Source organism: Pseudomonas sp. PDM32 (assembly GCF_019219225.1).
In the GTDB taxonomy this organism is placed as follows: Bacteria; Pseudomonadota; Gammaproteobacteria; order Pseudomonadales; family Pseudomonadaceae; genus Aquipseudomonas; species Aquipseudomonas laurylsulfatiphila.
In genome coordinates this window covers 1-57,671 of sequence record NZ_JAHUWE010000003.1, presented here as the reverse complement: position 1 = coordinate 57,671, position 57,671 = coordinate 1, and the positions used below count along the sequence as shown (strand labels likewise).

General features: G+C 61.9%; 46 protein-coding genes, 1 tRNA gene and 1 pseudogene (1 of these 48 running past the window's edge). 25 read left to right on the top strand and 23 right to left on the bottom strand.

Translation table 11 applies throughout. The features are described from left to right. From KW846_RS06700 to KW846_RS06660, 9 genes are all read right to left on the bottom strand, one after another. Nucleotides 1–1,592 carry the 5' portion of an aconitase X gene (locus KW846_RS06700; RefSeq protein ID WP_218481713.1) on the bottom strand. The gene continues 187 nt to the left of window position 1, outside the view, so the window shows 1,592 of its 1,779 coding nt (coding positions 1–1,592); the start codon lies at nucleotides 1,590–1,592; its stop codon lies beyond the left edge, outside the window. Between the two features lie 10 nt (nucleotides 1,593–1,602). Continuing rightward, entirely contained in the window at nucleotides 1,603–2,421 is an 819-nt protein-coding gene (locus KW846_RS06695) for a transporter substrate-binding domain-containing protein (protein ID WP_116583191.1), read from the bottom strand. 291 nt (nucleotides 2,422–2,712) lie between these two features. Beyond that, nucleotides 2,713–3,462, bottom strand: coding sequence for an AraC family transcriptional regulator (locus KW846_RS06690; protein ID WP_033052353.1), 750 nt, complete (start codon nucleotides 3,460–3,462; stop codon nucleotides 2,713–2,715). 74 nt (nucleotides 3,463–3,536) lie between these two features. Continuing rightward, nucleotides 3,537–4,793 carry an FAD/NAD(P)-binding oxidoreductase gene (locus KW846_RS06685; RefSeq protein WP_218481712.1) on the bottom strand — a complete coding sequence of 419 codons (1,257 nt, stop codon included), beginning with the start codon at nucleotides 4,791–4,793 and terminating at the stop codon, nucleotides 3,537–3,539. Beyond that, nucleotides 4,790–5,026 carry a 2Fe-2S iron-sulfur cluster-binding protein gene (locus tag KW846_RS06680; RefSeq protein ID WP_007994312.1) on the bottom strand — a complete coding sequence of 79 codons (237 nt, stop codon included), beginning with the start codon at nucleotides 5,024–5,026 and terminating at the stop codon, nucleotides 4,790–4,792. Before KW846_RS06680 ends, KW846_RS06685 begins: the two co-directional genes overlap by 4 nt. Further along, on the bottom strand, nucleotides 5,019–6,134 hold the full coding sequence (locus KW846_RS06675) for an FAD-binding oxidoreductase (RefSeq protein WP_218481711.1): 1,116 nt from the start codon (nucleotides 6,132–6,134) through the stop codon (nucleotides 5,019–5,021). Before KW846_RS06675 ends, KW846_RS06680 begins: the two co-directional genes overlap by 8 nt. Beyond that, complete coding sequence (locus KW846_RS06670; protein WP_218481710.1) at nucleotides 6,131–7,063, bottom strand: 4-hydroxyproline epimerase; 933 nt, start codon at nucleotides 7,061–7,063, stop codon at nucleotides 6,131–6,133. Before KW846_RS06670 ends, KW846_RS06675 begins: the two co-directional genes overlap by 4 nt. Nucleotides 7,064–7,177: 114 nt before the next feature. Then, nucleotides 7,178–7,861: a GntR family transcriptional regulator gene (locus KW846_RS06665; protein ID WP_116583187.1), complete on the bottom strand. Its 684-nt coding sequence runs from the start codon at nucleotides 7,859–7,861 to the stop codon at nucleotides 7,178–7,180. A 169-nt stretch (nucleotides 7,862–8,030) separates the two neighbouring features. Further along, nucleotides 8,031–8,945, bottom strand: a complete 915-nt coding sequence (locus KW846_RS06660) for a LysR family transcriptional regulator (protein WP_053160139.1) — start codon at nucleotides 8,943–8,945, stop codon at nucleotides 8,031–8,033. A 269-nt stretch (nucleotides 8,946–9,214) separates the two neighbouring features. Here KW846_RS06660 and KW846_RS06655 point away from each other — a divergent pair, with 269 nt between their 5' ends. From KW846_RS06655 to pgm, 4 genes are all read left to right on the top strand, one after another. Next, nucleotides 9,215–10,237, top strand: a complete 1,023-nt coding sequence (locus tag KW846_RS06655; protein ID WP_007970597.1) for a zinc-dependent alcohol dehydrogenase family protein — start codon at nucleotides 9,215–9,217, stop codon at nucleotides 10,235–10,237. Nucleotides 10,238–10,804: 567 nt separating this feature from the next. Then, on the top strand, nucleotides 10,805–12,295 hold the full coding sequence (locus KW846_RS06650; protein WP_218481709.1) for a hypothetical protein: 1,491 nt from the start codon (nucleotides 10,805–10,807) through the stop codon (nucleotides 12,293–12,295). Between the two features lie 40 nt (nucleotides 12,296–12,335). Next, the gene (locus KW846_RS06645; protein ID WP_218481708.1) at nucleotides 12,336–13,736 is read left to right on the top strand and encodes a PLP-dependent aminotransferase family protein; all 1,401 of its coding nucleotides are present in this window, start codon (nucleotides 12,336–12,338) and stop codon (nucleotides 13,734–13,736) included. A 113-nt stretch (nucleotides 13,737–13,849) separates the two neighbouring features. Continuing rightward, entirely contained in the window at nucleotides 13,850–15,496 is a 1,647-nt protein-coding gene (gene pgm, locus KW846_RS06640) for a phosphoglucomutase (alpha-D-glucose-1,6-bisphosphate-dependent) (RefSeq protein WP_218481707.1), read from the top strand. A 175-nt stretch (nucleotides 15,497–15,671) separates the two neighbouring features. Here pgm and KW846_RS06635 read toward each other — a convergent pair whose 3' ends face one another. Beyond that, on the bottom strand, nucleotides 15,672–16,367 hold the full coding sequence (locus KW846_RS06635; protein ID WP_218481706.1) for a pirin family protein: 696 nt from the start codon (nucleotides 16,365–16,367) through the stop codon (nucleotides 15,672–15,674). 279 nt (nucleotides 16,368–16,646) lie between these two features. On the opposite strand from KW846_RS06635, the gene KW846_RS06630 reads away from it, so the two are divergent. Beyond that, on the top strand, nucleotides 16,647–19,121 hold the full coding sequence (locus tag KW846_RS06630; RefSeq protein ID WP_218481705.1) for a UvrD-helicase domain-containing protein: 2,475 nt from the start codon (nucleotides 16,647–16,649) through the stop codon (nucleotides 19,119–19,121). 189 nt (nucleotides 19,122–19,310) lie between these two features. Here KW846_RS06630 and KW846_RS06625 read toward each other — a convergent pair whose 3' ends face one another. Beyond that, a complete protein-coding gene (locus tag KW846_RS06625; RefSeq protein ID WP_218481967.1) occupies nucleotides 19,311–19,583 on the bottom strand; it encodes a DUF1652 domain-containing protein in 273 nt (90 codons plus the stop codon). 264 nt (nucleotides 19,584–19,847) lie between these two features. Between KW846_RS06625 and KW846_RS06620 the strand changes: the two are divergent. From KW846_RS06620 to KW846_RS06605, 4 genes and pseudogenes are all read left to right on the top strand, one after another. Next, nucleotides 19,848–20,674: pseudogene (locus tag KW846_RS06620) on the top strand (helix-turn-helix domain-containing protein). A 51-nt stretch (nucleotides 20,675–20,725) separates the two neighbouring features. Continuing rightward, on the top strand, nucleotides 20,726–22,132 hold the full coding sequence (locus tag KW846_RS06615; protein WP_218481704.1) for an FAD-binding oxidoreductase: 1,407 nt from the start codon (nucleotides 20,726–20,728) through the stop codon (nucleotides 22,130–22,132). A gap of 43 nt (nucleotides 22,133–22,175) precedes the next feature. Beyond that, nucleotides 22,176–22,517: a cupin domain-containing protein gene (locus tag KW846_RS06610; protein ID WP_218481703.1), complete on the top strand. Its 342-nt coding sequence runs from the start codon at nucleotides 22,176–22,178 to the stop codon at nucleotides 22,515–22,517. 44 nt (nucleotides 22,518–22,561) lie between these two features. Further along, nucleotides 22,562–23,647, top strand: a complete 1,086-nt coding sequence (locus KW846_RS06605) for a polyamine ABC transporter substrate-binding protein (protein WP_218481702.1) — start codon at nucleotides 22,562–22,564, stop codon at nucleotides 23,645–23,647. A 46-nt stretch (nucleotides 23,648–23,693) separates the two neighbouring features. On the opposite strand, the gene KW846_RS06600 is transcribed toward KW846_RS06605, so the two are convergent. Beyond that, nucleotides 23,694–24,371 carry an MliC family protein gene (locus KW846_RS06600; RefSeq protein WP_218481966.1) on the bottom strand — a complete coding sequence of 226 codons (678 nt, stop codon included), beginning with the start codon at nucleotides 24,369–24,371 and terminating at the stop codon, nucleotides 23,694–23,696. A gap of 137 nt (nucleotides 24,372–24,508) precedes the next feature. Next, nucleotides 24,509–24,733 (bottom strand): YgdI/YgdR family lipoprotein, encoded by a 225-nt coding sequence (locus tag KW846_RS06595; RefSeq protein WP_218481965.1) that lies wholly within the window; start codon nucleotides 24,731–24,733, stop codon nucleotides 24,509–24,511. A 259-nt stretch (nucleotides 24,734–24,992) separates the two neighbouring features. On the opposite strand from KW846_RS06595, the gene KW846_RS06590 reads away from it, so the two are divergent. From KW846_RS06590 to KW846_RS06580, 3 genes are read left to right on the top strand one after another with little or no spacing between them, the layout of a single operon-like run. Next, nucleotides 24,993–26,597, top strand: coding sequence for a VRR-NUC domain-containing protein (locus KW846_RS06590; RefSeq protein WP_256356644.1), 1,605 nt, complete (start codon nucleotides 24,993–24,995; stop codon nucleotides 26,595–26,597). Next, a complete protein-coding gene (locus KW846_RS06585) occupies nucleotides 26,594–28,882 on the top strand; it encodes an ATP-dependent DNA helicase (RefSeq protein WP_218481700.1) in 2,289 nt (762 codons plus the stop codon). Before KW846_RS06590 ends, KW846_RS06585 begins: the two co-directional genes overlap by 4 nt. A gap of 13 nt (nucleotides 28,883–28,895) precedes the next feature. Next, the gene (locus tag KW846_RS06580; protein WP_218481699.1) at nucleotides 28,896–30,815 is read left to right on the top strand and encodes a PAS domain-containing sensor histidine kinase; all 1,920 of its coding nucleotides are present in this window, start codon (nucleotides 28,896–28,898) and stop codon (nucleotides 30,813–30,815) included. Here the strand turns inward: KW846_RS06580 and KW846_RS06575 are convergent. Both KW846_RS06575 and KW846_RS06570 read right to left on the bottom strand, forming a co-directional pair. Next, complete coding sequence (locus tag KW846_RS06575) at nucleotides 30,793–32,154, bottom strand: sodium:proton antiporter (protein ID WP_218481698.1); 1,362 nt, start codon at nucleotides 32,152–32,154, stop codon at nucleotides 30,793–30,795. The genes KW846_RS06580 and KW846_RS06575 overlap by 23 nt on opposite strands. Nucleotides 32,155–32,379: 225 nt before the next feature. Continuing rightward, nucleotides 32,380–33,534, bottom strand: coding sequence for a MalY/PatB family protein (locus tag KW846_RS06570; protein ID WP_218481697.1), 1,155 nt, complete (start codon nucleotides 33,532–33,534; stop codon nucleotides 32,380–32,382). A gap of 356 nt (nucleotides 33,535–33,890) precedes the next feature. Here KW846_RS06570 and fdnG point away from each other — a divergent pair, with 356 nt between their 5' ends. The 7 genes from fdnG (at nucleotide 33,891) to KW846_RS06535 (ending at nucleotide 42,985) form a co-directional block, all read left to right on the top strand. After that, entirely contained in the window at nucleotides 33,891–36,956 is a 3,066-nt protein-coding gene (gene fdnG / locus KW846_RS06565; protein ID WP_218481696.1) for a formate dehydrogenase-N subunit alpha, read from the top strand. Further along, entirely contained in the window at nucleotides 36,957–37,892 is a 936-nt protein-coding gene (gene fdxH, locus KW846_RS06560; protein WP_218481695.1) for a formate dehydrogenase subunit beta, read from the top strand. Continuing rightward, nucleotides 37,889–38,554: a formate dehydrogenase subunit gamma gene (locus KW846_RS06555; protein ID WP_218481694.1), complete on the top strand. Its 666-nt coding sequence runs from the start codon at nucleotides 37,889–37,891 to the stop codon at nucleotides 38,552–38,554. Before fdxH ends, KW846_RS06555 begins: the two co-directional genes overlap by 4 nt. 3 nt (nucleotides 38,555–38,557) lie before the next feature. Continuing rightward, the gene (gene fdhE / locus KW846_RS06550) at nucleotides 38,558–39,484 is read left to right on the top strand and encodes a formate dehydrogenase accessory protein FdhE (RefSeq protein WP_218481693.1); all 927 of its coding nucleotides are present in this window, start codon (nucleotides 38,558–38,560) and stop codon (nucleotides 39,482–39,484) included. A gap of 51 nt (nucleotides 39,485–39,535) precedes the next feature. Then, a complete protein-coding gene (gene selA / locus KW846_RS06545; RefSeq protein ID WP_218481692.1) occupies nucleotides 39,536–40,966 on the top strand; it encodes an L-seryl-tRNA(Sec) selenium transferase in 1,431 nt (476 codons plus the stop codon). Next, on the top strand, nucleotides 40,963–42,870 hold the full coding sequence (gene selB, locus KW846_RS06540; protein WP_218481691.1) for a selenocysteine-specific translation elongation factor: 1,908 nt from the start codon (nucleotides 40,963–40,965) through the stop codon (nucleotides 42,868–42,870). Before selA ends, selB begins: the two co-directional genes overlap by 4 nt. A 19-nt stretch (nucleotides 42,871–42,889) precedes the next feature. Continuing rightward, nucleotides 42,890–42,985: transfer RNA gene (locus tag KW846_RS06535), tRNA-Sec, on the top strand. Between the two features lie 105 nt (nucleotides 42,986–43,090). Here KW846_RS06535 and KW846_RS06530 read toward each other — a convergent pair. From KW846_RS06530 to KW846_RS06500, 7 genes are all read right to left on the bottom strand, one after another. Then, nucleotides 43,091–43,381 carry a type II toxin-antitoxin system RelE/ParE family toxin gene (locus KW846_RS06530; RefSeq protein ID WP_007980938.1) on the bottom strand — a complete coding sequence of 97 codons (291 nt, stop codon included), beginning with the start codon at nucleotides 43,379–43,381 and terminating at the stop codon, nucleotides 43,091–43,093. After that, entirely contained in the window at nucleotides 43,374–43,619 is a 246-nt protein-coding gene (locus KW846_RS06525) for a type II toxin-antitoxin system ParD family antitoxin (RefSeq protein ID WP_218481690.1), read from the bottom strand. Before KW846_RS06525 ends, KW846_RS06530 begins: the two co-directional genes overlap by 8 nt. Before the next feature lie 202 nt (nucleotides 43,620–43,821). Next, nucleotides 43,822–44,889: an alpha/beta fold hydrolase gene (locus tag KW846_RS06520; RefSeq protein ID WP_218481689.1), complete on the bottom strand. Its 1,068-nt coding sequence runs from the start codon at nucleotides 44,887–44,889 to the stop codon at nucleotides 43,822–43,824. A gap of 232 nt (nucleotides 44,890–45,121) precedes the next feature. After that, the gene (locus KW846_RS06515) at nucleotides 45,122–46,294 is read right to left on the bottom strand and encodes a helix-turn-helix transcriptional regulator (protein ID WP_218481688.1); all 1,173 of its coding nucleotides are present in this window, start codon (nucleotides 46,292–46,294) and stop codon (nucleotides 45,122–45,124) included. 152 nt (nucleotides 46,295–46,446) lie between these two features. Beyond that, on the bottom strand, nucleotides 46,447–48,339 hold the full coding sequence (gene cysN / locus KW846_RS06510; RefSeq protein ID WP_218481687.1) for a sulfate adenylyltransferase subunit CysN: 1,893 nt from the start codon (nucleotides 48,337–48,339) through the stop codon (nucleotides 46,447–46,449). Further along, nucleotides 48,339–49,283, bottom strand: coding sequence for a sulfate adenylyltransferase subunit CysD (gene cysD / locus KW846_RS06505; RefSeq protein WP_256356636.1), 945 nt, complete (start codon nucleotides 49,281–49,283; stop codon nucleotides 48,339–48,341). The genes cysN and cysD overlap by 1 nt, the downstream gene beginning before the upstream one ends. Before the next feature lie 65 nt (nucleotides 49,284–49,348). Next, on the bottom strand, nucleotides 49,349–49,819 hold the full coding sequence (locus KW846_RS06500; RefSeq protein WP_116583346.1) for an SRPBCC domain-containing protein: 471 nt from the start codon (nucleotides 49,817–49,819) through the stop codon (nucleotides 49,349–49,351). 208 nt (nucleotides 49,820–50,027) lie between these two features. Between KW846_RS06500 and KW846_RS06495 the strand changes: the two genes are divergently transcribed. From KW846_RS06495 to KW846_RS06470, 6 genes are all read left to right on the top strand, one after another. Then, nucleotides 50,028–51,155 (top strand): DUF1214 domain-containing protein, encoded by a 1,128-nt coding sequence (locus KW846_RS06495; protein WP_218481686.1) that lies wholly within the window; start codon nucleotides 50,028–50,030, stop codon nucleotides 51,153–51,155. After that, nucleotides 51,152–52,321, top strand: a complete 1,170-nt coding sequence (locus KW846_RS06490; RefSeq protein WP_218481685.1) for a sulfotransferase — start codon at nucleotides 51,152–51,154, stop codon at nucleotides 52,319–52,321. Before KW846_RS06495 ends, KW846_RS06490 begins: the two co-directional genes overlap by 4 nt. A gap of 37 nt (nucleotides 52,322–52,358) precedes the next feature. After that, complete coding sequence (locus KW846_RS06485) at nucleotides 52,359–53,147, top strand: SDR family oxidoreductase (protein WP_218481684.1); 789 nt, start codon at nucleotides 52,359–52,361, stop codon at nucleotides 53,145–53,147. Between the two features lie 12 nt (nucleotides 53,148–53,159). Continuing rightward, nucleotides 53,160–54,134 (top strand): acetyltransferase, encoded by a 975-nt coding sequence (locus KW846_RS06480; protein ID WP_218481683.1) that lies wholly within the window; start codon nucleotides 53,160–53,162, stop codon nucleotides 54,132–54,134. A gap of 191 nt (nucleotides 54,135–54,325) precedes the next feature. Further along, nucleotides 54,326–55,144 (top strand): DUF2092 domain-containing protein, encoded by an 819-nt coding sequence (locus KW846_RS06475; RefSeq protein WP_218481682.1) that lies wholly within the window; start codon nucleotides 54,326–54,328, stop codon nucleotides 55,142–55,144. A 16-nt stretch (nucleotides 55,145–55,160) separates the two neighbouring features. Next, a complete protein-coding gene (locus tag KW846_RS06470; protein WP_218481681.1) occupies nucleotides 55,161–55,934 on the top strand; it encodes a hypothetical protein in 774 nt (257 codons plus the stop codon). A 61-nt stretch (nucleotides 55,935–55,995) separates the two neighbouring features. Here the strand turns inward: KW846_RS06470 and acs are convergent. Then, a partial coding sequence (gene acs / locus KW846_RS06465; RefSeq protein WP_218481680.1) for an acetate--CoA ligase occupies nucleotides 55,996–57,671 on the bottom strand: 1,676 nt, incomplete at its 5' end.

Sequence of the window (57,671 nt, the reverse complement as noted above, 5' to 3'; positions counted from 1 at the left end):
AGGGGGATTACGGGTTCGCCGAGCATGCACCAGCAGGTGTCGGTGACCAGGGTCGCGCCAAACGCTTGGATCACGGCAATGTGCCCGGCCTCGCGGGCTTGCTCCAACACGACACGGCCGCAGGTGATGGCAAGCACCACATCCGGGTGTCTTTGTCGTCCCCGGCACAGTCGCGCCAGGTGAGCGAACTCGCTGAGGGAAAAGTGCGGGTTACCCAGCGACACCACATCCACCCGGTTGTCGCGAGCACTGTTGAGTTCGCGCCAACTGCGCAGCAGGTCCTTCAGGCGGATTTTTTCCACGGCAATGGAAATGTCCGCATCCAGCACCTGCGCCGGGTCAATGGCCTCCGGGGTGACCCCGGCGATGTGGAACAGTGGCGCCGCAGAGGTGGTGGCGAAGGCCGCGCCAAAGGCTTTGAGGTCGTCCAGGCTCGGCTTGCGTTTTTCCAGCCCCAGCACCAGCGGCACGCGACTGCCGGCCAGGGCACCGATGTAGTAACCCAGCAGCGGGTAGAAGGCATCGTCCAGTTCACCGAGGGCAGGCAACTCGATCTGCAACCGGGCCTTGCGTGGCGCGTCCAGGTGGCAGCCGATCAGCGGGGCACGACCGGTGAGGGCGATGCAGATGTCCAGGTAATCCGGGTATTTCAGGGTGCGTGCACCGAGTACGCTGTTGGCGTAGACCACTGCGTTGGATTCCGCCCAGACGATTTGCTCGCCAGCCTTCGGTGCAGTGTCGAGCAGGTACGGCGCGCAGGTGAAACTGAGCTGTGCGCCCATCGCCATATAGGCATCGCCCAAGGCACTGGCCGGTTCACCCAGTGCCGGGTCGATACCCAGTTCGCGCCAACGGCGCTGGTCGACGGAAATTGAATTGAGGGTGGTGGGCACTCTCACTTTTGCTCCCCATTGCACCAGTTGCCGGGCAAAGCGCAGGCTCGCAGGTCCCGTGTAAATGCAGCCGTCGATGTGTGCTTGAGTGACATCCACCAAGTGCTCGGCACCCTGCAATTCGGCCATACGCAGGACGATCTGCATGGCCATTTGCGCGGCCTTGCCATACCGGCCATCGAGCAGCGCCCGATCGTGCTCGGTGAGCCTGATCGAGGCGGTGTTGTCAGCGTCTGGTAATGGGCTGTCGAGCGCCTGCCAGGCGTCGCCCGGCAGGTGATCGAACAGGCTCAGCGTTGCATTTTCGACCCGGGCGAAGGCCTGGCCGCGCAAGGCGGCGAAAGCCTCCTGACCGATGCACAGCACCGGCAGGGAACGGGCGAAAATGGTCCGCGCCACCAGCACGCCCAAGGTCAGGATCTCGTCGGCTTCGGCCAGCACCAATGCCGCCGGTGCATGGCCGTTGCTGATCAGCTCCATCAACACACTGCTGCCGGTGCACGAGCCACGGCCACTGGGAATCGCCAGCACGCGGCCGGCCAGGTGTTGGCCGCTGAGCGGGTGATGGCGGTCGATGACTTCACCCGTACAGGGATCGACTCCGCCCCAGAAGCTCAAGCCGACATCGGCGAACAGCAGGGCGCCTTGCGCGGCACCCGCCACCAGGCTGCGCCCGGTCAGAGATATTGGCCTAGGCATGCCGGACATCTCAGTAGTAGACCTGAGGCACGGTCAGGTTGGTCGGCGAGATCTCGGTGCCGACCCATTTAACGAACAGCTCCTTGTAGCGACCGGTGCGTACCTGTTGATTGACGAACAGGTTGAGGTAGTTGAGCAGGCCGTACTCGCTGCGCTTGGCGCCGAGGGACACGTAGTCGATGACGTAAGGGGCGTTACCGGCGACTTTCAGGTTTTTGTATTTGCCTGACTTGAGGGTGGCGGCGGCCACGGTGTTGGTGACGACGGTGGCATCGATGTGGCCTTGGGCGACAGCCAGCAGGGTATCGCTTTGCGACTGGTAGGCTCGGAAGCTGCCCGAGCCCCAGTTCTTCACGTCTTTCTCCAGGGCGATGGCCTCATAGGTGCCGCTGGTGTTGCCCACCGCTTTGCCCTTGAGGTCGTCGAAGCCATTAATGCCGGTGTCGTCGCGGGTCAGCACCACCATCTGGAAGGCAAAGTAGGGCACGGTGAGGCCGACGGTCTTGGCGCGTTCGAGGGTGTCGGAGGTGGACGCGACGATCACGTCAGCCCGGCCGGAGACCAGTGCCGGAATACGATCCGGGAACGGCGTTTCCACCACCTCGGCCTCGACCCCGAGGATCTTCGCCAGGTCGCGGCAATAGTCCACATCGAAGCCGGCCGGCGAGTTGCTGGCATCGCGAAAGCCCATGGGCGGGAAGTCCAGGGTCACGGCGCAGCGCAGCTTGCCCGAACCTATGATGTCGTCGAGCTTGTCGGCCTGGGCAGTGGCGATAAAGGAGGTACTGAGAACAGCGCTGAGGGCTACGGCAAATGCGGGGTTTTTCATAGAGGCCTCGTTGATGTGGAGTGCTGTTGGATATCGTATTGGGGATTTCGTATACGATATTAACTATAGCAATCAACGTGCCTATTTCCAGTCCGAGGGGTGAATTAGTTGTCAGGCCTTGGCGTAGAGGTTTTGTAGCAGTGCAACCCGAGGCACGGTGACGCCAAGGTATCGGGGGCAGGTGTTACATATGGGAGCAGCGGTAGCGCGTGCGCCCCTTTAAGGAACACTGGCAGGCACGGGTGTACGCGGCCGGCGTAGGAGCTGGCGCAGCCTGCGATCTTTTGATCTTCAGCGCTGGTTATCGCGATACTGACTCGGCGACAAACTGGTCAGCGCCCGAAACTGCCGGCTGAAGGCACTGTGGTCGGTGTAACCACAGCGCAAGGCAATCTCGGTAATCGGCAATTCGGTGTGCAGTAACAACCGCGAACCTTCTTCCAGGCGCGCCTTATGAATCATTTGCCGTGGAGTGAGCTGGAACACCCGTTTGCAGTGCCGCTCCAATTGCGCCACGGAATAGCCAGCGATCGCAGTCAGTTCGGCGAGGCTGATGGAGCGGGCGAAGTGGCGGCGGATATGGGCATCCACGGCGGCGAGTTTCTGGAACGCCGGATGGTTCGACTGCGGCGATTGCAGGTCGCGGGAGATACCGGCCAGGCCCACGATCCGACCCTGTTCATCCTTCAACGCGAGTTTGTGGGTCAGGCACCAGATCGGCTGATTGCCATAATACAAATGCAACTCCAGCTGATCGGCCAGTTCGCGACCACTGGACAGCACGCGCCGATCCTGCTCGGTGTACAGCGGACCGAAGCGTTCCGGGAAGACCATTTCGGCGGTGCGCCCCAGCAGCTCGTCCCTGTGTTTGAAACCACAACGCCGGGCCAGGGTCTGGTTGACGAAGGCGTAACGGGCCTCGCAGTCCTTGATGAAAAACACCACGTCCGACAAGGTATCGAGCAACGGCGCGATGGGCTGAAGGCTGTTCAGCAGCGTCGGCAGGTCGCAAGGTTTGAAGGTGGTGAGCGATGGATACATGGCGCCGGGAGTCTGAGGGTGACCCCCGGGATCATAGAGACTCGGCAGCGTGGCCGAAACCCCAGGCGTGGTCATCACGCCGGCGGGGTATCGTCCAGGGACATCAAAGTTTCAATCCGCGCCGGGCTGAAGGGTGGGCGCGGTGCCGAGGGCTGCCAACCAAACAAATGCTGCACTGCGCCGCCACACACCCGGCCCTGGCAGGCGCCCATGCCACAGCGACTGGCGAGTTTGGCTTCGCGCCAGTCAGAGTGACCGGTCAATGCCGCGTACGGCACGTCTTCGCAGCGGCAAACCAGGGTGTCGGGTTGGGCCAGGGACTTGAGTCGCGGGTCGAGGGCGAACGCGCTGTTCAGCGCCTTGGCGAAACCCTGCCAGCGCGCCCGGCGCGGCCACAATTGCCTGGCGGCTTGCAGATTGCCGACCGCAGCGTGGCCGGCAATCGCACCTTCCACCAAGGCCAGCTCACTGCCGCCGAACCCTGTGCATTCGCCCGCCGCATAATGATCGGCACGGTTACTGGCCTGCCAGGTATCCACCGCGATGGCTTGATCTTCGATGGCGCAACCCAGTGCCTGACCCAACTGGATGTTCGGAATCAACCCGAAGCCACAGGCCAGCCGATCACATTCCAGTTCGACGATGTTGCCTTGTTGTTGCAGGCGCACGCCTTCCACTCGGTCGGTGCCAAGCGCCGCCAATACGTGGGTGGCGGTGCGGTAGCGGTGGTCAAACAGGCTGAACGATTGCAGCCATTTACCGGGCCAGCGCGGCAGTTGCGCGGCGAAACCGGCGAGGGCGCTGCGGCTGGCTTGTTCGGCGATGCGTTGCACTTGCGCGCCATGCTGTTTGGCGGTGGCGGCACTGGCCAGTAACAGCGGGCCGCTGCCGGCAATCACCACGCGCTCGTTCTGCACCGGCAAACCCGCCTTGATCAGCGCCTGCAAACCACCCGCACCGGTGACACCCGGCAGGGTCCAGCCGGGGAAGGGCAGCAGTAATTCACGGGCGCCGGTGCACAGAATCAGTTTGTCGTAGCTGATCAACCAGCCATGGTCGTCATCTTCCACCAGCAGTTGTTTCGCGCCGGGGGCGGCGATCACCCGAGTACCGGCGTGATGGCGGATGTTGTTGCACGACGCCAGACGCTCGCGCAGGCGCCGGGCCTGACCGGGTACATTGGCTTGAGGTCCGTCGCGCCAGATTTGCCCGCCCGGCAGCGGGTTGTCGTCGAGCATGACAATGCGCGCGCCGCTGGGGGCGGCGGCAAGGGCGGCGCTCATCCCGGCAGGGCCCGCGCCAATGATCAACAGATCAGCGTATTCATTCATGGGCGAGTCTCCACCTGCATGCCGTCACGGCACAGGGTCTGGCAAGCCAGGCGACGCCGGCCATCGATGGTCACCCGGCATTCCTGGCAAATGCCCATGCCGCACAGCGGCGCACGGCGCTGACCGCTGACCGAGGTGCGCGTGCAGCCGTCACTGGCCAACGCCAGGGCCGCGGCGACGCTGGTGCCTTCGGCGACTTTCAGGGCGTGGCCGTCCAGCAACAATTCAGGCATGGACCTGTTCTCCGAGAAAACGCTGGGGCAGATAAGGTTGTGCGGCCAGTGGCGGGGTTTCGTTGAACAGTTGGGCCACCAGTAAATCGGCGGTGCCGGGGGCGGTGGTTACGCCCAGTCCTTCGTGACCGACTGCCAGCCACAAGCCTTGATGTTGTGGATGTTGACCCACCAGCGGCAAGCCGTCGGGGCTGGCGGCGCGGAAACCGGTCCAGGCACGGATGCCATTGAGCCGGGCCAGCCCCGGCATGTACTCGGCGGCACGCTTGAGCATCTTCGCGAGCATCCAGCTTTCGACCTGCGGGTCGGTGGTGCCGAATTGCCGCGAGGCGCCGATGAACAGTTGCCCGGTGGGGCGCGGCTGGATATTGCAGGCGGTCGACGGCCCCGTGGCATTGTGGGCACTGGTGACGTAACCCAGTTCCACCAGGGTATGGGTGATGCTGCCGGGGTAGCGGTCAGTGATCAGCAAGTGGCCTTTTTTCGGCTCGATGGGCAATTCCGGGCACAGCTCGTTGGCTTGAATACCGTTGGCCAGCACCACGGCATCGGCACTCAACCAGTGACCATCATCGAGGCAGACGCGGTGGCCGTCGACCGCACTGACCCGTGCCCGGCGCTGGCGGATGTTCGGTGTTTCGAGCATCCATCCGGCCGTCGCCGGGGCGTATAGAATGCCGTCGCCATTGATCAGCAAGCCGCCTTCCAGTCCTTCGCGCAGTTCCGGTTCGCGCTGGCGCAGGGCATTGGCGCCGATCAATTCGCAAGCCACGCCCTGGGCTTGCAGGTTCAAGAATTTGCTGTAGGCCACCGCCATTTCTTCGGCATTGGCCGCCAGCCACAGCGTGCCGTTGCAGCGGTAGGCACAGCTGTCGGGCAGGTCCGCGCCCAGTTCGCGCCAGCGCTGCAACGAATATTGACTCAGGGCCAGTTCGGCGGGGTTGTCGTCGAGTACCAGCAAGTGGCCCATGCCGGCGGCCGTGGCCCCGTGCAGTCCGGCGTCCAACACCAGCACCTGCAAGCCGCGACGGGCCAGCGCCTGGGCACAGGCGGCGCCGATAATGCCGGCGCCGATCACGATCACATCGGCCACCTGGCCCTCGTTCATGGACGAATGCCCCAGGCGAACGGGTCGTCCTGTTCGATGATCAGGCTTGCCTCGGCACTGATGAACGCGCGCCCACGAATGGTCGGCACGATGCGCTCACCCTGCAGTTCGTAGGAACCCTCGAACTCGCTGCCGATGACGCTGGCCTGGCGCCAGATCTGCCCCGGTTGCAACTTGTCGTCGGCCGCCAGGCACGCCAGTTTGGCACTGGTGCCGGTGCCGCAGGGCGAACGGTCGTAGGCTTTGCCGGGGCAGAGCACGAAGTTGCGGCTGTCAGCGTGATCGTCGTCGGCGAACAACTCGACGTGATCGATCAAGCCGCCGTCTTCACCGCGAATGCCTTGGGCTTCCAGTGCCTGCTGCACGGCGAAGGTGTAAGCGGTCAGCGCTTCGAGGTTGTCGCCGGCCACCCGCAGGCCGTGCTCGGCGACCAGGAAAAACCAGTTGCCGCCCCAAGCGATATCACCGACCACTTGGCCGATGCCCGGCACCTGCACCGCCAGCGCCTTGCGATAACGGTAGGCTGGCACGTTGCGCACACTCACCGAATGGTCTTCGTGCAGGGTTGCCTGCACCGTGCCCACCGGCGTTTCGATGCTGTGCACGCCGGGGCCGATCTTGCCCAGGTGCGCCAACGACGCCACCAGGCCGATGGTGCCGTGGCCGCACATGCCCAGATAACCGGTGTTATTGAAGAAAATCACCCCGGCACAGGCACCAGGGTCCACCGGCGCGCAGAGCAGGGCGCCCACCAGTACGTCACTGCCCCGTGGTTCCAGCATACAGGCGGCGCGCCATTGATCATGCTGTTCGGCTAATGCCTTGCGCCGTTCGGCCATGCTGCCGGTGCCCAGGTCAGGAAAGCCGGCGGTCACCAGGCGGGTTGGTTCGCCGCCGGTGTGGGAGTCGATCACAGAGATGCGTTTCATGGGAGGGCCACGTCCATTCGGTTGAGTGAACGCAAGAGTGGCCCGTACGGCGAGGTGCCGGCTTGATGGATTTAGTCTGTGTCGATGACGAAATCGGCACAGCATCCGCAGCTGTCAGTGGCTGTGGGGCAGGTGCTCGAACAGGGTCGTGCAGACGCCGGCAATGTGCTCGTCCAGAAGTTTCACCGCCAGGTCCACATCCCCGGCGCGGCAGGCCGCCAGGATCTCGCGATGTTCGTGATCGGCCCGTTCCTTACCGGCCGACAAGCTCATCTGCATGCGTAGATAACGCTCCAGCTTGTCGTTGACCGAACGGATCAGACTCACCAGAAACGGTCGCTGCGCAGGCTCGTACAGGCAGGAGTGCAGCTCCCAGTTGAGCTCGGCCCAGCGCCCCACGTCGTCCTCGCCGATAAACTCCTGACAGATGCGCTCGGCACGGGCGAAGGTCTCTTCGGTCATGTTCGGAATGGCCAGGCGCAGAATCTTGTCCTCCAGCAACATCCGCACTTCGAACATCTGCGCCAGCTCCGCATCGGAAACCCGCGTGACCATCGCCCCGCGATTGCGCTGGAACATCACCAACCCTTCGGCCTCCAGCCGCTTGAGGGCTTCGCGCACCGGGATCTTGCTGACATTGAACTGGCGGGCGATGTCGTCCTGGCGGATCGGCTCATCCTCGGCAAAATGCCCGGCGACAATCGCATCCCGCAGATGCCGGGTGATGATTTCCGAAGTCGAAGGCGTGTTACCAAGGTCGGGTGCGTTGAGTTTGGTCAGGTTCACGGCGGCGGTCATTTGGAGTGAGATAGCGCTAGGGTATACGAAATTCTTTTGCTGATCTTCCCCGGTTCGACGTCGGTGCGCCCGTTTTCATTCAGGCTTGCGCCTCGTCCATTTCACCGTTTGCCATGGTTTACGCTGGAAGGATTGCCCGCTGCATAGCCGATCAGGCAGCCAATCCTTCTCAGAGACTATCCGGATCCCCGAAGAACATCTGAATCCGCGACCGCAACCAACGCTCCCCCGGATCATTATCCTGCGACCCGCGCCACGCCATGTGCAATTCAAAGCTGCGCACCGGCAACGGCGGGTCTTCCGCGCGCACACCGCCAGCGGCCGTTAGCGCATCGGCCGTGTAGTCCGGCACGGTTGCGACGATGTCCGTACCGGCCAGCAAGGTACTCAAGCCATTGAACTGCGGCACTGCGAGCACCACATGACGTTTGCGCCCGAGCTTTTCCAGTTCTTCATCTATGAAGCCGCTGAGGTCGCCGGCGAACGACACCAGTGCATGGGGGCGCGCGCAGTAATCATCCAGGCTCAATGGCCCCGGCACGGTGTCGGCGCGCAACAGCTTGGGCTGGCTGCGGCGCAGTACCTTGCGCTTGGCGTTGGCCGGCAGGTCGGTGGTGTAGCTGACGCCGATGGAGATCTCGCCGGAGGCCAGCAGCCCCGGCATCAGGATGTAGTTGACCCGACGCACCACCAGCACGATCCCTGGTGATTCGGCGCGCAGGCGCTTGAGCAGCATGGGCAGCAAGGCGAATTCGACGTCGTCCGAAAGGCCGATGCGGAACACGGCGGTACTTGTGGCAGGATCGAACTCGGCCGCACGGCTGACCGCGGTGGAAATCGAATCCAGTGCCGGCGAGAGCAGGGCGAAGATCTCGATCGCCCGGGCGGACGGTTCCATGCTGCGGCCGGTACGCACAAACAGAGGGTCATCGAACAGCCCGCGCAGGCGTGAGAGCGCCGCACTGATGGCCGGCTGGCCGAGGAAGAGTTTTTCCGCAGCACGGGTCACGCTGCGTTCGTGCATCAATGTTTCAAAAACGATCAACAGGTTCAGGTCGACACGACGCAGGTCATTACGATTCATCTGGAGTCCTGGCAGAGTCAGCAAACTTGACGTGGGCGGCCATATGAGAACAATGGCCAGCAGGAATATTACGGGGAAAGGCTGGTACTCTGCACCGGGTAATTCAGATTTCCTGAAAAGGTGGCTTCGGTTTCTTGCGGCATTTCACAATGTCGCCGCCCCTGCGGAATCAATGACAGGCATGTCGACTATTAATACCCACTGATAGTGTTGGGTTGAAAGCCCAGCTAGAGTTCAAGGCATTAGAGGTTCATTTGGCGAGGTTTGCGATGTCCCGCACGATCCGTTTTCACAAGTTTGGTCCAGCCGAGGTGCTCAAATGCGAAGAGCATGCGGCGGCTCTGCCTGCACCGGGCGAAGTGCAGGTGCGCGTCGAGGCCATTGGCATCAGCTGGTACGACACTCTCTGGCGCCAGAACCTGGCGTCGTCCCGCGCCCATCTGCCTTCCGGCCTCGGCCAGGAAATGGCCGGTATCGTCACGGCTGTGGGTGAGGGGGTGGATGACCTCGCGATCGGTGACAAGGTCGCCAGTTTCCCGGCCCAAAGCCCGAACGACTATCCGGTCTACGGAGAACTGATTGTCCTGCCGCGCTCGTCGCTGACCCGTTACCCGGACGTGCTGAGCCCGATCGAGGCCAGCGTGCATTACACGCCGCTGTTGGTCGCCTATTTTGCTTATGCCGACCTGGCACGGGTCAAACCCGGGCAATTTGCCCTGGTGACCGACGCCAGCCATTGCGCCGGACCTTCGTTCGTGCAACTGGGCAAGGCCTTGGGTGTTCGAGTGATTGCCGCAACCAAGTCTGCAGAAGAGCGTGAGTATCTGTTGTCGTTGGGCGCCGAAAAAGTCATCGTTACCGAGGAAGAAGATCTGCTGATACGGATCAACAAGATCACCGACAACCGCGGTGTGGACGTGGTCTTCGATGGTTTGGGCGGTCCTCAGATGTCGTTGCTGGGCGATGTGCTGGCGCCTCGCGGCAGCCTGGTGCTGTACGGCCTGCAAGGTGGCAACCAGACGCCATTCCCGGCCTGCGCGGCGTTCCAGAAGAACATTCAGTTCTTCGTGCACTGCATCGGCAACTTCACCGGCAAGCCGGAACTGGGCATCATCCAGGACCAGGTCGCACTGCAACGTGCCTTGCGCGACATCAACCAGTTGACCGCTGACCGCGTGCTGCTGCCGCTCAAGACTCGGGTCTTCCCGTTTGCCGAGGTGGTCGAGGCACACCGCTACATGGACGAATGCCCTTGCCGCGAGCGGGTCGCCCTGCAGGTCGAACCGGCGTAGCACTTGCCCCAAGAGCCGACGCAAAAGCCCCCCAAGAGTCCGTGCCCACACGGACTCTTTCGTTTGTGCCCCCTAAAAAAACCGTCGATCCGCAGACCGGTCCAGCAACTGAACTGGTTTTTGCCCGTAATCTGTAGCTTCTAATCAGCCACTAAGCCCTGATAATTGAATGATTACTTTCATCTCAAGGAATGAGTCATGGCTGGGTGTCAGGCTAAAACTTTTCAATGTGCGCTCTCGGTGCATGCCTTCGATTTAGTTAGTTGTTGTGTAGTTGCCCAAAAGACAGCAACAACTTCTTTCCTTATTTCTTGTGTTAAGTGTCTGTGGGACTGTGTCGGACGTTTCCTAGGACTTCGTCTCCAGTCGAGAAAACCCTTGCCAGCTGGGCGCTACAGCCTTGTCTTCGGCGTGCCTCAGAAGGGTTGTTACGATCGTTTCAAATGATTTCCAGAAAATTAAATTGCTAGCATTTGGCAATAAAGTCGATGACTCCATTCGTGCAGACAGTCCAGCGGAATGTGCTGTTTGCGCGAAATTGAACTTACGAGTACCAGGTAAATAAAGATGACCAGCATCCATGACCAAGCGATGAACTATGTCTATCAACAAGTGCTGCAGCGATTGCTGGGTTTCTTCTCCCGTGCCGAGCGCACTGCATTGCAGTTGTTGATTCAGCGTCTGGCCGTGGCGGCAGGGGGCATGGAGCGTATGGGTGATTACAAGGTGTTGGCAGTCCAGTCAGGGGCTCGCGACAACTGCTACAGCCTGGCGCTGTTGCGTGCGGCGCAATTGACCATCGCCACGCGGGCGCCGGCGACATTCCAGTTGCGCATCGCCTCGTTGCGGTTGAACGGGACCAGCCGGGCGGCCGTGGGAAACATGCACCGGACCAACAGCGCACTGTTTGTCTATGACGATCCGCGGGTCGAAGTGCTGATGGTCGATGATCGGGAAGTCCTGCCGTTCGATCACCTGAGGCCGATCTCCGACGCCGGCCGTGAGTCCAGCCGCGTGAACCTGCTGCTGATCGGCCATCGCCGGGAATGGCACGGCGGGTTCGACCTGTGGGATGACGGATACCTGGCCACGGGAGAGTTCTACGGGCAAATCGCCCGCTGGGACGGTGGCGTCGACGCCTTGCTCGTCAGTGACACGCCGCGTCAGCAAAAACAGTTCATCGACGGCCTGAAGCGTGCCGCCACCAAGGCAGGGCTCAAGCCCTCGTCCGTGGGCGAGGCCGGCCATGCGGGGTTGTTTGCATTGCTCGATGAGCTGGGCAGCGACTGTTATCAGGCGTTTTATGCCGATGACAGCCAGGCGCGATGGCGTCCTGAAGAGCGTTTTGAGACCTGCCGTCGTACCACCTGCATCGAGATTCACGACCTGCTGGTCAGCAACCTGGAAGAGCGCTGGTCATTGCTGACTGAATTTCTCGGCTTCCAGCCTGACGAACTGTCCGCGCAGATCAGCGACAACGAATTCGTCAGCGCGTCGATTTCGGCGCACGTGCGTGGGTTGCAAGCGAGCTTCGTGCAGGGCCGCGATTACCAGTCAGGCGTTGAGCAGTACCTGCAACGCGCCCTGGTGATGATGCGTCGCAAGCGCTTGCCCGAGCGTTTGTGCGAGCAGGCCATCGCGGTGTTCGGTAACCCGGCGACACTGGGCGATCAGCGTGCCCGCGCGGCGGCCGAGGCGCAAAAGAACCTGGGCCTGAGCGAAGCACAATTGGTGTGTCTGCTCTTTGCGCCTTTTATCGAAGAAGGTGCGGGGCTTGAGCGATTTTTGCGTCAGTGCCATCCGGGCATGCTGGTGGCCATGCCCGAGTTGCATCGGGCCATGCAGGGGCATCCGGTCGCCGAGCAGATCATGCAATGGATGATTGATGTCAGCGGATTGCCCGTTAGCCTGATTGGCCGGCTTTATCGCATGGAGCGGGCGCCAGGCAGCGGTGACGGGGCGCCCGAAGCACAGATCCAGGACGCCGCGTTGCAAGAGGCAGCGGGCGATCCTGGCACCGGCAACACCTTGGTGGATGAATGGTCAGCGGGTCACTGAGGGTGAGCGGACTATCAGCCCGTGCGGTCGGCCTTCAGCCATGAAAGGTCCACGAGAAACGGATTTCGCCTATCAGGCCGTTTATCGCTATCTGGGCAGTCTGATCAATGAGTCCGAAGGAGATTCACGCATCCGCCTGCCGTCGCTGCGGCAGCTGGCAGAGCGCCTCAATGTGTCGATTTCGACCATTCAGTACGCCTATTCGCTGCTGGAGAAGGAAGGGCGTGTGTTTTCGGTGGCCAAGTCGGGTTATTACGCGTTGCCAGTGTCCTCTTACAACCCGCAGGACAGCGGCAGCGATCTGCTCGAAGCTGTCTATGTCAATGCCAGGCGTCCGGGGATGCTGGTCCTGAGCGCCGATGAACCGGCGTCGCTGCAACCGCTCGACAGCCCGTTGTTGCTGCTGGAGCGGGAGTTGCTGCGCCAGTATCCCCGGCAGCCGCAGTCGCCCTCGCAACCCTGCGGCGAGCTCGAGCTGCGCACTGCCCTGGCCGCACGCTACACCACGTCTCCCATGCGTTACTGGCACGCCGATGATGTCTACATCGGCGCCGACCTGCGTGGCGTCCTGGAAATCCTCATCGCCGTGCTGGGTTTGAAAGATGCCACGGTAGTGGTTGAATCGCCGTGCGACTGGACGATCCTGCGGTTGTTTCAAGCCGCCAGCGTGCGGGTGATCGAGTGGCCTGTGCAAGCCGATGGTTGCCTCGATCCGCAACGCCTGAAAACGTTGCTGGCGACTGAGCCGGTACGGCTGGTGATGCTGTCATCGGCCCTGAACATGCCCCGTGGCAGCCTGGCGCCTGAGGAAAACAGGCAGGCCATTGCCCGGCTGTTGGCCGCGCATGACAGTTGGGTACTGGAAAATGACTGTTATGGCGAGCTCGGATTCGACCCGGGCGGCCTGCGCTTTCGCGACTTGCTCGACCCTGAACGGCTGATGGTGTTTTCCGCGTTCGAGAAAATCATTGGTCCGGAAGCGCCCTACGGCTACCTGCTTTCAAGGCACTTGAGCACCGAGTTGCAACGGCACTTCCTGTTGCGTTCGTTTCGACTGTCGCCGATTCGCCAGAAAGCCATCGCCCGTTTGTACAGCAGCGGCCGCATCGATCAACACCTGCTTGTGCTGCGCCGGCTACTCAAGGAGCGCAAGAGCCAAATGACCCAGTTGTTGCAGGAGCGACTGGGTGATGCCTTGCATTTCGTCGAGCCGCAAGGCGGTGCAACGATCTGGGTGCGTTCGTTGCGCCGGGTCAATGTCCGTCGTGTGTTCCAGCGCCTGCTGGCACAGCAGGTGGTCATCGCGCCGGGCGAACTGTTCAGCCTCCACGGTCTGCACGGGCAGTATTTACGCCTGAGTCATACCTTCGGTGGCGATCACAACCTGGCGGTCGCGCTGGGACTGCTGGGGGATGCGCTGCGCCTGGAATCGATCGAGTGAGGGAGACAAAAAATAACAACCACCACTGTGTGGGATCGATCCCATCGCGTTGCGGTCAAACTGCCAGTAAACTGCTGCTCACTTCCTGAACCACTCTATTCCAGAGGTTTTGCATGACACTCAGTCCTTTTGCGGGTAAACCGGCACCGGCAGAATTGTTGGTCGACATCCCGCGACTGGTAACGGCCTATTACACCGGCCAGCCTGATGCCGCCATTTCGACCCAGCGCGTTGCCTTCGGCACGTCGGGGCACCGCGGCAGCTCGTTCGACCTGAGTTTCAACGAATGGCACGTGCTGGCGATCAGCCAGGCCATTTGCCTGTATCGCGAAGCTCAGGGCATCGATGGCCCGCTGTTTGTCGGTATTGACACCCACGCGCTGTCCACGCCGGCCGGTGCCAGCGCCCTTGAAGTGCTGGCGGCCAACGGCGTGACCGTGATGATCGCCGCGGGCGACGAGTACACCCCGACGCCGGCCATTTCCCATGCGATTCTCTGCTACAACCGTGGCCGCACCAGTGGCCTGGCGGACGGCATCGTCATCACGCCGTCGCACAACCCGCCACAAAGCGGTGGCTACAAGTACAACCCCACCAACGGTGGTCCGGCCGATACCCACATCACCAAGTGGATCGAAGCCAAGGCCAACGAATTGCTGGCCAACAAGCTCGCCGGGGTCAAGCGCATCAGCTACGAGCAGGCCCTGAAGGCCGGCACCACCCATCGTCACGATTACCTCAACACCTATGTCGCCGACCTGATCAACGTGATCGACTTCGACGCCATCCGCGATGCCAAGCTGCGCCTGGGCGTCGATCCGCTGGGTGGAGCAGGGGTGCGCTACTGGTCGGCGATTGCCGAGCATTACCGTCTGGACCTGGATGTGGTGAACAAGCAGGTCGACCCGACCTTCCGCTTCATGACCGTCGATTGGGACGGCCAGATCCGCATGGACCCATCGTCCAGCCATGCCATGCAAGGCCTGATCGGCCTGAAAGAGCGCTTCGACGTGGCGTTTGCCTGCGACCCTGACCATGACCGCCATGGCATCGTCACGCCGTCCGGTGGTTTGCTGGCACCGAACAACTACCTCGCCGTTGCCATCGACTACCTGTTCCAGAATCGTCCGCAATGGCGCGCCGATGCTGCTGTGGGCAAAACCGTGGTCAGCAGCGGCTTGATCGATCGCGTGGCCAAACGCCTGGGCCGTCGCCTGTACGAAGTGCCGGTCGGCTTCAAGTGGTTTGCCGATGGGCTGTTCGACGGATCCCTGGGTTTCGGCGGTGAAGAAAGCGCCGGTGCCTCGTTCTTGCGCAAGGACGGCGGCGTCTGGAGCACCGACAAGGACGGTTTGATTCCGGCCCTGCTGGCTGCCGAGATGACGGCCCGGACCGGTCGCGATCCGAGCCAGGCGTACCGTGCCTTGACCGATGAACTGGGTGAGCCGTTCTCGGTACGGGTCGACGCCAAGGCCAACCCGGAGCAGAAAGCCCTGTTGAGCAAGCTGTCGCCGCAACAGGTCACTTCGACCCAACTGGCCGGCGAGCCGATCCAGAGCATCCTCAGCCACGCACCGGGCAACGACCAGGCCATTGGCGGTCTCAAGGTCATGACCGAAAACGGCTGGTTCGCGGCGCGTCCGTCGGGCACGGAAGACATCTACAAGATCTACGCCGAAAGCTTTGTCAGCGACGACCACCTCAAGCAACTGGTGGCCGAGGCGCAAACGCTGGTGGATGGTGCCATTTCCGCGAAATAAACACACAACCCTGTGGGAGCGGGCTTGCTCGCGAAGGCGGTGTTTCAGTCAACATTGAAGTTGAAGCTGATACCGCTTTCGCGAGCAAGCCCGCTCCCACAAAGGGTTCGATGCAGCAACTAAAAAGGGGCGACCAACACGGTCGCCCCTTTTTTTTGCAATTGCGCTCAGTGAATCAAGCCAGATCCACCAACACGATCTCACTGTCCTCGATGGCCGTCACACGCAGCACCTGCTCATCGGCCACCGCGACACCGTCTCGAGCTTGTGCGCGCAAACCATTGACTTCAATGACCCCGGTGGCCGGAACCAGGTAGGCACGACGACCGCTGTCCAAAAGGTACTCGGCCGTTTCACCGGCCTTCAGATTGGCGGCCACCAGCCGGGCATCGGCGCGGATGCGCAGGCTCTGCTCGTCGCCTTCCTTGCCGCTGGCCAGGGTGACAAAACCTTCGCGGTCGCCTTTCGGGAACGGTTTGGCGCCCCAGGACGGTGCCAGGCCTGTCTCGTTCGGGATGATCCAGATCTGGAAAATCCGGGTCGGCGTCGCTTCCAGGTTGTACTCGCTGTGGGCGATCCCGGTACCGGCGCTCATGACCTGGACGTCACCCGCTTCGGTCCGGCCCTTGTTGCCCAGGTTGTCCTGGTGGCTAATGGCGCCTTCACGGACATAGGTGATGATTTCCATGTCCCGGTGCGGGTGTTGCGGGAAACCGGTGCCGGGAGCGATCACGTCGTCATTCCAGACCCGCAGGTTGCCCCAGTTCATGCGCTGTGGATCGTAGTATTCGGCGAACGAAAAATGGTGATGCGCATCCAACCAGCCGTGGTGAGCACCGCCAAGGGTTTTGAAAGGTCTGAGTTCAAGCATGATCGTCTCCAGAAAAGGTTCGTCATGGGGCGAAGCGCCTGAGCCACGAAGCGAGACCGGTGGTTGATGACGGCCATCATCCATCAGGCAACAATCGATAAAAAGCGTAAAAAATGCGCCATTCCCATCGAATCAATTGATATGAAATAGGCTCGAAACGCTCTCATCCAACCTTCACTTCATCGCATAAGCCAATGAGTCATAAGCAATTCACTAGAACTCAATGGCAAATGCAGACACCATAGCGCTCAACAGCCTCACACCCTGGAGTCAGTCCGCGTGCCGCAACACACCCCCGATCTTCCGCCTGAACTTCGCCCCCTGGCCGAGATGCCGCTGATCAAGCGCCTGCTCGCCCGGTTCTTCGGTTACAGCCTGACCCGCCTGCACGCACAGCATCGTGCATCGTGGTTGCATGGCCAGGCCGACGGTTTTCGCAGCGGTCACAGCGCCGGGGTCGATTACGGCTACAGGGAAGGCAAGCTCGAGGGGTTGGAGGAGGGACGGCAGGTCCTGCTGATCCGCGACACGCGCGCCACTGAACACCGGCCACCGAATGTCGATGACCTGCTGTTCGACGATTGGCGCCTGCCGCTGAGCGCCGAGTTGAAGAAGCGCATGAAAGCTGATGTCGCCCGGTTGCTGCCAGCCCATGCCCAGCCCAGCGCCGCACAGTGGAAAATGATCTTCAGCGACACGCCGTCCACCTCGGTGATCGCCGGTGCCGGCGCAGGCAAGTCGACCACGCTGGTGTTGCGCATCTTGCTGTTGAGCCATTACCTGGGTTTCGAGTTGAGTTCGATGACGGTGGTGACCTTCACCCGCGAGTCGCGCAAGGACTTCATCAACAAGCTGATCGAACTGTTTGCGCTCTGGGGCCGCGCGATCAGTTTCAAGGAGGCACGGGACCTGGTGCGCACCTTTCACTCGCGGATCCTGCCGATGGTGCGCAGTCTTCCGGGTTTCGAGCGCTTGCAGGCCTTTGAGAATCTCAGCCTGCGGGCTGCACAGGGTGATGAGGAGGTCGACAGCAATCCGTTCGACCTGCGTATCAACGACGCTCAGCGCCAACAGCTAAACGCCTGCTATCACCGTCTGCACAGTAACGACGAGCGCTTTCGTGAGCTGATCAAGCCATTGTCCCGGCATGCCTTGCAACTCAAGGAGCTGGAGCGGGATCACCCCGATGTGCAGAAACGCATGGGCGTCACCGAACTGGCGGCCAAGCGTGATGAAGAGTTGTGCGACGCCATTGAAGACCTGTGGTTTCGCGCCGGTGCCTGGCCCATCAAGGGTATCGAACCGAACCGCCAGTCATTCGATATCAACGGCTCGACATTCCACTGTCACGGCTACATCCCGACGCTGGACGCCTGGGTGGTGCTGGGGTTCGATCCTCGGGAGAACCCGCAGGTCACGCGGCCCAATGCCAAGCTGACGGTGCGCGCAGAATGGGCAGTAAAACGCACCTTGTTTCAAGCTTTCTGTCGTAAGCCATTGATTTGGATGGATAGTTACGAGTCATCAAAGCGTGTTCTGGCCTCTCTGGCGGGCGATGCCAGCGCCGGGCCGGGCTTCGATTACAAGGTCAAGGGCGAACTCGCTTCCGCGCCGTTGCTCGATTGCTTTGTCGCCGCCGCCGGGTTCATCGAAAACCTCGGGCTGGATGTGCCGAGTGCCGTGGGACAGATGAGTTTCGCCAAGGACGATCCCGACCGGTACTTCTTCGAGGCCCTGAGCCTTTACTGGCGGGCGCTGGAAGATCATTTGCTCGAGCAGAAACCACCGATCATGACCTACAACCGGATGTTCGCCCTGTTCAGCGAGCATTCGCCGGAGAACCTCAAACTGTTGAGTGATGAGCTGCTGCGGCCGTTGTCACACCTGATGATCGACGAATTCCAGGACGTTTCGCCGCAAATCGTCTCCTGGATCAGGGCCAGCCTGGCGGAGATCCGCAGTCGCGGCCCGGCCATGCACGTCGGACGGGGTGCCCAGCGTTCCTCGCTGCTCTGTGTGGGCGATGACTGGCAATCCATCTATGGCTGGCGCGGCAGTTCGCCGAGCTACTTCATGGAGTTCAACAAGGAGTTCCCGTCGCCGAGCACCACCAAGGTCATGCTCAGCGACAACTACCGCAGCCACCAGCACATCATCGATGCCGCCGAGCACATCGTGCGCGCAGCACCGGCGATTGCCGGGAAGAAAGCCAAGGCCAGCGGTGAACCCAGGGCATTGCTGCCGGTGAACGTCCTCGATCGTGATGACCAGGGCATGGCGCAGCGCCTGATGGAGCATTATCGAAAGGGTGATTCAATCTTGATGCTTTATCGAAAAAGTAGCGATAAGTCATTGATAGAAGAGCATATTCAGTCAGTACTTAATGTTGATTCGAGCTTGCCCCATGCCGCTCGCAGGCTCAAGCAACTGACGTATCACAGCGCCAAGGGCCTCCAGGCCGATGCGGTGTTTTTGCTGGGTGACTGCCAACACCTGACCAGTTCGCCCTACAAGAATCAGGTTTACCGGATGGCGGGCCTGGGCAAGGCCGGTGACAGCGAGCCCTACGACAATGCCCAGAAGGACGAGATCCTGCGCCTGGCCTACGTGGGTATTACCCGCGCCGTCAGCCATTGCTACTGGTACGTCGACGCACAAGACACTCAGGCCGCGAACATGCCCAAGGCGTCCGACCGGATCGGCAAGGGCAAGGCGTTCTTTGCCGACCATCGTAAAAGCCAAACCACTGCCTGACTTCTGAATCGACACTTTGTGGGAGCGAGCTTGCTCCGGGCGGCGTTCCGACGATGGACTCAAGAGCGCCGCGTTCAGCCAGTAAATACGCGTTATCGTTAACGACCATCGCGAGCAGGCTCGCTCCTACAGGGGAACTGCGTTCAACAAAAAGCCCACTTCAAGTGGGCTTTTTTTGGGGGGTAGGCTTCAGGCATAACTCCTGATGGCCTGCGGTGGAACGAAAGCTTCAAGTTCATCCTCCACCGCTTCGATTATTCGTTCTACATCCGCGGCATTCATGACGGTGGCGCAAGGAATACCGGCAATGGCGATCATGGTCTCGCCAGTGGCACGATCGAAAAGACGGGCAATCATGCTGCCCGGCGCGTCCATGCTCGCCTCGAAACCCATGGGATGAAAATGCCAGCGCATCAGCTGGCAGGCGTTTGGAAACGTGACCTTACTGAACCCTCTATTCATGTGTTGCCCGCCTTCAGTATCGAGCGCTTCCTTTAGCTCATGGTAGGAGGGAAGAACCTTCAATGGCTCAACCAGTGACAGTCTTTAAAAGTAGCATCCGAATGTGAAAAGAATGTGGTTTTTTCAGCTCGTTTGGCGATTGCCACCCTTTTTTTGATTCAGGTCACGCTTGCTTGATATTGGCGGCCCGAAACCCGCATCCGTTTAGTCGTTGAAGACAAAGCGGAAGTTGGGCAAGCTCGGTTTTTTCCGTCGAGACTTTCAATGCACGCCGAGGATGATGGTCCGCTGCAAACCCAGGCCACGGGCGAGACGGTCATGCGCTATCACTTGCGCTGGAAGCACCGGGATCTGGACGGGGTCATGGCGCTCTATCACCCTGAAGTCCAGTACAACGACTTTTTCCAGAATCGGGTCATGGGCCTGGCCGAATTGCGCGACTACGTGCGCAGCAGCATGCCCCGGGATCCGGATGAGGCGCTGGAGCACTCCGACCGCATTCGACTGGACGGCAACACCGCCTTCATTCAGTACCGCATCACCCTGCGCGGTGGTGAGGGGCTGGTGTCGTTCCGCGCCAGCGAGGCGATCACCGTCAAGGACGGGCTGATCTGGCGGGTCAATGAATACGCTTCGCTGGTGCATGAGCAACCCGTCAGCAAAACCACCCCCGGCCAGCGCCCGGCCAGCGCCCGGCGGTCAGCCGGCTGGGCCTGTCGCCTCGCCAGTTGAGCTTCATGGCCGATGACCTGCAGCAGTATTTCCAGCGCCAGCAGCCGTATCTTGACCCGGAGCTCGACCTGCAACGGGTGGCGAACGAGTGCGGGTACAGCCGTAACCAGATTTCCTATCTGTTGAACCAGGTGTTGGGCCAGAGCTTCTATCGCTACGTCAACCAGGCGCGCCTGCAACACTTGCTCGCGGCGCTGGATGACGCCACGCCACCGCTGCGTATCGATGAACTGGCGTTCGCCGCCGGATTCAATTCGCTGTCGGCGTTCTACAGCTGTTTCCGCCAGCACACCGGCCAGTCACCCAAGGCCTACGTCAAACAAATTTCTTTGCGTGCACGCGCGCAAGACAGCGCCTGAGCCCACGCACTAGGATCGACGCCATCGAAGTTTTCAGTGGCGGAGTCTTGCATGCCGGCGTGGCGCACTATCAGTTTGTGGATGGACCAGCTCGACGAGCCGTTGTTGGCGCGTCCGGCGCTGGAGCGGGACCTGGATGTGGACGTGGCGATCATCGGCGCCGGCTACACCGGTCTCTGGACCGCGTACTACCTCAAGCAGCAGAAACCGGAGCTGAACATCGCCATTGTCGAAGCGCAGACCGCCGGTTTCGGTGCGTCGGGGCGCAATGGCGGCTGGTTGATGGGCAACTTGCTGGGTGAAGATCGCCTGCTGGCCGGTTTGCCGGTCGAAGAGCGCCGCGCTTCCTACGATTTGTTGCATGGCATTCCGGATGAAGTGGAGATTGTCCTCGAACGTGAGGGCATCGACTGCGATTTCCGTAAAGGCGGGGTGCTGTATTGCGCTGCGCGTTATCCGGAGCAGGCGACCAGCCTGCGTCACTACCTGGACGATCTCCACCGCCAGGGCCTCGACGATAGCCACTATCGCTGGCTGAGCCCGGAACAACTGGCGCAGCAGATCCGCGTCGCCAAACCCTATGGCGGCATCTATGCGCCGCACGTGGCGACCATCCACCCGGCCAAGCTGGTTCGCGGGCTGGCCCGGATGGTGGAGCGCCTGGGGGTGAGGATCTACGAAAACAGCCCGGTCACCCATTGGCAATCCGGCAGCCTGCGCACGGCGAAAGCGTCGGTGCGCTGTCACTGGGTCGTTCCGGCAGTAGAAGGCTACTCCGTCACCTTGCCGCCCCTGGGGCGTTATCAGATGCCGGTGCAGAGCCTGATCGTCGCGACCGAGCCGCTGTCGGCGGCCACCTGGGATGAAATCGGCCTGAGCCGTGGCCAGGCGTTCAGCGAGGCCAGTCGACAAGTGACCTACGGCCAGCGCACCGCTGACAACCGTTTGATCTTTGGCGCCCGTGGCGGCTATCAGTTCGCCGGCAAGCTGCGCCACGACTTCGAGCTGACCACCGATGAAAAAGACCTGCGGCGCTACCTGTTCGGCGAGCTGTTCCCGCAGTTGAAGAACGTGCAGATCACTCATTCCTGGGGCGGCAACCTGGGCATGTCCCGGCACTTCAAGCCGCACATGCTCTGCGACCGGGCCAAAGGCATCGCCTTGTCTGGCGGCTATGGCGGGGAGGGCGTTGGCGCCAGCAACCTCGGTGGACGCACGCTCGCCGACCTGATCCTGGGGCGCGACACCGATCTGGTGCGCCAGCCGTGGGTCCTTCCGCAGCGGGGCCTCGACGCGCTCAGGGCCTGGGAGCCGGAACCGATCCGCTGGCTCGGCTACAACGCAATCATCCGCAGCTTTGTCCATGAGGACCAGACCCTGGCCAACCCGGCTACTGCGCCCTGGCGGCGCAAGCTGGCCAGCGGGGTGGCCGGTTTCATGGAAGGTTTCATGCACTAAACGGCGCGCTCTTCATCGACAGGCTACATCGACAGGTAATCCCATGAGCATCACGCAATTCAAGCACACCGCAACCCTGAAACTGGAAGAGTCCAACCCGGTCGCCGTGCCCTTGGGCACGCCCGTGGCCGTGGCCTCGACCACCAGCGTCGAACGCGACGACGGCGTCGAGACCGGCGTCTGGGAATGCACCCCGGGGCGCTGGCGGCGGCAGATCGTCGCCCAGGAGTTCTGTCACTTCATCCAGGGGCGCTGCACCTTCACCCCGGACGGCGGTGAAACGCTGTACATCGAAGCCGGCGACGCACTGATGTTGCCGGCCAACAGCCTCGGTATCTGGGACATCCAGGAAACCGTGCGCAAGACCTACGTCCTGATTTTCTGATCCTTGATTGCCTGCCAACAAAAACAACCTACAGGAATCGACTCATGCTCCGAAAGACACTGACCCTGGCTCCGCTGCTGCTGGTTGCATCGATCAGTCAGGCGGCCGAAACCGTCAAAATCTATAACTGGTCGGATTACATCGCGCCGGACACCACGAAAGACTTCCAGAAAGAAACCGGCATCGGCTTCACCTACGACGTCTACGACAGCAACGAAACCCTCGATGGCAAGCTGATGACCGGTAAATCCGGTTACGACGTGGTGTTTCCGTCCAACCACTTCATGGCGCGGCAAATTGAGGGCGGCGCTCTGAAGAAACTCGACAAGAGCCAGTTGCCGAACTGGAAAAACCTCAACCCGGTATTGCTCAAGGCCTTGCAGACCAATGATCCGGGTAACGAGCACGGCTTCCCGTACCTGTGGGGCAGCACCGGCATCGGCTACAACGTTGCCAAGGTCAAGGCGGTGCTGGGCGACAACGCCCCGGTGGATTCCTGGGACTTGATTTTCAAGCCCGAGAACATGCAGAAGTTGCAGAAGTGCGGCGTGGCCATTCTCGACAACGGCCCCGAACTGCTGCCGGCCGCGTTGAACTACCTCGGCTTGCCGCCTCACAGCAAGAACCCGGACGACTACAAAAAGGCTGAAGCCTTGCTGTTGAAAGTGCGGCCGTATGTGAGCTATTTCCACTCGTCCAAGTACACCAGTGACCTGGCCAACGGTGATATCTGCGTCGCGGTCGGTTTCTCCGGCGACATCCTGCAGGCGGAAAACCGTGCCAGGGAAGCCAACAATGGTATCGACATCGGTTATGCCATTCCCAAGGAAGGCGCCGCCATCTGGTTCGACATGGTCGCGATGCCTGTCGATGCTCCGGACGAAAAGGCCGGTTACGCCTTCATGAACTATCTGCTGCGCCCGGACGTCATGGCCAGCGTCAGCAACTACGTGCACTACGCCAATGGCAACGAGCAGGCTGACAGCCTGATCAACCCGGCGATCAAGAACGACACCAAGGTTTACCCAAGCCCGGAAATGATGGGGAAACTCTTTGCCCTGGAAGCCATGCCATTGAACATCGACCGAGTTCGCACGCGCGTGTGGAACAAGATTCGCACCGGCAGCTGAAGACCTTGTCAGGCAATCGGGACAGGATGTCCCGTTGCCATCCTTGTCAGCCAACCGGCTCGGCTGCGCAACTCATCTGGCCTGAGCCGGGTATCTGGAAAAAAACGTCATCGCCGATTTGCCAGAAGCTGTAGCTGCCTTTGTAATCCTTGCCCGTGTACTGGGTTCCGGAATTGTTCGGCACCTGGTTCAGCGTCACCGAGGAGTTGGCCCATTTGAGGAACACCACGCCCGGTTCGACCGTAAAGAAGGTCGCGGCCACCAATGCGTTGAACCCTGCGCAACGATAAGCCAAGGGGCCTTCGGTGAGCCGGCTCGGGTCCTTGGTTCTGGCAATGGCCGAACCCTGACGCAGTTGGAACGCACGCTCGGCATAACTGGCGATGACGCACGTCTTGGCTTGCGGCCCGGCACCACAGCGGTTACGGGACTCCATCCAGAACCGATGATCTATCTCGACTTTATTCGGGCGCGGCACTGAATGTTCGTCGGTGAGCGCCAGCAGATACAGACGATCGAGTTCCAGGTCCATGCGCGCCAGCTGAGCGTCGTGACAGATAAGCTTTTCGGTGGATGCCTGGGGCGTGGTGCAATCGAAACTGGTTTTGTACGTCGGCAAGGGCTTTGGTTTTGGTTTTGCCTTTGTAGCGGCGTCACAAAAGCTCGCCGTCACGCACGCGCTGACGGCGAGCACAGAGGCCAGAAGTGGCATGACCATTTTCATTTCGGCGTCACCTGAGTCTTTGCGTGATGCCCGTATTGCAACGCCTGTGTCGAAGCGTTGCACATTCATTCGGTCGCACGGGGTCTATCGAGTGTAAGGCAGTGCTCGAAACCTGCCACATCGTGCCAGGAGAAACGTCAGTCTTCCGCGCGAATCGTTGCCACTTCGTCGGCCCTGACTTTCACCATCGCTCCCGAAATGTCCTCGAACTCGAAGAATCCGTCCTTGGTTTTGGTCTTCGGCATGTCCTTGGTCAGGTACTGAGTGCCGTTCTGCAGGGTCACCACCGTTGGCGTCGAGCAACCGGCCAGCACCAGCAGTGCCGCGACGGCCAGGGGTAAACCCAAAGTCTTGATGTCCATGATCACCTCCCGTTCGTTTTGAAGCAGTGCCATCCATTCGCGCCTGTCACTGCATGCCTATGGCGGTTGGTGCCGCCAAGGGGCAGAAAGTTCTACTGCTCGGGAAATATTCCGTACAGCACCTCCATTTATCCTTTTCCGATTGCACCGGGCAGGGCGAAACTGGTATCTGTACGCATAACCAGTACTCGCTCGCCATGGCCCATTTCCTGTGACCGCAAATCCCCTCGACGATCCGTTCTATTACCTCAACAACTTCATGCAAGTGCTTGATTGGCTTGAGCAGCGCTTGGCCGATGTGCTGAGCGTCGACGAGCTGCGTTTCATTAATGAGTTTAAGCGGTTACCCCGTGAATCGCAGGCACTGCTGGTCAGAATGGTCATGCGCAAGGGCATTCATTTCAGGGCCGGCAAACTGCATTACGACGAAATCGGCGATATCCCCGGTGCCGCCGGCCCGCTGTTGAAACTCGGTTGGGTCGACGAGCGTATGCCGCTGGCGGTCGAGGAACTGTTCGAACTGCTCCTCAAGGGTGAAGTCCTCCAGACCTTCGGCTACGTCATCGATCAACCCAAAGGCAGAAAATCCGATTGGCTGCCAGCGCTGAGCGAACAATTTCCCCAGGCGCAAAGCTTCAACGACTGGTGCCCGTGGCTGGATGAGCGCCTGCTCAGCCTGACCATCATGGAATTGTGCGACCGCCTGCGCCTGATGTTCTTCGGCAACCTGTACCAGGACTGGTCGGAGTTCGTGCTGGCCGACCTGGGTATCTACACCTACGAAAAAGTCGAATTCAGCGCCGAGTCCCGCGGCTTGCGCAGCCGCGACGACGTGGATGCCTGTGTCCTCCTGCACGCGTACCAGCAACAGTTCGAAGCCGGTGAAGCGCTGGAGGAGGTGGCCGGGCGCATCAAGGGCCTGACGCTGGACAATCCCTGGTTGCAACGCCGGCGCGGCAAGCTGCTGTTCCAGATGGGCCAGTATTGCGAACGCATCGCGGATTTCGCCATGGCCCTGACCCTGTACCGTGAATGTGCTTATCCGGGGGCGCGGGCGCGGCTCATTCGTGTGCTGGAGCGCAGCGGGGAGTTCGAGTTGGCGCTGGATCTGGCCGAGCAGGCCGAACAGGCACCGGAGAGTGCCGTCGAACACCAGCAGTTGCTCCGCGTGCTGCCCCGCCTGCGACGCAAGCTCGGCGGGCCGCCCATCAAGCGGGCGGCGCCTCGGGAAATGCAGCGTCTGGACCTGCAACTACCAAGAGTCGATCCGGCAATGTCGGTCGAGTTTTACGTTCAGGCGCATCTGGCTGAGGATTCGGCACCGATCCACTACGTCGAAAACAGCCTGATCAACTCGCTGTTCGGCCTGTTGTGCTGGCCGGCGATTTTCGCGCCTTTGCCGGGGGCATTCTTCCACCCGTTCCAGCGCGGGCCGGTGGATTTGCTCAGCGAAGACTTCCAGGCCCGCCGGGCCGAACTGTTCCAGGCGTGCCTGGCCGAACTGGAAGACGGGCGCTACCGGCAGACCATTCGCCAACGTTACGCCGCCAAGTGGGGCGTGCAGTCGCCGTTCGTGTTCTGGAGCGTGCTCAGCGAAGAGTTGCTGGAGCAAGCCCTGGATTGCCTCCCGGCCGAGCATCTCAAGCACTGGTTCAATCGCCTCTTGCTGGACATCAAGGCCAATCGCGCCGGCATGCCGGACCTGATCCAGTTCTGGCCGCAGCAAAAGACCTACCGCATGATCGAAGTCAAAGGCCCGGGCGATCGCCTGCAGGACAACCAGTTGCGCTGGCTGGAGTTCTGCCATGAACACCAGATGCCCGTCGCCGTGTGCTACGTGCAATGGGCGGAGCAGGACGCTTGAGCTACAGCATTGCGGTGCGGGCGCTGTGCGAGTTCACCGCCAAGGCCGGCGACCTCGACCTGCGCTTCACACCGTCGCCCACCGCGCTGGAGGGCATTGTCGGGCACCGCACGGTGGCTTCAAGGCGCAGCGAGGGCTACCAAAGCGAAGTCGCCCTCGAGGGCCAGTATCAGACCTTGACGGTCAAGGGCAGGGCGGATGGCTATGACCCGGGGCAAAACTGCCTGGAAGAGGTCAAGACCTACCGCGGTGACTTGAGCAAGCAACCGGCCAACCACCGTCAGTTGCATTGGGCCCAGGCGAAAATCTACGGCTGGTTGATGTGCCGCCAACGGGATCTGCCGCGGATCAACCTGGCGCTGGTGTATTTCGACATCGTCAGCGAAAAGGAAACCTGCCTGGTCGAGCCCTTCGAGGCCGCGCAGTTGCAACAGTTCTTCGAGCGGCAATGCGCGCGCTTCCTGCAATGGGCGCAACAGGAAGTCGCCCACCGTGACGGGCGCAATCTCGCGGCGCAGCGCCTGGCCTTTCCCCACGCCGACTTTCGGCCGGGGCAGCGCCATCTGGCCGAGTCGGTGTTCAAGGCCGTCAGCACAGGGCGCTGCCTGATGGCGCAGGCGCCCACGGGCATCGGCAAGACCCTGGGCACCCTGTTTCCCATGCTCAAGGCACTGGCACCGCAGCAGCTGGACAAAGTGTTCTTCCTGACGGCGAAAACCCCGGGACGCAAGCTCGCCCTGGACGCCGCGCAAGTGTTGCTGGCCAGCGCCGATGCACCACCGTTGCGGGTGCTGGAGATGATTGCCCGGGACAAGGCCTGCGAACATCCGGACAAGGCCTGCCACGGTGAGTCCTGCCCACTGGCCCGGGGGTTCTACGATCGCCTGCCGGCCGCACGGCAGGCGGCCAGTCAACTGAGCCTGCTGGACCAGGGCGCCCTGCGCGAGGTTGCCCTGGCACACGATGTCTGTCCGTATTACCTGAGCCAGGAAATGGCGCGATGGGCCGACGTGGTGGTTGCCGACTACAACTATTACTTCGATTTCAGCGCCTTGCTGTTCGGTCTGGCCCAGGCCAATCACTGGAAGGTCGCGGTGCTGGTCGACGAAGCCCACAACCTTGTGGAGCGCGGTCGGCAGATGTACAGCGCCAGCCTCGATCAGGCGACCTTCAACGCTGTGCGCAAAACCGCGCCAGACGTGCTGAAAAAGCCGATGCAGCGTATCAGCCGCGAGTGGAATGCCCTGCATGACGCGCAAACCGGTGCCTATCAAGCCTATGACAAGGCGCCGGAAAAGCTGCTTCAGGCACTGTCATCGTGCAGCGCCAGCATCGGTGACTACCTGAACGATCACCCACAAGGGCTGGACAGCGCACTGCAAGGCTTCTACTTCGACATGCTGCAGTTTTGCCGGGTGGCCGAACTGTTCGATGAGCAGTTCCTGTTCGACATCAGCAAGCGCGACCTCGAACGCAAGCGCAATCTCTCGCAGCTGTGCCTGCGCAACGTGGTACCCGCAGGGTTCATCCGCCCGCGCCTGACTGCTGCGCGCAGCACGGTGCTGTTTTCCGCGACCCTCAGCCCCCGGCACTATTACGCCGATTTACTGGGGACGCCGGCGGACACGGTGTGCATCGACGTCGAGTCGCCGTTTCATGCCGATCAACTGCAGGTGCACATCGTCAACCGGATCTCCACGCGGTTCGTGCATCGCCAGTCCTCTCTCGAACCGATCGTGGATCTGATCGCCAGCCAGTTCTGCAAGCGTCCCGGTAATTACCTGGCGTTTTTCAGCAGTTTCGATTATTTGCAGCAGGTGGCGCAGCTACTCGCCGAGAAACATCCGCACATCAGCCTGTGGTCGCAGTCCCGAGGCATGGGTGAAGCGCAACGCCAGCAATTTCTTGACCAATTCCACGCCGACGGTCAGGGGGTCGGCTTTGCGGTACTGGGCGGGGCCTTTGGTGAAGGCATCGACTTGCCCGGTGCCCGGTTGATCGGCGCATTTATCGCCACGTTGGGTCTGGCCCAGCTCAATCCGGTGAACGAGCAACTGAAACGGCGCATGGCCGCCATCTTCGGCGCCGGTTACGACTACACCTATCTGTTTCCCGGTGTACAGAAAGTGGTGCAGGCCGCCGGACGGGTCATCCGTACGCAACAGGATCAAGGGGTAGTGATGTTGATCGATGACCGTTTTGGCGAGAGCAAGGTCAAACAATTGTTGCCGCGTTGGTGGGCTGTCCAAATTCCCGGTATGACGCATACTCCAGAGAAACAATGAGGCGGTGGGATCAATGAGCGAAGATCGAACCAGGGTCAGTGCCATCGAAGACGGTCGTTTCCGGCTATTGATCGATGCAGTGATCGACTATGCGATCTACATGATTGATCCAGACGGCATCATTACCAGCTGGAATGCCGGCGCCAGGCGTTTCAAGGGGTATGAAGAGTCCGAGATTCTCGGTGAGCATTTCTCGCGTTTCTACACCGATGAGGATCGCCGGGCCGGCTTGCCCCAGCGGGCGCTGGACACGGCGCTGGGTGAAGGGCGTTTCGAGGGCGAGGGCTGGCAGGTGCGCAAGGACGGCAGCCATTTCTGGTCCCATGTGGTCATCGATCCGATCTTCGACAGCTCGGGCACCTTGCTGGGTTTCGCCAAGATCACCCGCGACCTGACCGATCGCCGGGTGGCCGAAGAAATCCTCAAGCAAAGCGAGCAGCAGTTTCGCCTGCTGGTGCAGAGCGTTACCGACTATGCGATCTACATGCTTTCGCCGGACGGACGCGTGAGCAACTGGAACCTTGGCGCCCAGCGCATCAAGGGTTACTTGCCGGAAGAGGTCATTGGCCAGCACTTTTCGATCTTTTATACCCCCGAGGATCGCGAAGCCCGCGAACCACAAAGGACGCTGGACATCGCCGTGCGTGAAGGGCGCTTTGAAAACAAGGGCTGGCGGATGCGCAAGGACGGCACGCGGTTCCTCGCCCACGTCATCGTCGATCCGATCTGGGGCGACACCGGCACCTTGCTCGGTTTTGCCAAGATCACCCGTGATATCACTGACGTCACGCAAGCGCAGCAGGTGCTGGAACAAACCCGGGAGGCCTTGTTCCAGGCGCAGAAAATGCAGGCTATCGGCCAGCTCAGTGGTGGCATCGCCCATGATTTCAATAACCTGCTGACGGTGATCCTCGGCAATCTGGAAATCGTGCGCAAACGGGTGACGGACGATCCCAAATTAACCCGCTTGATCGACAACGCTACCCAGGGTGCCCTGCGCGGCGTTTCCCTGACCCAGCGCATGCTGGCGTTTGCCCGACGCCAGGAACTCAAGTCGGAGCCTGTGCGGATACCGGCCTTGGTGGAAGGCATTTCCGGGCTATTGCGCAGTTCCCTGGGGCCTTCGGTGAAAATCGAAACGCGCTTTCCCGAAGATCTCGAACCGGTGCTGGCGGACCTCAATCAGCTGGAACTGGCCGTACTGAACCTGGCCACCAACGCCCGTGACGCCATGCCCAATGGCGGGACCATCAGCTTCAGCGCCAGAGACCGTGAAGTGACCGACAGCGCCACCTCATCCCTGGCCCCGGGACGTTACATTTGCCTGAGCATTGCCGATACCGGCGAAGGCATGGATGAAACCACGCTGGTCTCGGCGATGGACCCGTTTTTCACCACCAAAGGCGTGGGTAAAGGCACGGGCCTTGGGTTGTCGATGGTTCACGGTTTTATTGAACAACTGGGCGGGCGATTCATCCTCAAAAGCCAGAAGGACCATGGCACCACCGCCGAACTCTGGTTGCCGGTCGCCACCGGGGATTCGCCCGTCAAACCGGTCGCCGAAGCGCCGGCCGTGACGGGACCCGGCCTGAGCGTATTGGTGGTGGACGATGACAGCCTGGTATTGACCAGCACCTGCCTGCTGCTCGAGGACCTCGGGCATCGGGTCATCAGTGCGTCTTGCGGTGCCAGGGCGCTGGAACTGTTCAACAGTGAACCGCAGATCGATCTGGTCATCACCGACATGGCCATGCCACAGATGAGTGGGGCTCAACTGGCCAATGCCATCAGGAGCATGCGACCGGACGTGCCGATCATCCTCGCCACCGGTTATGCCGAACGGCTGGAAGGCTTTGCCGCCCATCTGCCGCGTCTGTCGAAACCTTTTACCCAACTCAACCTGGTGGAAGTCATTGCCTTGGCGATGAAGTGACGCGGCGTTTGCGCTGTTCATAGCGGGCCAGCATGGGCTGGGTGCTGATGCCGTGGACCAAAATGCTCAGAGCCACCACCGAGAGCGTCAGGTCGGCGCACAAGGTGGCCACCGAAGGTGGCAGATCGTGGTTCAGGGCGTAGAACAGGTAGTAGAAACTGCCGATGCCGCGAATGCCGAACCAGCCGATCAACCAGCGTTGCGGGCCATTGAGCAGCGAACCCCAGGGCATCAGCCACACCGCCAGCGGGCGAATCATCCCGAACAGCACCAGCGCGAGCACCAGAGCCCGCCAGTCCCAATGTGCAACCAGCACGACCCCGAGCAAGGTGACCAGAAACACTTCCATGGCCCGTTCCACCAGGCTGCCGAACGACAGCATGTCGCCCATCATGATCCCGGCAGCGACTTGCGTGTCTTGCAAGTGGTCCACATTGCCGGCCACGGCCGCTTCGGGTTCGACATGCTGATGACCGACCACCGCCTGGACCAGATGCTCGGCCGGTGCCTGGGTGTCACCGCTTGTCCTGACCTCGGCCTGGCGCAAGCCCAGGCCAGCGGCAAACACCGAGAGAAAGCCGTAGCCCTGAATGGTTTCGGCCACGACATAGGCCAGTGCGATCAGGGCCAGAGCCAGGTAATCATTAGGTGAGAAGGTGCTGTCGGCATTCTTGATGCGCATGAACAAGGTCAGGCGACCAATGCCGCGCCCCATCCAGTAACCGGTCAGCAATCCGGCGGGAACGGCCCAGAGCAGACGCTTGAGGAACCAGTCATCCAGACCGCTGGCAATACTGCCGTTTTGCTGCAAGAACAGCAGCCCCAGAATCACAAAGGGGAATGCGATGCCGTCGTTCAATCCAGCCTCGCCCGAGAGTCCGAACCGCACCGGATCGTCGTCCTTGGCGTCATTGACCTGAACCAGCGAGGCCAGGACCGGATCGGTCGGCGCCAGTATCGCCCCGATCAGCAGCGACGGCCCCCATGCCAGCGCGAAGGCGAAATGCAGCAGCAGGCAGATGCCGACAATCGTGAGCATCATGACCGGTCCCGCCAGAACAAACGCCACTCGCCATTGGCGATCACGAAGCGCGGGGCGCAGCTTGAGACCACAGACAAACAAGGAAAACAGCACCGCGACTTCCGTCAGGTGCTCGATCCAGAATGCCGACTCCTTGATATCCAGCCTGAGCAAACCCAGGCCCGCCGGACCGATGGCGACGCCCAGTACCAGACACACGGCCGACGTAGTGACCGGCATCCAGCGCAGGTACGACGAAGTCAGTGCCAGCGTCAGCAACACAGCCCCCAACACCGCCACCCAGGTAACGAAGCTCATGGTCCGGATCCCAAAACAACCGCCAGTGCAGGGCTATTGGTTGTTGAGCATCGCAGGCTTGGGTCGGTTCAATTTTTCAGCGGGTCAAAGAATCGGCTTCCCACCCTGTGGGAGCGAGCCTGCTCGCGAAGGCGCAGTGTCAGGCGACTACATTGCCAACCGACAGGGCCCCATCGCGAGCAGGCTCGCTCCCACAAGGGGGATAGGAATGGCAGGAGCGCTGGATCAGGCCTTGAGATGGCGCAAGCTGCGCTCCATCCGCGCGATGCCTTCTTCGAGCAGCGAGCGTGGGCAGCCGAAATTCAGGCGCACGAACTGCTTGCAGTCATCGCCGAAGTCCAGGCCGGCGCTCAAGCCGACCCTGGCCTGTTCGAGGAAGAACTGCTGCGGATCGTCCAGCCCCAGTGCCGTGCAGTCGAGCCACGCCAGGTAAGTGCTTTGCGGCAGATTCATGGTGATGCCCGGCAGGCGGGTGCGTACTGCGTCGGCGAGGAAATCGCGGTTGCCTTGCAGGTAGACCTTCAGTTCGGCCAGCCATGGCGCAGCTTCGCTGTAGGCGACGCGGGTGGCTTCCATGCCCAGCGGGTTGACGCTGTCGACCATGCCGCAACGGGCGTGGTTGACCTTCTCGCGCAGGTGGCGGTCCTGGATGATCATGAACGAGGTCTTCAGGCCTGCGATGTTGTAGGCCTTGCTCGCTGACATCAGCGTGATGGTGCGCTGGGCGACCTGCGGGCTCAGCGTGGCCATCGGAATGTGCTGGCGGCCATCGAAGCACAACTCGGCGTGGATCTCGTCGGAAATGATCCAGGCATCATGCTCGAGGCAAATGTCGGCAATGGCTTGCAGCTCTGCACGCGGGAAGGCTTTGCCCAGCGGGTTGTGCGGGTTGCTCAGCAGCAGTGCGCCACCGCCTTGCAACGACTGGCTCAGGGTATCCAGCGGCGTGCTGTAGGTGCCATCGGTTTGCGCATCGAAGTTCAGTTCGACCTTGTTCAGACCCCAATGCCCGGGTGCGTGGCGCAGCGGCGGGTAATTCGGCACCTGTACAACGACGTTCTGTGGCGCCTGCACCAGGGCCTTCAATGCCATGTTGAAGCCCGACTCGACACCCGGCAGGAAAATCAGCTCCTGCGGCTCGACACGCCAGGCGTATTTGTTCCAGAGGTCGGCCACGATAGCCTCGCGCAGGTCATCCTGGGCCACGCTGTAACCGACCATCGGGTGTTCCAGTCGTTTTTGCAGGGCCTGGATGATCACCGGCGGCGCGGCGAAATCCATGTCGGCGACCCACATCGGCAACACGTCCGCCGGGTAGCGGCTCCACTTGGTACTGCCGGTGTTGTGGCGGTCGAACACCTGATCAAAATCGAAAGTCATGCGCAAATCTCGTAAAGGCCGGTTAATCATGCCGGCCATGATAAGCGCCAATCCCCTGTAGGAGCGAGCCTGCTCGCGATGACTGACACCACACCCCCTGTGGGAGCGGGCTTGCCCGCGAAGGGGCCGGCAGATCCAGCATGAGTGTTGCCTGACACTACGCCTTCGCGGGCAAGCCCGCTCCCACAGGTTTTGTGCCAATAGCCGTGAACGCCGACTAACGCCCGACGGTCGGGTTCCATCGCAGATTCGACAGCATTGACTAAAGTTCAACTGTCGGCAGCCAGACTGCCGCGACCGTGGTTGTTCGAAAAAGCCCGGCCATGTACCGGGTTCCACCTGATCAGGAGTGCACGATGGATCTCAGCCGTCGTCAGTTCTTCAAGGTCGCCGGTATCGGCCTTGCAGGCTCTAGCCTGGGTGCGTTGGGCATGGCCCCGACGCTTGCCTTTGCCGAACAGGTGCGTCATTTCAAGCTCGCCCACACCCATGAAACCCGCAACACCTGCCCGTATTGCTCGGTCGGTTGCGGCTTGATCATGTACAGCCAGGGCGATGCGGCGAAGAATGTCGCGCAAAACATCATCCACATCGAAGGTGACGCCGACCACCCGGTCAACCGCGGCACCCTGTGCCCCAAAGGTGCGGGCCTGCTGGATTTCATTCACAGTCCCGGCCGCCTGCAATACCCGCAGGTACGCAAGCCCGGCAGCAGCGAGTGGACGCGCATCTCCTGGGATGAAGCCCTCGATCGTGTCGCCGACCTGATGAAGGCCGACCGCGACGCCAACTTCATCGAGAAGAACGCCCAGGGGCAAACGGTGAACCGCTGGCTGACCACCGGCTTCCTCGCGGCATCGGCGGCGTCCAATGAAGCGGGCTACATCACCCACAAGGTGGTGCGCAGCCTCGGCATGCTGGGGTTCGATAACCAGGCGCGTGTCTGACACGGCCCGACGGTGGCAAGTCTTGCCCCGACGTACGGCCGTGGTGCCATGACCAATACCTGGACCGATATCGCCAACGCGAATCTGGTCTTGGTGATGGGCGGCAACGCAGCAGAAGCGCACCCGTGCGGCTTCAAATGGGTGACCGAAGCCAAGGCGCACAACAAGGCGCGGCTGATCGTGGTCGACCCGCGTTTTACCCGTACCGCCTCGGTGGCCGACTATTACGCGCCGATCCGTACCGGCACCGACATCGCCTTCATGGGCGGGCTGATCAACTACCTGCTGACCGAGGACAAGATCCAGCACGAGTACGTGCGCAACTACACCGACGTGTCGTTCATCGTCAAAGCCGGCTATGGCTTCGAGGACGGGATTTTCAGCGGCTACGACGCGGCCAAGCGCCTCTACACCGACAAATCCGGCTGGGGCTATGAGCTCGGTGAGGACGGCTTTGCCAAGGTCGACCCGACCCTGCAGGACCCGCGTTGCGTCTATCAGTTGATGAAGCAGCATTACAGCCGTTACACCCGGGAACTGGCGAGCCAGATCTGCGGCATGCCGGTCGATGCCATGCAGAAAATCTGGGAGGAAATCGCCACTTGCTCGACGCCGGGCAAAACCATGACCATCCTCTACGCGCTGGGCTGGACCCAGCACTCGATTGGCGCGCAGATGATCCGCAGCGCGGCGATGGTGCAACTGTTGCTGGGCAACGTCGGCATGCCGGGCGGCGGCGTGAACGCCTTGCGCGGACACTCCAACATCCAGGGGCTGACCGACCTGGGGCTGCTGTCCAACTCACTGCCGGGCTACCTCACGCTACCTGGCGATGCCGAGCAGGATTACAACGCCTACATCGTCAAGCGTACGCAGAAGCCGCTGCGTCCGGGGCAACTGTCCTACTGGCAGAACTACAGCAAGTTCCATGTCAGCCTGATGAAGTCCTGGTACGGCGCCAACGCCACCGCCGAGAACAACTGGGCTTACGAGTACTTGCCGAAACTGGACATTCCCCAGTACGACATCCTCAAGGTGTTCGACCTGATGGGGCAAGGCAAGGTTAACGGCTACATGTGCCAGGGCTTCAACCCTATCGCCGCGTTGCCAGACAAAAACCGCGTGATGGCGGCACTGGCCAAGCTGAAATGGCTGGTGGTGATGGACCCACTGGCCACGGAGACTTCCGAGTTCTGGCAAAAGGTCGGGCCGTACAACGACGTGAACAGCGCCGACATCCAGACCGAAGTGATCCGCCTGCCCACCACCTGTTTTGCCGAGGAAGACGGTTCGCTGGTCAACAGCAGCCGCTGGCTGCAATGGCACTGGAAAGGCGCCGACGGCCCTGGCGAAGCGCGCACCGACGTGCGGATCATGAGCGAATTGTTCCTGCGTCTGCGCCAGCGCTATCAGGCCAATGGCGGTGCATATCCCGACCCGCTGCTCAAGTTGACGTGGCCGTACAAGATCCCCGACGAACCTTCGCCAGAGGAACTGGCCAAGGAAATCAACGGCTCGGCGACTTCCGACTTCACCGACGCCACCGGCGCGGCGATCAAGGCCAATACGCAACTGGCCGGTTTCGGCCAGCTCAAGGATGACGGCAGCACGGCGTCCGGGTGCTGGATTTTCTGTGGCAGCTGGACCGAACTGGGCAACCAGATGGCCCGCCGCGACAACAACGACCCGTACGGCATGCACCAGCATCAGGGCTGGGCCTGGGCCTGGCCGGCCAACCGGCGGATTCTCTACAACCGCGCCTCGGCGGACCTGCAAGGCAAGCCGTGGGATCCGAAAAAACGCCTGGTGTGGTGGAACGGCAAAGCCTGGGCCGGCACCGATGTACCGGACTACAAGGCCGACGTGCCGCCGGAAGCCGGGATGAACCCGTTCATCATGAACCCCGAAGGCGTGGCGCGGTTCTTCGCCGTCGACAAGATGAACGAAGGTCCGTTTCCCGAGCACTACGAGCCGTTCGAGACCCCGATCGGCATCAACCCGCTGCACCCGCAAAACAAGAAAGCCACCAGCAACCCGGCAGCGCGGATCTTCGATTCGGTGTGGGACACCCTCGGCGTGGCCAAGGATTACCCGTACGCCGCCACCAGTTACCGGCTGACCGAGCATTTCCACTTCTGGAGCAAGCATTGCAAGCTCAACGCGATCGTCCAGCCCGAGCAGTTCGTGGAAATCGGCGAAGTGCTGGCCAAGGAAAAAGGCATAGTCGCAGGCGACAGGGTACGGGTCAGCAGCAAGCGTGGCTTCATCGAAGCGGTGGCGGTGGTGACCAAGCGGATTCGTCCGCTGCAGGTCAACAATCAGGTGGTGCACCAGATCGGCATTCCGCTGCACTGGGGCTTTACCGGGCTCACGCGGCACGGTTACCTGACCAACACCCTGGTGCCGTTCCTCGGCGATGGCAACACACAGACCCCGGAATCCAAGTCATTCCTGGTCAACGTGGAGAAAGTCTAAATGGCCAGCCAAGACATCATTGCCCGCTCGGCCACCACCACACCCGCGCCCTCGGTGCGCGGCATGGAGGAAGTCGCCAAGCTGATCGACACCACCAAATGCATTGGCTGCAAGGCCTGCCAGGTTGCCTGCTCGGAATGGAACGATCTGCGCGATGAGGTCGGCTACAACCACGGTACCTACGAAAACCCGCAGGACCTCAGTGCCGAAACCTGGACGCTGATGCGCTTCACCGAGCACGAGACCGACGCCGGCAATCTGGAGTGGCTGATCCGCAAGGACGGCTGCATGCACTGCGCCGAGCCCGGTTGCCTGGCGGCATGTCCCAGCCCCGGGGCGATCATCAAGCACGCCAACGGCATCGTCGATTTCGATCAGGACCACTGCATCGGCTGCGGTTACTGCATTACCGGGTGTCCGTTCAACATTCCACGGATCTCACAAAAGGATCACAAGGCCTACAAATGCACCCTGTGCTCGGACCGGGTGGCGGTTGGCCTGGAACCGGCCTGCGTGAAAACCTGCCCGACCGGTGCCATCGTGTTCGGTTCCAAGGACGACATGAAGGAGCACGCAGCCGAACGCATCGTCGATCTGAAAAGCCGTGGCTTTGAGAACGCCGGCCTGTACGACCCCGAAGGCGTCGGCGGCACCCACGTGATGTACGTGCTGCACCATGCCGATACGCCAAGAGTGTACGCGGGCTTGCCCGATCACCCGGCGATCAGCCCGTTGGTAGGGCTGTGGAAAGGCATCAGCAAACCTCTGGCGCTGCTGGCCATGGGCGCGGCGGTGCTGGCCGGGTTCTTCCACTACGTGCGGGTCGGCCCGCAAATCGTCGAAGAGGATGAACATCCCGAGCCGCCGGACAACGCCGTGCACGAAGTCGATCCGTCGGTGCACACCTTCGATCCCCGTGGGGAGGGCAGGCCATGAGCAACAAGACGATCCTGCGCTACACCAGCAACCAGCGCACCAATCACTGGCTGGTGGCGATTCTGTTCTTCATGGCTGGTTTGTCCGGATTGGCACTGTTCCACCCGGCGCTGTTTTGGCTGAGCAACCTGTTCGGCGGCGGGCCATGGACACGCATCCTGCACCCGTTCATGGGCGTGCTGATGTTCCTGCTGTTCCTTGGCCTGGTGTTCCGCTTCTGGCGCGCCAACTACTTCATCGCCAACGATCGCCTGTGGCTCAGGCGCATCGACCGGGTGATGAAAAATGAAGAGGAGGGCGTCCCGCCCATCGGCAAATACAACCCCGGGCAGAAGCTGCTGTTCTGGACTTTACTGCTGTGCATGCTGGTGCTGTTGTTCAGCGGGCTGGTGATCTGGCGTGCCTACTTCAGCGAGTATTTCGGCATCACCGCGATACGCTGGGCGATGTTGCTGCATGCCCTGGCCGGGTTTGTGCTGATCCTGAGCATCATCGTGCACATCTACGCCGGCATCTGGATCAAGGGCTCGGTCAGCGCCATGGTGCACGGCCGGGTCAGCCGCGCCTGGGCCAGGAAGCACCACGAACTCTGGTATCGCCAAGTGACTCAAGATGAGACCCGCGACGAAGTTCCTACGCGACCGATCACCAAAAAGGGCTGACATTTGCCAACCATCCTCGAACCTGGAGAAATCGAAGCGGCGGCCAGTTCGCCGCCGTTTCTGTACCTGCCACCGCCCAACCTGTTCAGCCTGCGCGCCCAGCGCCTGGAAACCCTGGCCGAAGGGCACCCGCTGGCCGATTATCTGCGCCTGATTGCCGGGTTGTGCCGGGTGCAGCAACAGGTGCTGGACGACCCGCCGCTTGGCGAGCCTCTGGACCGGCAACGCATCGAATTGTGCCAGCAGCACGGCTTGCCGCCCTTTGCGGCCGACAGCCTGGCGCGCGAAGACGTCTGGCAGCTTTACCTCGATGCCTTGTTGCAGCGCTACGGCGCACCGCCACAATCCGCCGTGGCCGACGCCGTGGACAACTTGCGCCTGGCCGGTGCCGGGCAACGCCGCGCCTGGGCGGTGGCACTGGTCAGCGGCCAGTACTCGCTGGTACCGGCCGCGCTGGTGCCGTTTCTCGGTGCGGCGCTGCAAACGGCCTGGAGCCACTGGCTGTTGAGTACGCCGAACCTGGCACTGACACCTGGCGACAGCCTCAGCCAGTGCCCGGCCTGCGGCTCGCCGGCCATGGCCGGGGTCATCCGCCATCGCGGCAAGCACAATGGCTTGCGTTATCTGGTCTGTTCGCTGTGTGCCTGCGAGTGGCACGTGGTGCGGGTCAAGTGCGTGTATTGCGAGCAGAGCAAGGGCCTGGAATACCTCAGCCTCGAAGATGATCGCCATGCCGCCAACCAGGCGCCGTTGCGCGCCGAAGTCTGCCCCGGTTGCAACAGCTATCTGAAGTTGCTCTATCTGGAGAACGATGCGGATGCCGAAGCGTTGTCGGCCGACCTGTCCAGCCTGATGCTCGACATGCGCCTGGCCCAGGACGGTTATCAGCGCCTGGCGCCGAATCTGCTGTTGGCGCCGGGAGACGAATAAACCCAGCGTCTACACTCTGGCGCGAGGGTCATTCGTTTCCAGGAGTGCCAGATGTCTGCACGCGGTGCCAGCCAATCTCTGCGTCTACCTTCCATCGACAGTCTGTTGCGTCACCCGGCGTGCCGGCCGCTGGCCGAGCGCCATGGACGCGACGCCTTGCTGGGTGCCTTGCGGCTGTTGCTGGATGAGTTGCGCGAAGGGGCACGGCAGGGTTTGCTCGAACCTGTAGAGGTCAGCGCCGAAGTGCTGGCAGGCCGGGTCGGCGAGCGATTGGCGATCCAGCATCGCAGCCATGTGCGGCGGGTGTTCAACCTTACCGGCACGGTGCTGCACACCAACCTCGGGCGGGCGTTGTTGCCCGAAGAAGCGATCGAGGCGGTGCAAATGGCCGCACGTTATCCGCTCAACCTGGAGTTTGACCTGCGCAGCGGCAAGCGTGGCGATCGCGACGACCTGATCGAAGGCTTGATCCGCGAGCTGACCGGCGCCGAAGCGGTGACCGTGGTCAACAACAATGCCGCTGCGGTGCTGCTGACCCTCAACAGCCTGGGGGCGCGCAAGGAAGGGATCATTTCCCGGGGCGAACTGATTGAAATCGGCGGCGCCTTCCGCATTCCCGACATCATGGCCCGCGCCGGGGTAAAGCTTGTGGAGGTGGGCACCACCAACCGCACCCATGCCCGCGACTACGAAACCGCCATCGGCGCGCGCAGCGGTTTGATCATGCGGGTGCACGCGAGCAACTACAGCATTCAAGGCTTCACCACGAGCGTGCCGACCGCGGAACTTGCGCAACTGGCACACCGGCACGGCTTGCCGCTGCTCGAAGACCTCGGCAGCGGCAGCCTACTGGACTTGACCCGCTGGGGGCTGCCCGCCGAGCCGACGGTGCGTCAGGCGCTGCTGGATGGCGCGGACATCGTCACCTTCAGTGGCGACAAACTGCTCGGTGGCCCGCAAGCCGGGCTGATTGTCGGCCGCAAGGACCTGATCGCCAGGATCAAGAAAAACCCGCTCAAGCGTGCGCTGCGGGTCGACAAAATGACCCTGGCGGCCCTGGAAGCGGTGCTGGGGCTCTACCGAAATCCGGACCGACTGGCCGAGCGTTTGCCGAGCCTGCGCCTGTTGACCCGGCCACAGGCCGATATCCTTGCCCAGGCTGAGTGCTTGCAGCCGGCGCTGGCCCGCGTGCTGGGTGACGGCTGGAGCGTCAGTGCCATGCCGTCACTGGGCATGATCGGCAGCGGCAGCCAACCGGTGGCGCGGCTGGCCAGCGCGGCGCTGTGTATTCGCCCACTCACGTCGAAGCGTTTGCGCGGGCGATCCTTGCTGAGTCTGGAGGAGGCCTTTCGCGCCTTGCCGATTGCAGTGCTCGGGCGCATTGACGATGACGCCCTGTGGCTGGACCTGCGGCAACTGGACGACGAGCCGGCCTGGCTGACACAGCTCGATCAATTGCACGTGGAGGGCCGGGCAGGGTGATTGTCGGCACCGCAGGACACATCGACCATGGCAAGACGGCGCTGCTCCAGGCGCTGACGGGCCAGGCGGGCGACCGGCGCCGGGAGGAGCGTGAGCGCGGCATGACCATCGACCTCGGCTACCTGTATGCCGCGCTGGAGCCTGAGGCGCCACTGACCGGTTTCATCGACGTTCCCGGCCATGAGCGCTTCACCCACAACATGCTGGCCGGGGCACAGGGCATCGATCTGGTGTTGCTGGTGGTGGCCGCCGATGACGGGGTGATGCCGCAGACCCGCGAGCACCTGGCGATCGTCGAGTTGCTCGGCATCCCGCGGGCGCTGGTGGCGATCAGCAAGTGCGATCGGGTCGACAGCGCCAGGGTGCAAGACGTGCGTGAGCAGATCCGTACCTTGCTGGCGCCCGGACCCTATGCCGATGCACCGCTGATTGCACTGTCGAGCGTGACCGGCGAGGGCATCGAAACCTTGCGCAAGGCGTTGCTCGATGCCCAGGGTGAAGTGTCGCAACGCAACACCGAGGGTGGTTTTCGCCTGGCGATCGATCGGGCCTTCAGCGTGGCCGGGGCCGGTATCGTGGTGACCGGTACGGCGCTGTCCGGCCAGGTCGCGGTGGGCGATACCTTGCTGTTGGGACCACAAGGCAAACCGGTGCGCATTCGCGGCCTGCACGCGCAAAACCAGGCCGCCGAACACGCCTGTGCCGGCCAGCGTGTGGCGTTGAACCTGAGTGCCGAGCGGCTGGCGCTGGAGCATATCCATCGCGGTCACTGGTTGCTGGCCGACGGCTTGTTTGCGCCCACCCAGCGCCTGGACATTGACATGCAGTTGCTTGCCGGCGAATCCCGGACCTTCGAACACTTTCAACCGGTGCACGTGCACCTCGGCACCCAGGACGTCACCGGCAGAGTCGCCTTGCTCGAAGGCACCAGCCTGGTGCCCGGTGGGCGGATGTTTGCCCAACTGCTGCTCAATGCGCCGGTGCACGCGGTGAAAGGCGATCGGCTGATCCTGCGCGACCAGAGTGCCCAACGTACCTTGGGGGGCGGTCGGGTACTCGATCCGTTTGCACCCACCCGGCAACGCCGCAGCCCCGAACGCTTGGCGCAGCTGGTGGCACTGGCGAGCAGCATCAGGCTGGAGGATGTTTTGCCGGCGTTGCTGGCCCACAGCGACTCCGGGCTCGATCCGCAACGCCTGGAGCGGCAGTTCAACCGTCCGCGCAGCCATTGGGTGTTGCCCGCTGACGTGCGCTTGATCGACACCCGCCAGGGCGCGTTGCTGTTCAGTGCCAGCCGTTGGCAGGCCTTGAAGGCCGCGGTGCTGGAACAGCTCGCACGCTTTCATCAACTCGAACCGGACCAGATGGGGCCGGACCGGGATCGCTTGCGCCGATTTGCCGGCAGCACTCAAGAACGCGGGACATTCATCAGCCTGCTCGACGAGTTGCTGACCAGCGGCGACATCGCCAGCAGTGGCCCGTGGTTGCACCTGCCCGGGCATCAGGTGCGCTTGAGCGAAGAGGACGAAGCCCTGTGGCTGCAATTGCAACCGCTGTTCGAGCAGGCTGCATTCGACCCGCCGTGGGTGCGCGACCTGGGGCATGAGGAAGCGGCCGTGCGCGGGTTGCTGCGCAAAATGGCGCGCCTGGGCCTGATGCATCAAGTGGTGCGCGACCTGTTTTATACCGACAGCATGATTCGCCGATTGGCGGCTATGCTGTTGCAACTGGCGGACGCCAACCCGGTGATCCAGGTGGCGGCGTTTCGTGATGCGGTGGGCCTGGGGCGCAAGCGCAGTATCCAGATACTGGAGTACTTCGACCGCATCGGCCTGACCCGGCGTTTTGGCGATCGTCGCCAGGTTCGCCCGGACAATGCGTTGGCCCAGCGCAATGAGCCCTGATTCAGGGGCAGGAATTCAAGGAAGGCAATCGCGCCCGGTGGCGCGGCCGGGCTTCAAACCCGGTTGGGGACGGCATCCGTTCCCGGGCAGGTTCGACTCCGGCTGCCTTCCGCCAAACAACCCCAGGCTTGCTGACTCTGTAGGAGCGAGCTTGCTCACGATGGCGGTTGGTCGAAGCAATACATTCGTCCAGTTCTTACACGGGGTGCGAAGAGGAGAGTTAGAGATTGCGCTGCGCTTCCATCCGATCATGAAGGACCCTGATGATTGCAATTCCGTACGCAGTGATTCGAAAATAGATCATGTGCCGCTCCACACTGCAGCGCCGATAACCAGGACGGATAGTGTCGCAGGCCGGCGCTTTTTTCGGGTGCTCGGCCAATTGCGCAAATGCTGAGGTAAGGATGTCAATGTAGCGATTGGCCTGATCCAGGCCCCACTGGCGAGCGGTATAACTCCAGATTGCCTCGAGGTCGCCCTCTGCGGCAGGCGTTAGACGATACTCAGCCATGCGCGGCTAACATTCTCTGTTTGAATGCGGCTGGATCGAATGGGCGGGGTTTTCCGCTGGATTCACCTTCCCGAAGGGCGGCACGAATCGTTTCGAGTTCAGCGCTGCGCTCCTGTTCACGACGGATTAGATCGCGAATATATTCGCTGTCGTTGGTGTAATGGCCCGCTTCTATCTGCGCTTTGATCCAGTGGTCTTGCTGGTCAGTCACGGTGATTGTTTTTCGTACGGTTCCCATGATCGGGCGCTCCACGAGATGGTCGACTGCGTGCAATTTATCATACTATTGGTGCGGTATCGAGCAGGTCTAGTGTAGGAGCGAGCTTGCTCGCGATGGTCGTTAACGATAACGCTTGTTTACTGGTTCAACGTGGCGCTCTCGAGACCATCGCGAGCAGGCTCGCTCCCACAGGGTTTTTGTGTGCCATGTCAGATCGCCCTCAAAGATGATCCGCATCGATCACAGCCTTGGCAAACGCCTGCGGGTCTTCCTGTGGCAGGTTGTGGCCGATGCCGCCGTTGATCAGCCGGAACTCGTATTTGCCGGTGAAGCGTTTGGCATAGTCTTCGGGGGCCGGGTGCGGTGCGCCGTTGGCATCGCCTTCAAGGGTAATGGTCGGCACGCGGATGGACGGCGCCGTGGCCAGCTTTTGCTCCAGCGCTTCGTAGCGGCTTTCACCCTGGACCAGGCCCAGGCGCCAGCGGTAGTTGAACACGGTGATGTCGACATGGTCCGGGTTGTCCAGCGCCTTGGCGCTGCGGTCGAAGGTGGCGTCATCGAACGCCCATTTCGGCGAAGCCAGTTGCCAGATCAGCTTGGCGAAGTCGTGGGTGTTTTTCGCGTAACCGGCGCGACCGCGGTCGGTGGCGAAGTAGAACTGATACCACCACTGGAGTTCCGCCTTGGGGGGCAGCGGGTTCTTGCCGGCCGCCTGGTTGCCGATCAGAAAACCGCTGACCGAGACCAGCGCCTTGACCCGCTCCGGCCACAGCGCCGAGACAATGTCGGCCGAACGCGCACCCCAGTCATAACCACCGAGCACCGCTTGCTTGATCTTCAACGCATCCATGAAGTCGATGACATCGCTGGCCAGCGCAGCCGGCTGGCCATTGCGCAGGGTCTTGTCGGAGAGGAAATGCGTATCGCCATAGCCGCGCGCATAGGGCATCAACACCCGATAGCCCTTGGCGGCGAGCAGCGGCGCGACCTCGTCATAGCTGTGAATGTCGTACGGCCAGCCGTGCAGCAGGATCACCACCGGTCCGTTGACGGGGCCGGTTTCGGCGTACGCCACATCCAGAAGCCCGGCGTTGACATGCTTGAGCGGGCCGAACGGCGAGGGTGCCGCCTGAGTGGTTTGGGCAGGGGTCGCAGCTGGCTGCACGCTGGCGGCCGTTTGCCCATGGGCTGCGCTGAGCACACCGAACAGGCTGAGTGCGAGGATCGATGGGCCGACCAGGTGGCGGCGAGTCTTGCCGGTGTTGCTGTTGCGCAGTGCCATCTTCATGGGATGTCTCCATTACCAGCCATGGGCCGGGGTTCGGTCTGAACCCCTGCAAACCTTGCTTGCATTGAAACGCGGCAACGTATCCGGCCTGTGTCGAGGCGCCGGCCGGATGAAAGTCTATGTATCGGGAAGTCGCACTGACACAGTGTGATACACAGCCGCGTCATGCGTAGCCCGTGACCTGCGCACATGGCTTTCTGCAGAGTGTATGCAGTAAATAAGGATCTACAGCCTAGCCAAGCGACGCCACACTGTTGAGCAGTGTCTTGACCAGTTGAGCCTGGCGGGTGGCGCCGGTCTTGGCGAACACTCCGCGCAAATGGGCACGCACCGTGTTGCGCGAAACTCCGAGGGCCAGGGCTGTTTCATCGAGGGTTTGCCCGTCCATGACGAGCATGGCCACTTCGGTTTCGGTCGGCGTCAGCTGGAACAGGCTGCGCAACAGGTTGCGCGACGCCTGCGGTGAGTCCGCCGGGTCGCGGATGAACACTGCTACGGCGGGCCGGCGTGCGCCGTTGCGCGATTGATAGCTCACGGGGATGGGGCGCAGCAGTAGATTGAGTGGCATCTCGCCGCTTGGCCGGGTCAGGGTCAACACTTCGATGTCATCGAGACCACGCTGGCGTTGTTTCAATACGGCCTGGATGGCTTGCTGGACATTGCGGTTCTGCTGGCTGGTGAAGGCACAGAGCTTGTCGTGTCGGCATTCCAGGCCGTCACGGCTGTCGAACAGTCGCTGGGCGGCGCGGTTGCAACGCATCATTCTGCCGTCTTCGTCGAGGATCGCCGTGCCCACCATCAGTCGGTCGATGGTCGCGGCATAGAGTTGGCGTTCGGAGTCCAGTTGCTCTACGGCCGAGTGCAGGTCCACCGCTTGTTGCAGGTGCGGCAGGAGCAGGCGAATCAGGGCAATCTCCGTCGCATCGAAGTCGCGGCTGGCGTGGTTGCGGCAGGCGAACAAGGCGCAGTGCATACCCGTGGGCGTGCGCATGTTGGCGACCAGGACGTGGCGCAGATCCAGGGGTTGCAGATAGTTGCGGTAGAAGTCGTGGGCCAGCCAGGCATCGCTGCCCAGTACATGATCGGCACTGGCCACCTGCTCGACAGGCCAGTCGATGAAGGGGCAGATGGCGTAGTACTGTTCGCTGTAGAACGGCTCGCCTGGCAACAGGGGACCATGAATCGATGCATTGACGATCAATCCCGGCCGTTCATGGTCGGGGTTGCGTAGCACCAGGGTGAAGAAGCTGGCGGCGAAACGCTGACGCAAGGTTTCCAGCAGGCCGGACCAGGGTGTGGATTCAAGGGGGCCTTGATAGACCAGCGCAAGCAAGCGGCTGAGTTCTGCAGACGGGATTTCGGTATCGGGCTGCAGGTCCGTGCAGACCGGAAGAGAGAGGGTCATGGATGCGCCTCGCTACTGCTTGTTGTTGTCGTTCGAGTATTGATCGCGCCCATGGCGGGAAAATCGTCCGTTTGGCTTAGGCGGGTTGTCGGGCCATGTGATAGGCAGCGCTACACCGGTTGATGCCGGCATAGCGCTGAGCTCATGGGCTTTTACAGTGCCAGCAGTGCCTCGACGATACGTTCGGCGGCAGTTTCGGCCGACTCGTTGCGGGTATCGATGTGGATGTCCGGCGCTACCGGCGGCTCATAAGGTGAGTCGATCCCGGTGAAGTTTTTCAACTCGCCGCGCCGGGCTTTCTGGTACAGGCCCTTGGGGTCGCGCTGTTCGGCCAGGGCCAGTGGCGCATCGACGAAAATCTCCAGGAAGTTGCCGTCTCCTGCCAGGCGGCGTGCCATATCGCGCTCGGCACGAAACGGCGAGATGAACGACACCAGGGTGATCAGACCGGCATCGAGCATCAGCTTCGCCACTTCCGAGACCCGGCGGATATTCTCCACCCGGTCGGCTTCGGTGAAGCCCAGGTCGCGATTCAGGCCATGGCGGACATTGTCGCCATCGAGCAGGTAAGTGTGCCGGCCGAGGGTATGCAGCTTGCGCTCCACCAGGTTGGCGATGGTCGACTTGCCCGCGCCGGACAACCCGGTGAACCACAGGATTCGCGGCGACTGCCCCTTGAGCGTCGCGTGGGCCTCGCGGTTCACGTCGACGGCCTGCCAGTGCACGTTCTGTGCGCGGCGCAAGGCGAAGTGCAGCATGCCGGCGCCGACCGTCCGGTTGCTCAGGCGGTCGATAATGATGAATCCGCCCGTATCGCGGTTATCGGTATAAGCATCGAAGGCGATCGGCCGGTCCAGGTGCAAATTGCACACACCGATACCGTTCAGCTCCAGGGTCTTGGCCGCCAAGTGTTCCAGGCTGTTCACATCGACCCGGTGCTTGAGACTGGCGCAGCTCATGCTGACGGTGCGGCAGCCGATCTTCATCAGGTAAGGACGCCCGGGCAACATCGGCTCTTCGTCCATCCACACCAGCGTCGCCTCGAACTGGTCGGCAACCGCCGCCGGTGCATCGGCCAGGACAATCATGTCGCCGCGGCTGATATCGATTTCATCCTTGAGCGTCAGTGTGACAGCCTGGCCGCACAGGGCCTGTGGCTGTTCCCCGGCGCTGCCGAAGATCCCGGTGATCTCGCTCTGATGACCTGACGGAAGCACCCGGATACGGTCCCCCACGCTGACGCTGCCCGCGGCAACGTTGCCGCAGTAGCCACGAAAATCGAGGTTCGGCCGATTCACCCATTGCACGGGCAGGCGGAACGCGGCCTCGACCTGGCGAGCCTGCTCAAGGGGGACGTTTTCCAGATGCTGGAGCAGGGTCGGTCCCTGGTACCAGGGGGTGTTCGGGCTGGCTTCCAGCATGTTGTCGCCGCGCAGCGCAGAGAGCGGGATGCACTGGATGTCGTGCAGGCCAATCTGCGTGGCGAACGCACGATAATCGGATTCGATGCGTTCGAACACCGCTTGGGAATAGTCCACCAGGTCCAGTTTGTTGATGGCCACCACGACCTTGCGGATGCCCAACAGGGACACCAGGTAACTGTGCCGGCGGGTCTGGGTGAGGATGCCCTGGCGAGCATCGATGAGGATCACCGCGAGGTCGGCGGTCGAGGCGCCAGTGACCATGTTGCGGGTGTATTGCTCGTGGCCGGGGGTGTCGGCGACGATGAACTTGCGCTTGTCGGTGGCGAAGAACCGATAGGCGACATCGATGGTGATGCCTTGCTCACGCTCGGCGCTCAAACCGTCGACCAACAGGGCGAAGTCCAGTTCGTCGCCCTGGGTGCCGAGTTTTTTCGAGTCGGCTTCGAGTTGGCCAAGCTGGTCCTCGAACAGTACCTTGGACTCGTAAAGCAGGCGGCCGATCAGGGTGCTTTTGCCATCGTCGACGCTGCCACAGGTGATGAAACGCAGCAGTTGCTTGTTCTGTTGCTGTTCCAGATAGGGCGTCAGGTCGCCATTGAAGGTGTCGTTCAGCGCGCTCATCAGAAATACCCCTCTTGCTTCTTTTTCTCCATGGAACCGGCCGAATCGCTGTCGATCAGTCGACCCTGACGCTCCGAAGTACGGCTTACCAGCATTTCGCTGATAATCGCCGGCAGGTTGTCGGCATCGCTGTCGATGGCGCCGGTCAGCGGGTAGCAGCCAAGCGTGCGGAAACGCACCTTGCGCATTTGCGGCGTTTCTCCCGGTCGCAGCGGCAGGCGCTCGTCGTCGACCATGATCAGCGTGCCGTCACGCTGAACCACCGGGCGCTCCTTGGCGAAATACAGCGGCACGATGGGGATCTGTTCGAGGTAGATGTATTGCCAGATATCCAGCTCGGTCCAGTTCGACAACGGGAATACCCGCAGGCTTTCGCCCTTGCGTTTGCGTGTGTTGTACAAACGCCAGAGCTCGGGGCGCTGCTGTTTCGGGTCCCAGCGATGCTGCTCGGAGCGCAGCGAGAACACCCGTTCCTTGGCCCGCGACTTCTCTTCATCACGGCGGGCACCGCCGAAAGCGGCGTCGAATCCATAGTGGTCCAGGGCCTGCTTCAGTCCTTGGGTCTTCCACACGTCGGTGTGCAGGGCCGAGCCGTGGGTAAAAGGATCGATGGCCTTTTCCACGCCCTCGGGATTGACGTGGACCAGCAGTTCCAGCCCCAGGCGCGATGCCGTCTGGTCGCGGAACGTGATCATTTCGCGAAACTTCCAGGTGGTGTCCACGTGCAGCAAGGGGAAGGGCGGTTTCCCCGGGGCAAAAGCCTTCATCGCCAGGTGCAGCATCACGGCGCTGTCCTTGCCGATGGAGTAGAGCATCACCGGGTTTTCACACTCGGCGACCACTTCGCGGATGATCTGGATGCTTTCCGCTTCCAGCCATTGCAGATGAGTCAACATCGGATACCTCCTCGATTTCTGCCGGGTTTGGTTCCGGCGGACCTCCAAGGTAGGGAAAGCGCCGCTGGCGCTTCTTCGTCTGCTCGGACGAAGAACGCGACAGCGGCTGAAGGTCACGCGACGGACGCGTACAACGTCTCGGCACGCACCTTGAGGGCGCGGGCTACGGCATCGAAGCCCTGTTGCACCCAGGGACCATGATTGGCCATGACCTGGTCGGCGGTCGCGCCGAGGAACTGGTCGGTGGTGTGGTAGCGGCAACTGGCCGGACCGGTGCGCTCGATGTGCTGTTCGCGGCGGGCAGCGTCCGGATTGTCGGCAGTGGCATACATCTCCCAGGCGAGCAGTCGGTGGGGCTCGAGGTCCGCCAGGTATTCGATCACGTGCAGCAACTCACCCGGTTGCCCCGGATGGGGCAGGAACAGGTTGACCGGCTCCCCAAGTACCAGGCTCGACTCGACCTTGACGGTATAGGGGTTCCACTGCGGATAACGCGCCAGGTCGATCAGTACCGACCAGACCCGTTCGGCGGGCGCGGCGATGTCCACGATGACGGAACGAACCAGATTTTTCTCTGCGGTCATGGGTGACTCCTCTGAGAGTGACTCCGCGCCACGCATCGCGACGGGAGTAAGCCATGGGCTCAGGCGCGATCCTCCGCGCTCGGGATGCCCGGCTCCTCGTCCGAGCGGACTAGGCGGGCGCTTAGTCCGCTCGGACGAAGAACCGGCAAGCGGGTACTCCCTAAGGTCACTGGCAGCGGCGGGATGTCCGCCGGCAGAGGAGAGTGACATGGTTGCAGACATGGCTACAGACAGGATCGATCAGGAGGTGCTCAGCGGTGAGAGCTGGAACCTCTTTTGCGAACAATTGCGCCGCAGCGGCGAGCAGATACTGCGCCGCGAAGCGCCGGCCGATGTGCAGACCCGTGCCGAAGGCTTTCGTTATCTCACCCGGTTACTGCGCATTGCCCTGGAAATGCACCTGGAATTCGCTGACCCGGACTTTCCGGGCTTCATCACCCCGTCCCATGAAACCGCGAAAATCGGCGCCGACAACCCGGATAACCTGTACAGCTATGCGCGCCTGAACGGCGAGCATGAGTACCGGGTCAGCGGTCACCGTGGCAGCGTGGCCTACCTCAGCTTCGGCTCCCAGAAGGGGGGGTATGAGACGGATGGCAAGATGACCCAGACCGGTTTCCTCGATGCGGGGGCACTGGCGCTGGATGCCGAGGGCAACTTCGACATCATCCTCAGCCAGCGTCCGCCGGCTGAAGGCAACTGGCTGCGGCTGGAACCGCAGAGCAATGCCCTGATCGTGCGCCAGACGTTTCTTGACCGTGGCAGTGAGCAACCGGCACAACTGCGAATAGAGCGCCTGAATGCCGGGCAGGCACCCGAGCCGCTGACGGCGCCACGCTTGCAGCAAAGCCTGCAACGGGTGGGCAGTTTCGTCGAGAACACCGCCCGATTGTTTGCCGATTGGGCCCAGGGTTACCAGGAACACCCCAATCAACTGCCAGCCGCCGACCAGGCGCTGTGCCAGTCCGTGGGGGGCGACCCGAACATTTTCTATTACCACTCCTACTGGGCCCTGGCCGAGGACGAGGCCTTGCTGATCGAGGTCGATCAGGTGCCTGACTGCGACTTCTGGAATGTGCAGATCAACAACTACTGGATGGAGTCGCTGGACTACCGCTACCACCGTATCTGCCTGAACAAGCACTCAGCGCGCCTGGACGCCGATGGCCGCTTGCGCATGGTGCTCTGCGGCGTTGATCCGGGCCATGAGAATTGGCTGGAAACCGCCAGCCATCCCCACGGCACCCTGTGCTTGCGCTGGGTGGGGGCGCAGCATCCCGTGCACCCGAGCACTCGCGTGGTCAAGCTCGATGCGTTGAAGGAGATTGTGCGATGAGCGCCGATGATTTCGCCCTGGATGCCTTGCTGGCCGAAGCCCGCGCCCGTTCCGGGGGACTCGACGACTTCGGTCCCGGCGATTTTCGCCAGGGCCTGCGAGTATTGGCCGATGCCCTGAACAACGAAGCGTGCCTGTCGCCCGCCGGGCGGGGCCTGTTGCGGGAAAAACTGCTGGGGCAACTGGTCAACCGCCTGGTCATGGAAGATCACTTGCGGCGTCACCCGGAGATCCTTGAGCAAGCCATCGATGACCCGTTGGTGATCGTCGGCCTGCCGCGCACCGGCACTACTCTGCTGCAGCGCACGCTGGCGGTGGACCCGCAGTTCAGCAAGGCGTTGTGGTGGGAAACCCGTTACCCCGCACCCTTGCCCGGTGAAACACTGGAGCAGCCACTCAAGCGCATCGCCCGGGCACGCGAAGAAGTCGCGGGAATGATCGAGTTCCTCCCGCAGTTGCTGGCCATCCACCCGCTGGACGCCGAGCAGCCCGATGAAGAGTTCATGTTGATGGAACACTCGTTCCTGTGCGCCATGGATTCCTACGTCAATGTGCCCAGCTATACCGCCTGGCTTGACGCTCAGGACCAGACGCAGGTCTATCGGTACCTCAAGCGAACCCTGCAGTTCCTGCAATGGCAGCAAGCACGCCGCGGCATCGAGCCTGGCCGTCGCTGGCTGCTCAAAAGCCCGCAGCACCTGCATACCCTGGAGCTGCTGTTCGAGGTATTTCCAAAAGCACAGGTCGTCCTCACCCATCGCGAACCGGCCAGGACCATTCCGTCGCTGGCCAGCTTTATCCATACCCTGTGGTTGCTCTACAGCGACAAGGCCGATGCCGAGGCCGTAGGAGAGCAGTGGAACCGCCGTATGGCACGTGCGTTGCGCCATGCGATGGCCGTCCGCGAGCGTATGCCCCCGGAGCGTTTCCTGGATGTGCACTTCGAAGACACCGTGGCCGAGCCGCAGGCTGTCGTCGAAAGGATCTATCAGTTTGCCGGCCTCCAATTGACGCCGCAGACCCGATCCGCCATGGCGCAATGGCTGCAGGCAAACGGGCGTGAAAAGCGCGCGGTTCATCACTACAGCCCCAGCCAGTTCGGCCTCAGCGAAGAGATTTTGCAACGAGACTATGCCGAATACCGGACCCGGCATATTCAAGCCTGAAACCCGTGCAGCTCATAACAACAAGAGGAATCTCCCCATGCTGTTGAAAGACAAGGTCGTGATGGTCTCGGGCGTCGGCCCCGGACTGGGTATCAAGTTGGCCATGGAGGCCGCACGCGAAGGTGCGCGCGCCGTTGCCATCGGGGCGCGGGACAAGGCGCGGCTGCTGGAGGCGCAACAACGCATCCTGGCGCTCACCCACATCTGCGAGGTGTTGTGTGTACCCACGGACATTACCGATGTCGATGCCTGTCAGCGCTTCGCCGCAAACACGCTGGAACAATTCGGGCGTATCGATGCGCTGATCAACAGCGCCTTCTCCCACGGTGGTTTCCAGTCCGTGGAGGAGGGCGACAACGCCCCGTTGCGCGATGCCCTGGAGGTCAATCTGCTGGGCTCGCTGAACATGAGCCGCGCCGTGCTGGCGCCCATGCGCACCCAGGGCGCCGGCGCCATTGTCATGATCAATACCCTGGGGGTCCGCAAGCCTTACCAGGGCGGTGCCGCCTATGCCGCCTCGAAAAGCGCACTGGCTGCGACAGTGCGCTACCTGGCGACCGAGCAGGCGGTGCATGGCCTGCGGGTCAACGGCCTGGCGTGCGGCTGGATGTGGGGCGAGCCGGTCCAGGCCCTGGTCCGCCAGACCGCTGCCGCCCGGGGCGTCAGTGAAGAACAGGTGCGTGCCGAACTCAGTGCCGGGATCCCGGGCGGTCGCATGCGCACCGATGAAGAGTGCGCACGCGCCGCGCTGTTCCTTGCATCGGACTACGCCAGTGCAATCAATGGTGCGCAACTGGATGCCAACGGCGGCGAAATGATGTGCTGAGGAACATGACAGATGATTGATCACTGTGCCTTTAACGGCGATGCAGATGGCCTCTGTGCACTGCAGCAATTGCGACTGGCCGGGGAACTGGAGCCCGAGGTGCGCTTGATCAGTGGGGTCAAGCGCGACATCGAACTGCTGCGCCGGGTCACGGCCGCTCATGGCGAGCGGGTCACTGTGCTGGACGTGGCCCACGAGCAGAATCGCGAGGATACCCGGCGTTTACTCGACGCCGGTGCCCGGGTGCGCTATTTCGATCACCACTATGCGGGTGACCTGCCTCGACACCCGGCATTCGAGTCATTTATCGATACGGCGGCCCATGTGTGTACCAGCATCCTGGTGGACAACTACCTCTCGGGACGAGAGCACCGCTGGGCGGTGGTCGCCGCTTTTGGAGATGGCCTGGACGGCCCGGCGCGGGCGCTGGCCGAACGACACGGGTTGAATACGGATGAGGTGGTGGCGCTGGAAGAGCTGGGTCAGTTGTTGAACTACAACGCCTACGGCGACAGCCTGGAGGACCTGCATTTCGATCCGTTGGCGCTGGCTGGCGAATTGTTGCCGTACCGCAATCCAATGGATTTCATCCGCGAAAGCGCGAGTTTCATCACCCTGAAAGAGGGGCATGCCGCCGACATGGCGGCTGCCGCTGACCTGGTGCCGTGGCGTGAGGGCAACGGCGCGCGGCTCTATCGCTTGCCGCCGCAGCCATGGGCGCGACGGGTCAGCGGTGTGCTGGCCAACCAATTGGCGGCACAGGCTCCGCACCTGGCCATCGGTCTGCTCAGTGCCAAGGCCAATGGTGAATGGGCGTTCAGCCTTCGTGTACCTGACGGCAGCGAACAGACGGCGGATGCGTTCTGCCGTCAGTTCCCGACGGGAGGTGGACGCAAGCGTGCAGCCGGCATCAACCGTTTGGCCGAGTCGGATCTGCCCGCGTTTGCAGAGCGACTACTTGCCGGTTATTCGTCCGGATGTTGCTGAGATTGCAGAGACAGTCCGGCATGGATGCCGGATTTCACCTGCAGATTGACGCGCTGCAGCCTTTGCGCGGGTTTCTGACTGGACGTGTTCAAACTATTTTCCCGAATGCATGGCAATCGCACTGTAACTGAGCTTTGCTACTGAGTCTGACGACGCGCGATCGACCCGCTGTTTTCCGTGGAGAACAATCGATGCCTACCTTCCAAACGCCTGTCCGGTTGTTCTGTTTCGGTCTAGCCATAGGTCTGTTTGCCATCCCGCTGCACGCCGCACAAACTCCCTCTGCCAATCCGCCTGCGGTGCAACTGGAACCCAAGGCGCTGGAGGTTCTGAAGGGAATGAGTGCCAGGCTTGCGGGCACTCAGGGCATGAGTTTCAAAGCCGTCACGACCTACGAAAAGCCCAGCCGGCTAGGGCCGCCCCTGGCCTATGGCACGGTGGACCTGGTCAACGTGCAACGACCGGATCGCCTTCGTGTGTTGACTTCCGGCGACGGTCCGGCCACCGAGTTTTACTACGACGGCAAAAAAGCCTATGCCTTCGAACGTAAAGGCGACTTGCTTGCTCAGGCGGACGCGCCTCCTACCATTGATGCGACCCTCGAGGCCGCGTACCAGCGTGCCGCGATCTACTTTCCGTTTACCGACGTGATCGTCGCCGATCCCTACAAGGATTTGTCCCGGGACCTGCGTGTGGCGTTCTACGTCGGCCAAAGCACGGTGGTCGGTGATACCACCACCGATGTGATCGCCTATACCAGCGACAGCGTGTTCGTGCAGGCGTGGATCGGCGTGCAGGACAAACTGCCACGCCGGTTGCGCGCGGTGTTTCTCGATGATCCGACACGATCCCGGCATCAAGTCGACTTCAGTGACTGGAAGCTCCAGTCGACGATGCCTGCCGATTTTTTCAAGCCTGACCACATCGAAACGGCCCACCGCATTCAGTTTGCCCCACCGCCCGATCTTCGTGCCCCGCAAGGGGTAAAAGAACCCGTGGCGAAACCCTGAACAAGGAGACTGACCCATGAACAGATCTACCTTGAAATTCGCCGGCCTGCTTGTCGCGCTGCTCACCTGCAACCAGGCAGCGGCCTGGTCCCACGCTTCCGGCTTCGGGCGCACTTACGGAGGCGGGGGCTCATGGAGTCATTCGGGTGAATACGGCTCGGCTTCGGGCGGTGGCGGCAGTTGGAGTGGCGAAACCAATCGCGGCGGCTCGGCTTCCGGAGGCGATGGGAGCTGGAGCGGCACAGGCTATCGCGGCGGCACGGCGTCCGGTGGCGAAGGCTCCTGGCACGGCACGGGCGCGGAAGGTGGAACGGCGTCGGGTGGCGAAGGTGCCTGGCATGCACAAGGTGAAAATGGCGCCACCGCCGCCGGCTATCACGCGGATGGTTATGGCACGACGGCTTACCGCCCTCCCGTTTATGGCACAACCGCCTACCGAGCCGTGCCTTACGGGACCGCTTACTACCATCCGCCAACCGCGGTGATTGCCAGCAGTGGCTGCTACAACTGTGGCTATAACGAGGGCGTCAATCCGGCAGCTGCCGCTGCGGCCGGCGTGGTCGTCGGTGAAGCAGCCGCGACGGTCGCCGACCAGAACGCCAGCTATAACGCCGGCATGGTAGCCTCCGCACCACCGACAATGCCCATGGGCGCGACGTACGCCTCACTGCCCCCAGGCTGTGGCTTGATAAGCTTCTCCAATACCACGTATTACCAGTGCGGCAACGCCTGGTTACGACCGTCCTTTGGTGCCAACGGGGTTTATTACACCGTCGTGCCGATGCCATGATCTTTTGGCTGAAACAGCCAAAAGATCTCAGGCTGGTGGCTCAAGGACGGGGCCCGAGCTGTCAGGCGACGTTCATGCTGCGGTGCGTATTGATCAGGTTCAGCACGACGCCCGGATCTGCCAGGGTGGAGATATCCCCCAAGCCATCGTATTCGGCCGCCGCAATCTTGCGCAGAATCCGCCGCATGATCTTGCCCGAACGAGTCTTCGGCAACCCCGGCGCCCACTGGATCACATCCGGCGAGGCAATCGGCCCGATCTCCTTGCGCACCCAGTTCTTCAGTTCCAGGCGCAGTTGCTCGTTCGGCTCCTCGCCGTTTTTCAGGGTGACGTAGACATAAATGCCCTGGCCCTTGATGTCGTGCGGCACACCGACCACCGCCGCTTCGGCGACTTTCGGGTGCGCGACCATCGCGCTTTCGATCTCGGCAGTGCCCATGCGGTGCCCGGAGACGTTGAGCACGTCGTCCACGCGCCCGGTGATCCAGTAGTAACCATCGGCATCGCGACGGGCGCCGTCACCGGTGAAATACATGCCGCGGAAGGTCTTGAAGTAGGTGTCGACGAAACGGTCATGGTCGCCATACAGCGTACGCGCCTGGCCCGGCCACGAATCGAGAATCACCAGGTTGCCCTCGGCCTCGCCTTCGATGATGTTGCCCAGGTTGTCCACCAGGGCCGGCACCACGCCGAAGAACGGACGTGCCGCCGAGCCTGGCTTGAGGGCATGGGCGCCCGGCAGCGGGCTCATCATGTTGCCGCCGGTTTCGGTCTGCCACCAGGTGTCGACGATCGGGCAACGGGACTTGCCGACGTTCTTGTAGTACCAGTCCCAGGCTTCCGGGTTGATTGGCTCGCCCACCGAACCCAACAGGCGCAGGCTGCTGCCATCGGCGCCTTCAACGGCGGCGGTGCCCGAGGCCATCATGGCGCGGATCGCGGTCGGTGCGGTGTAGAGGATGTTGACCTGGTGCTTGTCGACGATCTTCGCCACCCGGGTGATGTCCGGGTAGTTCGGCACGCCTTCGAACAGCAGGGTGGTCGCGCCGTTGGCCAGCGGGCCGTAGACGATGTAGCTGTGGCCGGTGACCCAGCCGACGTCGGCGGTGCACCAGTAGATCTCGCCCGGACGGTAGTCGAACACGCGCTCGTGGGTCATGGCCGCGTACAACAGGTAACCGCCGGTGGTGTGCTGCACGCCCTTCGGCTTGCCGGTGGAGCCCGAGGTGTAGAGGATGAACAGCGCTTCTTCGGCGCCCATCTCTTTCGGCGCGCACACGGTGCCGGCCACTTTCATCAGGTCCTCGAACCAGATGTCGCGATGCTGGTTCCACTTGATGTCGCCACCGGTGCGCTTGCACACGATGACTTTCTGGATGCTGCTGGTTTCCGGGTTGGTCAGCGCGTCGTCGACGTTGGCCTTGAGCGGGATCTTCTTGCCGGCACGAATGCCTTCGTCGGCGGTGATCACCACTTTGGATTTGCAGTCGATGATGCGACCGGCCAGGGCTTCCGGCGAGAAGCCGCCGAACACCACCGAGTGAATCGCGCCGATCCGGGTGCAGGCCAGCATGGCGACCACGGCTTCGGGGATCATCGGCATGTAGATTGTCACCACGTCGCCGCGGTGCACGTCCTGGCCGCGCAGGGCGTTGGCGAACTTGCAGACCTGCTCGTGCAGCTCGCGGTAGGTGATGTTGCGGCTTTCGGCAGGGTCATCGCCCTCCCAGATGATCG

Excerpts from the sequence above, each read along its gene's own strand:
- KW846_RS06695 (WP_116583191.1), bottom strand. The coding sequence starts at position 2,421 with ATGAAAAACCCCGCATTTGCCGTAGCCCTCAGCGCTGTTCTCAGTACC.
- KW846_RS06690 (WP_033052353.1), bottom strand. The coding sequence starts at position 3,462 with ATGTATCCATCGCTCACCACCTTCAAACCTTGCGACCTGCCGACGCTG.
- KW846_RS06685 (WP_218481712.1), bottom strand. The coding sequence starts at position 4,793 with ATGAATGAATACGCTGATCTGTTGATCATTGGCGCGGGCCCTGCCGGG.
- KW846_RS06680 (WP_007994312.1), bottom strand. The coding sequence starts at position 5,026 with ATGCCTGAATTGTTGCTGGACGGCCACGCCCTGAAAGTCGCCGAAGGC.
- KW846_RS06675 (WP_218481711.1), bottom strand. The coding sequence starts at position 6,134 with ATGAACGAGGGCCAGGTGGCCGATGTGATCGTGATCGGCGCCGGCATT.
- KW846_RS06670 (WP_218481710.1), bottom strand. The coding sequence starts at position 7,063 with ATGAAACGCATCTCTGTGATCGACTCCCACACCGGCGGCGAACCAACC.
- KW846_RS06665 (WP_116583187.1), bottom strand. The coding sequence starts at position 7,861 with ATGACCGCCGCCGTGAACCTGACCAAACTCAACGCACCCGACCTTGGT.
- KW846_RS06660 (WP_053160139.1), bottom strand. The coding sequence starts at position 8,945 with ATGAATCGTAATGACCTGCGTCGTGTCGACCTGAACCTGTTGATCGTT.
- KW846_RS06655 (WP_007970597.1), top strand. The coding sequence starts at position 9,215 with ATGTCCCGCACGATCCGTTTTCACAAGTTTGGTCCAGCCGAGGTGCTC.
- KW846_RS06650 (WP_218481709.1), top strand. The coding sequence starts at position 10,805 with ATGACCAGCATCCATGACCAAGCGATGAACTATGTCTATCAACAAGTG.
- KW846_RS06645 (WP_218481708.1), top strand. The coding sequence starts at position 12,336 with ATGAAAGGTCCACGAGAAACGGATTTCGCCTATCAGGCCGTTTATCGC.
- pgm (WP_218481707.1), top strand. The coding sequence starts at position 13,850 with ATGACACTCAGTCCTTTTGCGGGTAAACCGGCACCGGCAGAATTGTTG.
- KW846_RS06635 (WP_218481706.1), bottom strand. The coding sequence starts at position 16,367 with ATGCTTGAACTCAGACCTTTCAAAACCCTTGGCGGTGCTCACCACGGC.
- KW846_RS06625 (WP_218481967.1), bottom strand. The coding sequence starts at position 19,583 with ATGAATAGAGGGTTCAGTAAGGTCACGTTTCCAAACGCCTGCCAGCTG.
- KW846_RS06615 (WP_218481704.1), top strand. The coding sequence starts at position 20,726 with ATGCCGGCGTGGCGCACTATCAGTTTGTGGATGGACCAGCTCGACGAG.
- KW846_RS06610 (WP_218481703.1), top strand. The coding sequence starts at position 22,176 with ATGAGCATCACGCAATTCAAGCACACCGCAACCCTGAAACTGGAAGAG.
- KW846_RS06605 (WP_218481702.1), top strand. The coding sequence starts at position 22,562 with ATGCTCCGAAAGACACTGACCCTGGCTCCGCTGCTGCTGGTTGCATCG.
- KW846_RS06600 (WP_218481966.1), bottom strand. The coding sequence starts at position 24,371 with ATGAAAATGGTCATGCCACTTCTGGCCTCTGTGCTCGCCGTCAGCGCG.
- KW846_RS06595 (WP_218481965.1), bottom strand. The coding sequence starts at position 24,733 with ATGGACATCAAGACTTTGGGTTTACCCCTGGCCGTCGCGGCACTGCTG.
- KW846_RS06590 (WP_256356644.1), top strand. The coding sequence starts at position 24,993 with ATGCAAGTGCTTGATTGGCTTGAGCAGCGCTTGGCCGATGTGCTGAGC.
- KW846_RS06580 (WP_218481699.1), top strand. The coding sequence starts at position 28,896 with ATGAGCGAAGATCGAACCAGGGTCAGTGCCATCGAAGACGGTCGTTTC.
- KW846_RS06575 (WP_218481698.1), bottom strand. The coding sequence starts at position 32,154 with ATGAGCTTCGTTACCTGGGTGGCGGTGTTGGGGGCTGTGTTGCTGACG.
- KW846_RS06570 (WP_218481697.1), bottom strand. The coding sequence starts at position 33,534 with ATGACTTTCGATTTTGATCAGGTGTTCGACCGCCACAACACCGGCAGT.
- fdxH (WP_218481695.1), top strand. The coding sequence starts at position 36,957 with ATGGCCAGCCAAGACATCATTGCCCGCTCGGCCACCACCACACCCGCG.
- KW846_RS06555 (WP_218481694.1), top strand. The coding sequence starts at position 37,889 with ATGAGCAACAAGACGATCCTGCGCTACACCAGCAACCAGCGCACCAAT.
- selA (WP_218481692.1), top strand. The coding sequence starts at position 39,536 with ATGTCTGCACGCGGTGCCAGCCAATCTCTGCGTCTACCTTCCATCGAC.
- KW846_RS06530 (WP_007980938.1), bottom strand. The coding sequence starts at position 43,381 with ATGGCTGAGTATCGTCTAACGCCTGCCGCAGAGGGCGACCTCGAGGCA.
- KW846_RS06525 (WP_218481690.1), bottom strand. The coding sequence starts at position 43,619 with ATGGGAACCGTACGAAAAACAATCACCGTGACTGACCAGCAAGACCAC.
- KW846_RS06520 (WP_218481689.1), bottom strand. The coding sequence starts at position 44,889 with ATGAAGATGGCACTGCGCAACAGCAACACCGGCAAGACTCGCCGCCAC.
- KW846_RS06515 (WP_218481688.1), bottom strand. The coding sequence starts at position 46,294 with ATGACCCTCTCTCTTCCGGTCTGCACGGACCTGCAGCCCGATACCGAA.
- cysN (WP_218481687.1), bottom strand. The coding sequence starts at position 48,339 with ATGAGCGCGCTGAACGACACCTTCAATGGCGACCTGACGCCCTATCTG.
- KW846_RS06500 (WP_116583346.1), bottom strand. The coding sequence starts at position 49,819 with ATGACCGCAGAGAAAAATCTGGTTCGTTCCGTCATCGTGGACATCGCC.
- KW846_RS06495 (WP_218481686.1), top strand. The coding sequence starts at position 50,028 with ATGGTTGCAGACATGGCTACAGACAGGATCGATCAGGAGGTGCTCAGC.
- KW846_RS06490 (WP_218481685.1), top strand. The coding sequence starts at position 51,152 with ATGAGCGCCGATGATTTCGCCCTGGATGCCTTGCTGGCCGAAGCCCGC.
- KW846_RS06485 (WP_218481684.1), top strand. The coding sequence starts at position 52,359 with ATGCTGTTGAAAGACAAGGTCGTGATGGTCTCGGGCGTCGGCCCCGGA.
- KW846_RS06480 (WP_218481683.1), top strand. The coding sequence starts at position 53,160 with ATGATTGATCACTGTGCCTTTAACGGCGATGCAGATGGCCTCTGTGCA.
- KW846_RS06475 (WP_218481682.1), top strand. The coding sequence starts at position 54,326 with ATGCCTACCTTCCAAACGCCTGTCCGGTTGTTCTGTTTCGGTCTAGCC.
- KW846_RS06470 (WP_218481681.1), top strand. The coding sequence starts at position 55,161 with ATGAACAGATCTACCTTGAAATTCGCCGGCCTGCTTGTCGCGCTGCTC.